Source organism: Paenibacillus tabacirhizosphaerae, assembly GCF_040812395.1.
In the GTDB taxonomy this organism is placed as follows: Bacteria; Bacillota; Bacilli; order Paenibacillales; family NBRC-103111; genus Paenibacillus_E.
The window spans coordinates 1-42,171 of sequence record NZ_JBFNXH010000028.1; the positions used below are offsets into that span (position 1 = coordinate 1).

Here is a 42,171-nt window from a genome sequence, read left to right on the forward strand (position 1 = left end):
TTATTTTATACAAAAATACCGAGGCTATCTCTCAGGTCTTTTCAGACCTTTTGAGACAGCCTCTTTTGTTATTTATTATAAATATTGAGCATTTGCATTATTTTATTTTTGTCCTGTAGAATATTTTTATGATAACTTTTTTTGTAATTGGAAATGCAGTAAAAAAAGACATTGAACCTACACTAAATTAATGAAGCTTATGATTTGCAAGAAATTTCTGAACTGCCTTCTTATCTTTCTCAGGCAAGCTATTAGATATGAGGGTCAGATATTCACAAATTAATGAGAGCATACTACTTTTTTTATGAACAAAGCCATTTTGATTACTTGTATCTAATGTCAACACTTCAGTTAGCTCTGAGATGTTGCTAGGCTCAATAGCATAATCACATATGGAAATAAGAATTGTTTCTAAGTTTCCATAATACCCCTTTAGGAGTTCATCTTTTGATTTAGTGTATAGTTCAATATAGTCATTTATGTTTGTCTCTTTTAGTAAGGTCATTATAATATCAGAGGAATTATGTCTTTTAGGCTTATAGTCATGTGCTATTAGTATATCAATCGCAGTCTTTGAAGTTATCTCGGCTATAATATCTATAGTCTTCATAACTATCTCTTTTTTATTTCTATCCAACAATATGCTTAATCCATTTAGGTTATCGATGTCTGAAAAAACATGTGGGATATTATATTCCATTAAAAGACTATCTAAAAATGCAATTATGGAATAATCATCTAGCGCATTAATTATTCCCCAAAGCTCAACACTGGAAAAAAATTGCTCTGACTCATCAAGCAAAAATTTAATGCATATAGCTGAGTTTTGAATCTCGTTTTTTTCTCTTATTGATTTTAAAAGAATATTCTTAAATTCATCGCGCACCCTAGGGTTAGATATATAAATATCCGTGTCCATATGACAAAAGTTTTGAATTATAATATCTCTACGCTTGTTATCAGATATATTCCATAAATCAATAATTTTTTCAAGATTATCATTTGAGTCTTGCTTAAAGTATATGCTTACAATATTGTCAACCATTGACTTCGTAGGAGGATTTGTTTCAAGTAATAAGTCGCAATATTCTATTAACTCACTTTTTAAGTCAGTATCAGTTATGTACGTACTACCAAAATACATGCAACATTGCTTTAAGATTCCTTTTGAGTTTGGGTGAGCTTTCATGATTTCGAAAATCTGATCATCATATTTTGTTTTTAATGAAGTATTTCTAAGTGCGATTATAGATTTCTCTAATATACTTTCATTGTCTGTTTGAAGTAACTTAGAGAAATCTATCTTTTTTAGATTCACATCTTTTGGAGTTAAAAGACTGAGCACACTCAATATCAAATTTGAGTTTGCATAATTCTTAGATATATATTCATTTATAAAATCTTTAAATATATCTATTTCAAAAATATTTCTGTCGGAGTACGAGAAAGATTCAACAAACTCTTCAAGTTCGTTTTGAGTAGATTTCTTCATTTTATCAATAACTTCAACTACTGACAATTTATCAGAAGTAAATTTAAGTTTATCTGGCTCTGTAATTTTAATTATATTAAAGCGATTCAGCAAACTAGCCAGATTTAACTTGAATTTTTTATCTGTTGACATGTCAGCATATAATTTTCCTTTCAGAAACCCTGGCAATTCACAATCACCAGCTAAAATGGGAATTACCTTTACTTTTTTTCCTTCAATTTCTTGATTCATGGCTACATCAAGTTCTTTTTTTACCCATTCAGAAGAGATTGAATTTTTTGATATTAGCGCAATTAAATAATCACCGTTATCTATACCTTCACGAATTTTTTCTATTAAAGAATCACCCAGCTTTATTTCAGACTCATCAATCCAACATTTGACCCCATACAAACCTAAGTTAGCTGATATTTTCCTAGCTAAAGGCTTGTCTCTGAAATTATGACTAATAAACGCAGTTTGCATCGTCGCCACTCCATTTAATTTTATTTTAGCATTCACTCTATTGACACTTTAACATACAGTTGTATACAGATAAAGTTATTATTCCCTTTTGAGTTATAACATTAAGATGATGTGAAAGCATTTTTAGGTGCCTCACCTCCATTAACAGATTACTCGATTTAAAGATGTGGATTGAGTTATCAAGTTTTACAGAAAAAGCTCTGCTTTGGTTTTGAATACTAGTCAAATCAAGTCACCACTCCTAAAGTCTGAATCATCACACAGCGACGGATTGTGGATTTACCAAGCCACAGCTCAGAAAAACGAACCCTTGTCCATACAAAACCACAATGGTTAATGCTGGACAGGGGTTCGATATGCTTCCATTCATAAACTCTTTAATGAAAGTACCGTTAATTGTGTCTAGGGGGCACTTTTGACGGTACTTTCGCTTCAAGAGAACTGCTGCCGAAATATCAAAATATTAGTTTATTCTTCCATTTATTTCTTGACCCTGATTTGAGCATTTAATATCATTTGCTCATGCAGCACATGATATCACGTAGTCAGTGAGGGGGAGAAGGATGGAGAAAAAGTTCTTATTGAGGATGTCTGATGAAAAGTATAGGACGCTGTCAGAAATGGCAAATACGACAAGCTTAAATCAATATATTAACGATGTGCTTGATGCACATATCATCCAAAAGGAAGGCAGGAGAAGCAGAGTGGAGAAAATTGAAATTGGGGAATTCAAAGTAAAGGATGTTCGTGAGGCAGTAACTGTTACCCAACGTAGTTGGTACATGGAGATTCTAGAGAAGTACAATATCTATTTCTTCGCGACGTCAAAAATTGTGACCCCTATGCAATTCATCTATTTCTATGGAGATTCTGGCTGTTCGCCTGCCAATTGTATTAGTCACGTTGGCAAAGTAAGTCACATCTACAGAAATGTACGAGGCGATGATATCAGAAGCTTGCCTGAACTTCAGGCTTTAATGGCTGATCCACTTTATGCTGATGAGATTGCTTCATGGGGAGAGTACCAAATTGTTGTGCTTTCAGAAGTGGGAGAACTTGTTAATCCAATCCCTCTAACAGGCAATTATGTAAACCACCCGAGGATCATAGTCAATCGGACATCTACTGTTGTTAAAGGCTTTGCTGCACCTAAGATGGATGACTTGTTCTAGAACTATTGATGGATCATCAAATGGAGTTACTGTTAGCCGTCTTTCTTTGGTCATGAGTAATAAACCCTACCAAATCATAATAGTTATTTATGAGTATTTGAAAAAACTGAAGGGGGCACTGTGTATGATAGAACTTAAGGATTCTGACCAAATGAGAGAATACCTAAGAGGGGTTCTCGCTCAAGCTGGTCATCACGCTCAAAATGTTGAAGCCTGCGTTATGGCACTCTTTGGAGGAGTTATCGCTTATAAAGATAAAGGCACGAACATAGAAGTGAAAGAGCATGATGGTGAAATGAAGAATGTTCTGTGGTTTCAAATTAAAGGGAAGAGATACGCTTTTACCTATAATCATGATGATCAATGTATTGAAATGCGTGAAAATAGCACTCAGGGGCCAGTCAAAGTAAGTTTCGATGATGCTTGGACGTTACAACAAATAAGGTCATTGTTTGCATCCTTATAAGAAATCAATCTATGCAACTTCTCCTAACATTTTCAGCATCACACTCCGGCGAATTATGGATTTACCAAGCCACGGCTCGGAAAGTCGAACCCTTGTCCGTATAAAACCACAATTTAAGGACTGAAAAAAGATTCGTCACGGTTTATTATTTAGAATGATTTTTCATCTACTACCATAAAAAATAGCTCTGGCCAGTTTTCAGGCTAGAGCTATTTTACTAGTATCTAAACGAATTTTTCAAATAGAGTTTTCCATATGTTTTTTGTAATATCATCAACAATTTTGGAACGCTGTAGAAGCAAACGTTGTTTTGCAAGTCTTGCTACATCAACTTTCCAACCGACTTCTAAGGAAACGCTATGTTTTTCAGCGAAATTTTGAATTTGAGAAATCAGTGGTTGATTAGATTCATAAACATCTTCGAATTCTTCAACCTCAATTTCTCTAAATAGTCGAGTTACTCCTGACTTAATCATACTAAGAGGAATAATGTCCTCGACTTCGCTGTTTTCAATTCCTGTGAGATCATATATCTCTATAATTTTATCGGGGGAGTCCTTATAGAGTCGTTGAATTAACTTATTCTTAAAGTCTTGGCCTGGTTTATCAGAGTCCAGTACGACAAACGGTAATTCATCTGATTTACCTGCAAGCAAACTCGCAATTCCCTCTACACCACGAATTCCTCCTGATGGTACAAAAACAATTTCTTCTTTTGGAGCGATAAGTTGCTCACTAATGAGAAAGTTTTTTATTGCACTTAAATAATATTGATCCGACGGACCTTCCACAATTACTGGTTTACAACCCTGCAAAAGGGTATCGGAAATACTTAGTCCGAGTGCAGCATGTATAGCATAAACTGATCTAGCCTGTGATTTATCTTCAGCGGCTCTCAGGTCACCAGATGCCACGGTGTATCCATTATCATCAACATAAACAACTTTAACACGATCAACATGACCAGTATCAACTAAGAATGGTGAGTGGGTAGTGTTAATAATTTGATTTGTTTGAGAAAGGCTTTCGAAAAACTTTGATAAATTCCGTTGAGCCAAGGGATGTAAAGAGAGTCCAGCTTCATCAAGTAAAAGTATTGCACCTTTATGGGCTTCTTGGCTTTCTACAAGAAATATTAGATAAAAACTAAGGAACCATTGCAAGCCAGTACTTCTTCCCTCAAGTTCGACTTGTTCAGGCCTAATATCATCTGAAACCCATATTCGAAAATGTTTACCATCAGCATGAAAATCAAAGCGATAGTTGCCCTGCTTCCACCAGTCTCTGAATTTGGCAGTTAAACTTGCAGAAGCCGATTGAAGTAGTACATCTCTCTCGGTTTTATTTTTCGCTGCTTTACCAATTTCCTCGATAGTAGGTTCCTGAACAATATTTCCGTAGTTATCCTTTGTAGGCTCAGGATCTTTTCCAAGTTCAAGAATTTCTTGAGGGTCAAGTCCAACGAAGTCAAATAAAACGCGTAAAGTTCTTACTTTAGCCTCAATACTTCCTGTTAAATCAGAACGTTTTAGATTATCAATGACATGAGGTAAATAAATTTCAGAGTCAAGATTGCCATAGTTTGAGTAATAGACAAACGAAGGAATCTCATTCAAGACTAGCTTTGTAGCTGCCTCAATACTTGACGGGTTTGGCCTTTCCAATAAAACTTTATATTCCTGTACTGTTTCTGTAGTTGCAACAATAACAGGCCTTATAACCGAAGTTTTCATTTCCTTTGAGTTGAGATTAAGGTATGCAATAATAGCATTAAAATCAGAAGATACTAACTCTTCTTTCCCATTAATGACTTCTAGGGACTTACTTAAACAAAGTAGTGCTTCATCTTTTATTCCTTCTTCGGTTTTTCCTGCTTCATTGGAGGTTGATATTACTTTATGAGCATCTTCGATGTGAGAGCGAATTTCAGAAGCTTGAATGGATGCTTTTCCTTTAGCGTACGGAAAGCCAATATAATATTTACCATTAAAGTCTCTGTCAACTGAAGCAATTCTAACATCTTCGTACTCGGCGCCAGTAATCTCAATAAGCTTTAAAATTAATTTATGAGCAAGCTCAAACTCTGTGGTAATAAAAATGGGCTTTTTGTCTTTATCCCTAAGCTCTGAGTACCGCTTTCTTGGAAGATCCGCAAGTAAGTCAATCTTTCCTCCTTTAACCGGATTAAGTTTCCACAGAGCGGTAAGTAAATTTGATTTTCCAGCTTCATTAACACCTACCAGTGTTGTAACATCATCACAATCAATCCATCCACTGTCTTTCACAGATCTAAACTCTCGAACTCTATAGCGAATTAGTCTCATCTAGTACCCCCAGCAAATGTTATTCTTTATTATAGAATAACATAACTTTCTCAATTGATACTAAGGGATAGATAACTACGCAACCTCCCCAAACATCCTCAGCATCACCCTGCAGCGAATTGTGGATTTACCAAGCCACGCCTCGGTTATTTGAACCCCTGTCCGAATAAAATCACAATATTTAATGCTGGACAGTGGTTCGATATGGTTGCACTTAAAACGGCTCGATTTGGATGTTATCCGGTCGAGTTTTGGTATGTTATAATCAGTTTATCAGTCGGAGTGCAGGAGGGATTGGGATGCGATGGGAAGAAGTTCAAGAGAAGTTTCCTGAAGAATGGGTAGTATTCGAGGCTGTGGAAGCTCATTCGCAAGATGGCTTCCGGTTCATTGACTCGGTGTCTGTTATTGATCGTTATGAAGACTCACTTGATGCGATGAAACGATACAAACAATTGCACAAAAACCAGCCGGGGAAAGAAATTTATTTTTTGCATACGTCGCGTCCGGATTTGAAAATTAAAGAGAAATGGGTAGGATTCAAAAGATGGCGATAGATTTGAGGCTGTTGCACGGATTACCCATTGTTTGTATTGATGTTGTGTTCGCGAGCCGTCAACTTCGCCTGGATAATGTGCTGTTGGACACGGGTTCGGCTGGAACTATTTTGGATGCGGATAAGGTCGCAGAAATCGGCGTGAGACCGGAAGGTACTGATCGAACGGCAATTATTCATGGTGTTGGTGGAACGGAAATTGTTTTTACAAAGTGGTTTGAAGCTGTGACTTTAGGTGATTGGACAGTGAATGAGTGCGAAGTTGAAATTGGGGCTATGGATTATGGTATAGAAATTGATGGTATTCTTGGATTTGATTTTATTCGGACAACAGGACTCATAATTGATACAAATAAGATGCAGGTGTATGGACCTCGTTAAGCCACCTCCCCAAACAACCTAACCATCACGCGGCGGAGAATTGTGGATTTACCAAGCCACGGCTCGCCTCCATCTGTAAAATCCAAAAATCAAAAAAGGAGCTCTGCCACTGAAGTTAGGTGGCAAGCTCCTTTTTACGTGCAACCAGCATGGGCGCTATCTCTAGGGTGAAAGTCCCGAATGGTGAAAGCAGTAGCGACGACTAGTTTAAGAAAAAACTGGGAAATCATTTCTTATTTTGGAATCAAGATGTTGCGAAGTGCACAATTACTGCGGTACTTCTTTCTTGAGCACTGCGCGTGCGCGTGTGCGAAACCCCAAAAAGACCAAAGCACAAGCTCCTGCAATCAAACTCGCAAAACCAGCGATATAAAATGAATGTTTAAACCCTTGGAGGAACATTTCCGGATTAATTGCAAGCTTGGATGTGTCCATGTGTTGTGAGACCAATGTGCCCGATATGGCGACACTAAAAACCGCGCTTAATTGCCGAAACGTGTTCGTGACACCATAGGCAGCGCCAACGCGTTCAGGCGGAACGGCTTCGATCAGCGCGATTGTCGAGGCGGCTCCTATAAAAGAAACACCGATACCGACGAGTGCAAGAGCCCAGCAGTACATAAGGTAACCGCTGCCCTCCTTAAGTGCCGTAAGAGCGAGGACTCCGACTCCTACCATGAAGGTTCCCCAAATAATTAGCTTCAGGTATCCCAAGCGGGCAGCGATCGTACTACCTACGAAGGAGGCCACCATAATACCGATCGTTAGAGGCAAAAATCGGATACCGGTCTCAAAAGCAGAATAATGGTTGATGTTTTGAAGGTATAACGTTAATAGAAAAATGACGGTGTACATCCCGAAAAAGCCAAAGAAATTAACGGAGCACGCGACATTAAAAATCCGGTTTCGAAAAAAATCGAGTGGAATTAGCGGCGCCTCACACCTTAACTCCCACAGAATAAAAAGGAATAAACAAATGATAAACGTCCCAATGGCCAGCAAGATAGGGGTAGAAGTCCAGCCTAGGGAGTTGACCTCAATGCAGGCATAGGTGAGGGCAGCAATTCCGACAATAAATAAGAGTTGTCCAGGCAGATCATGCTTCTGCCGTCGTTTCGTCCCGGTCTCCTTTAAGATCAAGACTAGAACGAGTGCTGCAGAAAAGCCGAATGGAATGTTGATCCAAAAGATACTCTGCCAGCCGAAATGCTCGACCAGCAGGCCTCCCGCAACAGGTCCAACCGCTAGGGCCAGTCCGCCTACGCCTGCCCAAATTCCGATCGCCTTCGCTCTTATGGCAGGCTCGTGATAAATCCCTCTAATGATAGCCAATGAGACAGGAATCATCATGGACCCCATAATTCCTTGCAGAGCTCTTCCAAACAACAGAATACCAAGCGAAGGGGCAAGCACGCAGACCAGGGAAGCTAATGTAAACCCCACAAGACCGGCGATGAAAATTTTCTTATGGCCATAAATATCCCCTAGGTTCCCAGCCGTCAGCAGAAGGCAGGCAAAGGTAATCGTGTAGGCGTCAATCACCCACTGCAAACCGGATATGCCCACATGCAGATCACTGCGGATCGAAGGAAGGGCGACATTAACGATCATCGAATCCAAATAAACCATAAAGATACCAAAACAAATAAAAAGCAATACGATGCTCCGGTTGCGAACCGGAGAGGTCGTCTGTGTCGCCTTCATTCCGATCATCCTTTCCTTCACACAGCCTTTATTTCCGATTCGGCAGCAACCGTGTTGATATTCCAATTCGATTCCAGTTATTAATCGTGTTAATGGCCATAATCAGCACCATGAATTGCTGTTCATCAAATTGTTTCATTACCTCGTCATACACTTCATCCGGTACCCCCGCCTCAGCGATTAACGTCACTGCTTCGGTTAATGCCAACACAGCACGTTCTTTCTCGGTATAAAAAGGGACTTCCCTCCATACCGAAAGCAGATAGAGACGCTGTTCCGTCTCGCCTAATTTCAGTAAGTTCCCTGTATGGGAGTCAATGCAGTAAGAACAACCGTTTATCTGAGAAGTCCTTAGCTTGATCAATTCGTATAACTTTGCATCCAGTCCGCTGCCCTTTACAAATTCCTCTAACCTCAGCATCGTTTCGGTCGCCTCAGGACAGGCTTTGTAATAATCAAATCGGGTATTCATGTTAATCTCCTCGTTTCGTATCATTTTGGTTAATCCTCTTTTAGACAATGGACGGTAACTTTTCGTGACAAAAAGGATCGTTGCATAAAAATTTTATACAACAACCTCATTGACGGTTATGTAAAAAACAGTTGCCCGTAGATCTGGCAAGATTATCCTTTCATTGATATACTGAGTCTGCATCCGTCAAAAGCAATTATCTCCACATCATTTATTTTTGTGATATTGATATAGATCAGGGGGGGAATATTGTGGCAATAGATTTCCAAACGGTATATTCCACATATTATTCATATCTGAATTCTGTGGCGTACCATATGCTTGGGTCGGTTTCGGATGCGGAAGATGTTGTTCAGGAACTATTCTTGGACGTTCACGACAAGCTCGATACGATTGAGCATGTGAAGACCTATCTGACGCGTGCTACGACTAATCGGTGCCTGAATATACTTCAATCAGCCAGGAAGAAGAGGGAAGTATACCCCGGAACCTGGCTGCCGGAGCCAACAGCCGAGGTTTGGCAGCAGCCGCATCAGCTGGCGGAGCACCGTGAATCGTTATCGTATGCCTTCATGATCATGCTTGAGCAGTTGGAACCGGTGGAAAGAGCTATTATCGTCATGCGGGAGGCTTATGATTATCCCTATGTGGAGATTGCTCAGCTGCTGGACAAAACAGAGGCCAACTGCCGTAAAATCTACAGTCGGGCTAAAAAGAAACTGGATCCGGATCGCTTAAAAACATCAGCCAGCCAAGGGCAGCTAGCGTCGCTCGTTGAACGGTTTGTGATAGCCTTTCAGAGCGGAGACTCGCACGCATTGGTTCGGTTATTGACGGATACCTCGATACTGGTATCCGATGGGGGCGGTAAGGTACGCACCGCTATCAATCCGATCTACGGCAGGGACAGAGTGGTGTCTTTTTTGGTTGGGGTTTCCGCCAAGCGGTATATGCATTTGGCGTATAAAATGGCCATCTTGAACGGACAGCCAGGTGTGGTATTTTACGAGAAAGAGACTCCGGCCGCTTTCATGATGTTGGAATTGGAATCGCGGGGTTCTGTGTTCCAAAGTCTGTATTTCGTTGTTAACCCAGATAAAATTTGGCTGCGGCAGAATGATCTAACACGATCGAGCTGAGGGTCCCTAACCGTGTGCAACCTCCCCAAACAACCACGGCAGCAGGCTTTGGCGGATTGTGGGTTTGCCAAGTTGCCAAGCCGCGGTTCACCTCTGCACATAAACAAAAGACGCCCTCTTGGGCGTCTTTTGTTTATGCATGAAGTATTACACCTACACGAGGAAGGCTATTATCTCGAGTTCATTCCGATACGTCAATGACGCGCGCTCTCACTGAGCAATCTAAGCTCCTTGGCTTGCGTTATAGCATTTATGCGCCGGTTTACTTTTAACTTGGCAAAAATATTTTTTACATGAACTTTGACTGTACCTACGGCGATAATCAAGTGATCGGCAATCTCCTTGTTGGACAATCCTGCCGCTAATAATGAGAGTACTTCCAGCTCGCGATCCGTGAGGGGTTCGTCTATTGTGCTAGGCGATGGTTGCGTTTCCTCTTCCATATCCCGTTCCGAAATAGATTGCTCGGGCGAGCTTTGCAGCACGCACATGAAGATGCCATGTGACGCCATGGCCAGAAGAACAGCCATGCGATCATGTGCGAACACGTCGTTTGCAAGCTTGTTTTCAAGGTAAAGAACGCCCAGCATGGTGCCATGAACAGTTACTGGAATGCACAGTGCGGATTGAGGCCGGTGTTTCGCCATATACGGGTTATGGATCAGCCAGCTTTCCTCTTCTCCGGCGTAATGGACGGCCTCGTGTGTACGGAAGACATATCGGATGATACCTTCCGGTAAGAGGGAACTATCCTTCATTTCTAAAGGAGAAGGGATAGCTTGCGCCTCCGAATCCGCGTAGGCTTGAATAAATAGCGTATCATCGCTGTCCGTAAGCAAAGCGCCCTTGCTTGCCCCTGCATACCTCATAATAGTATTCATGATCTCTGCAAGCACGGTATCCATGTCCATCTGATTCGTGATGGCATGGGTGGTTTTAAGAATCGCCGCGAGATCAACATTGTCAACGAAAGGGAGCTCATTCCGAAAGCCCGATGCGCCTGCGGCCGTTTCTGCCGCACTCCGGCCTGTCGGTTCTTGTGTGCTTTCAGAGGGGGAATAGGCCTCCTCTTGCCTCTGCAAGTTCAATATCAGCCCTTCTAATTGCGTTACTTTCATATGTACTTCCCAATGTTTGTACCCTTCAACAGCCAGTTGCAAATAAAATAAAGCCGTTTTTCTCTTATCGCGTCTCAAATAGTGGTTGGCAGCAAGCTCGCCAGCCATACTGGTCACATGTATATCGCCTTGCTCTCTCGCCTCGCGGATGGCTTTGTCATACATTTCCTCAGCTTGGCCGTATTCGCTGGAGGTACGCGCGAATTCAGCTTGAAGAAGATCATGCCTGGACTGAAAATTAACCGGGCTCCATTCCGTCCATTTTTTGAAACGGCGAAGGTTGCGAAGCAATCTTTTGGAATATTTCTGTGATTGGGTATGAACAGCCAGCACGGAGAGCGATTCGTAGAATAGACACTCCGGCAAATGAGGCAAATGAGTCGCATAGGCCTCATGGGTCTCTGCTTGCTGTGCCCAGCGGGCGGCTTCCTCATAATTGCCCAACAAATAGAAAAGTTGAGTTTTATAAGTGCTATATTGAAATAACGTGGTGGCGGACGTCTCTTCCTGTTGAATCCGATTCAGAAAGTCCTGTTCTTCAAAGCCAGCGCTGCTGAAAGAGTCCGGCGCAGCCGTCCTGCCTTGAAGGGCGAGAATCACTTGCTGATAGAGATAAAAGTTTTGCCTTACGAATTCATCATTTGTGATATCCAGCACAGCCATGTAGTCCACAATGGTTCGTGCTAATTCACTTAGCGGTGCTCTTGTGTACAGCGAATTGACATGAGCCCCAATGGCATAGCTGGCAAACACATAGTCCCCCGAATCCATGCCGAACCGAAGCGCCTGAACCAGATAGGCATCCCCTTCACGGGCATTCCCGGCAAATTGGCAGAGCACCCCTCCGAATATGGTATAGGTGGTGCTTTTAATTGAAGTGATATTGTAGCGCTCGGAAAGCTCCACCCCTACCTTGGCAATGGCATAGCCTTTATCAGATTTGCCCAAAGCACTTCCCAGAAGGAGGCCAAATGAGGAATAGACAGCCGCGGAGACGGGGATGTTTCCATATTGAAGCGAGAGTTGAACGGCTCTGCACATCAGTAAAAAGTAGACTTTTTTATTCGTGAAGAAGGTGGAAGGAATAATCGCAAGAATCAGATTCATCGCGGCAATCCTATTGCTATCCGTCATTTCCTCCAAATGAGCGAGCCGATCATACCGATTGCGCAGCATCAGCTCGATTCGTATTCCTTCCATAAGCAGCATGAAGCTTCCCGGATTGGGTGAAATGAAAACATGATGTTCTCTCAGGCTTTCGAGACCGAGAGCAGTGCTCTCCAAATATTTCCCTTGGTTAATGTACTGCATAATTCGGATCATTTGCACCCGGCTCCGCTGAACCGGGCTGCGCGCACGGCCGAGCAAGAAATGGATGTCCCGTTCAGAATCCTGATAATTGCCGCATAAATATTCACATTCCGCTTTTTGAGCATGCAATTCGAAAACGAGGTCGAACTGCTTGTCCCAGTCTTCCGCCGATAGCAACTCCACGCCTTTGCCGAAATATCCCAAAGCTACATCGTAGGCGGAAGAGGACTTGGCACGGTTCCCTGCATCCAGATTCAACTTCACAAGTTGCAGTAACTCCTGTTCATCCGTTATTCGTTCCGAGCCCCGATTCAGATGGTTGACAACATCAAACGAATTTTCCCCATTCCCGGCGTCCATCTCGTTCAAGCATCGGCCAATTCGGATATGGATGGCTTGTTTCGAAGCCGTATCGATTTGACTGTAAATCAGCTTCTGTATGTTATCGTGGGCAAACCGAAATTTATCTGTTTCAAACGGAACAATCATCCCTTCGGCTTCAATGACGGACCATTCCGGAGCCAAAACCTTTACTTCCCGATTCGCAACGCGAGCTATCAATTGTGGGTGAAATGTGCTTCCCACACAGGCGGAAACTTGGAGCAGTTCCTGTGCCTCCACTGAAAGGCGATGCAACTTGTGCTCGATCAAATCATGGATGGAATAGCTTGCTTCTTGCTCAATAATCTGTCCCAAGTTCCATTGCCAGCATCGTTTCTCGTGGTTGTACACCAGAATGCCATCGTCCTGTAGGCGGAGCAAAATTTGTTTAAAATGAAACGGATTGCCGCCTGAATTATGATACAGCAATTCTGTTAAGGACAGCGTAGCGTCGGCGGGGCTATTAAGCGTCTCCATGACGATTTGGTTCATTTGCGTAAGGCTTGGCGGAGACAGATGAATGTGCTGGACAACAGCCTGGTCTGTCACGCTGCCATCCGTTTCGTATCCTGGCAGGCTGTTTCGGTCTGTTTCCGTATGACGGTAAGCACAGACAAACATCAGGTACTGGCATTTCGGATCGCAGAGCAAAGCGTGAATTAACTGAAGCGATGAGGAATCCGCCCATTGTAAATCATCGATGAACAGGACGAGAGGGTGCTCTTTGGACGCTAGCGCTTGCACAAATTTGCGAAAAACATAAATGAATCGTTTCTTCGATTCGTTAGCCTGCAGTTCCTCTGAAGCCGGCGTCTCTCCCAATATCAATTTGGATTCAGGAATAATCTCCGTAATAACATGGGCATTTACCCCCAAAGCATCTCGCAGACGTAGTCTCCATAGGTCGGATTGGTCTTTACGCTCCCCTAGCAAATGGCGCATTAATCCGCGAAATGCTTGAATGATGGGATGATAAGGGCTTTCTTTCGAAATTTGCTCGAACTTCCCAGTGATATAGAAAAAATCCCGTGAATGCTGTTGTTTACGGAACACTTCATCGATCAAGCTTGTTTTGCCGATGCCGGCCTCACCCGAAACGTAGACCATTTCTGTCGATCCGAGACAAGCGGAATAAAAGGCTTGCGTCAGCATCGATATTTCGTACTCTCTGCCGTGAAACCTTTGTTCCATAATGAACGTATCGTGGGAACGCCCTATTTTATCCAAATCCGCTATGAGAAAGCCGACACTTTGGTAGCGTTTATCCGGATTTTTCTCCAACAGCTTCATTACAATGGTTTCCAGACCGTCAGGCAAATGTGGTTGTTGGTTCGTCATCAGCGGAGGGCTTTGTGCCAGATGCATATATACCCACTCGAGTGGATTGTCAGCCAGAAAAGGCAGACGACCCGCTAGCATTTCGTAGAAAATAACGCCTACCGAATAGAGATCACTACGTTCGTCTACAGTTCGCAGCATCCTACCCGTATTTTCAGGCGAACAGTAGGGCAAGCCTTTTTCAAGGATGCCATAGTGGGACGGACGTACATAACCATCAACCGAGCGGCGCGCCGCAAAGCCCGAATCGATCAAATAGGCCTCACTTCCATTAGAAAGAACACCGATATGCTCCGGCCGCAGATCGAGATGAAGGGTTTGCTGCTGATGGAGTTTTCCGATACAGGCCGCAATTGCCCTGGCAATCAGGAGAAACGCATCCGGCTTCATGCACGGTTGTCCGTTCATATATTCCCGAAGCGTCATACCCTCTTTATGCTCCAACGTCAAGTCAGAATCATGTTTTGCAAATTCAGAATGCTCGTTTTGACTATCGATAGGATGATTCATTTCCATTCCGAACACCTCTATAGTTCACTTAGTAGCGATTACATCCTATTGTAATTGAAGAGATGTTCTTATTACAGATGAAAATGCGGTATTTATCAATTATTTGTTTCGATTTGCACGTTGGCTATTCGCCAAAAATCGCCATTATCCCCGTACTTACGCCAATACATACAAACGGAAAGACATTAATCGGATATGTCCATCCGTATAAAGATTTTTTATACATTATCCAGGCCGCAGCAATCGCACCGATGACAATGTAGGGATAGCTTTGCAAAGCATAATAAAATATCCATATAGGCAAGTGCAGCTCAGAACCTGGAGCATCGAACAGCATGGCAGAAAACATGGAGATAAAATACCATACAGGCAATGTCAAGATATAGAGACTATGGATGACTATGTTTACAATGAAAGATACCTTTTTACCGCGGGGGTGGGCTGCTATTGAACTTTCTGACATAAGAATCCCCTTTCATGCTGCTTCATTCATTTTCATCGTGAATCTATCTATTATCATAGAACTGCCAAACAGAAAACTCCATACCACTTTAGTAGTAGTGTTCACGATCGTAGATGCAATGCTGTAAGAAGATACTCCTTTATAGGTATAGAGAAATAGAAAGCTTTGCTTTATCTTATTATATGACTTTATGAAATTAGAGAGGTTTGGGTGGAACAAAATGTTCAATGCTGTCATCGCGTTTGTTAGCATTATTCTTCTTGGCATTGTAATTTTTGTTAAGGTATGGTGGGATGGCGGAAATACGAGCTTCACATTTACTAAGTGGTACTTTGGTATTTTTTTCATAGCGGCGCTGATTGTTGGGGGTTGCACTTTTTTCGTGAGCTAACGATACGTGAAGCAGAAATGGAGGATAAGGATGAAAGAGTGGGAGCGACATAGACGGTGGATGGCCATGGCTCTTATAATCGTGGTTATTTTTGGTTTATGGGGGGGATATGCTGTTGCTGCAGATTCTGCTGTCTTAGACCAGGAGCAGTCAAATGGCAGCGGGAATGTTTGGGTTAACCATGATTATCAACGATATCAGACATTTACTCCGGCAATTACGGGTAATCTCAGCAAGATGGACCTCCGCGTATTCGATAGCTACGGTCCACCTGGCGCCATCCAGTTAAGCATTTATAAGGAAAGTGATCTATCGACGCCGCTTGCCACAGCACAGTTGGCGTCGTTCGGTGCAGGCTGGGTTTCGATCGATTTCTCAGGGACACAGCCTTACTTGAAGAAGGAAACGATGTATAGAATGGTTGCTTCCACAGAAAATGGGGGATCGGCCGGTTTCGGATGGTATATCATTGGCGGCAATTCTTATACAAGAGGAGGCAGCGCAGCTGTTGGTTATGACTTTGCGTTCAGGTCATACATGATTGCAGATCATTCGATCTCCCTGACAGGAAGCGAGGTCTCCAGTGCTCGTTCCAGCCTTGTAGCGGATGGGACAAGTCAGACCACGATTACTGTGAAGCTGAGAGACGCGCAGGACGATGCTCTGACAACAGGAGGAGAGACGGTTGCCATCACCTCGACGTTAGGAACGGTTAGCGCAGTCAGCGATAACCATGATGGCACGTACGCGGCGACGCTGACGGCTCCGACGGTGGTGGGCACAGCGACGATTAGCGCGAGTGTCGGCGGCAGTGCGCTGGCCTCGACGGCCAGCGTGCAGTTAGTGCCTGGAGCGCCGTCAGCGGCGAACAGCACGGTGGAAGCGGGAGCTACGACGCTGACCGCTGACGGGACAAGTCAGACGACGGTTAGCGTGAAGCTGAAGGACGCGCAGGGGCATGCTGTGGCAACCGGAGGAGCGACGGTAGCGATCACTTCGACGATAGGGACGGTTAGCGCAGTCAGCGATAACCATGATGGCACGTACGCGGCGACGCTGACGGCTTCGATGGTGGTAGGCACAGCGACGATTAGCGCGAGTGTCGGCGGCAGTGTGCTGGCCACGACGGCCAGCGTGCAGTTCGTGCCTGGAGCGCCGTCAACGGCGAACAGCACGGTGGAAGCGGGAGCTACAACGCTGACCGCTGATGGGACAAGCCAGACGACGGTAACCGTGAAGCTGAAAGACGCGCAGGGTCATGTTTTGACGACTGGAGGAGCGGCGGTAGCGATCACCTCGACGTTAGGTACGGTTAGCGCAGTCAGCGATAACCATGATGGCACGTACACGGCGACGCTGACGGCTCCGATGGCGGTGGGCACGGCGACGATTAGCGCGAGTGTCGGCGGCAGTGTGCTGGCCACGACGGCCAGCGTGCAGTTCGTGCCTGGAGCGCCGTCAACGGTGAACAGCACGGTGGAAGCGGACGCCGCCACACTGACCGCTGACGGGACAAGCCAGACGACGGTAACCGTGAAGCTGAAAGACGCGCAGGGTCATGCTTTAACGACTAGTGGAGCGGTGGTAGCGATCACTTCGACGATAGGGACGGTTAGCGCAGTCAGCGATAACCATGATGGCACGTACACGGCGACGCTGACGGCCCCGATGGCGGTGGGCACGGCGACGATTAGCGCGAGTGTCGGCGGCAGTGCGCTGGCCTCGACGGCCAGCGTGCAGTTCGTGCCTGGAGAGGTGAGTCCATCTCGTTCAACGGTTACTGCGAGCGATCTGGTTGTTCGAGCCGATGGCAGCAGTAAAGCTTCGGTTTTTGTAAAGCTTAAGGATGGCTATGACCATCCGATTAGTGGAAAACGGGTATGGCTTGAAGCTGATGGCGGACGATCTGTCATCCAGAATGTTTACGGTTTGACCGATGAGAACGGACTTTCCACATTTTTGGTGAGTAATACAGCTGCGGAGAGTGTGACGTATTTCGCAAAGGAAGAAACAAGCGGCCTGGTGTTAGAGCAAACCGTGAATATTAGGTTTTCATATGATCAGCCTCCGAATATCCAACTGCAAGCTGATCCTATCGTCTCAACCTTCGGAGGTGTGACTGTTACAGTAACGGCGTCGGTATACGGTGATTTCAATCGTGTTTCTTCAATGAAATGGGCGGCTGGAAGCCATCCTGTCTCGTACTTTGATACGCAAGGAACGGAAATCACTAACCATTTTACTGTCCATGAGAACGGGATTTATTCTGTTTATGTCGTAGATACGGCGGGCAACGCAAACGTTCGCTTACTTGACGTCCAGAACATTGTTCCTTTGAGCAGCAATGCTAGTTTGAATGCTTGGCAGCTTACAGGGCTGGGTGGGACGATAAAGTTCGATTTTGACCCGGACATAACAGATTATGCCGTATCGGTAAGTTATTCGGTTTATGGACTGCAGATGAAACTGACACCATCGGATGTCTATTCTGCGGTCTACGTGAACGGATTGCAGGTAATCAGCAATGCCGTGTCCCATGAATATTCGCTTGCAACGGGTAAAAACGCGTTCGAAGTCAGTGTCAAAGCACAGGACGGTTCGACTAAAACGTATACGCTCAATGTGACTCGTTCAGCTGCAAACGCCACTTCCGATTCGCCAAGTTCTTCGAGTGCTGCAAGCCCTTCGAGCCAGCCGTCATCCAACGATTCGCCAAAGGTTCGGATTAATGATCTGGAGATATCCGGGATTGCCTCGCTTCAAGTAGATTCGAATGGAGCGAAGTCCATTGAAATTCGATTAGATATGAATACTTTAAAGAAGGTGCTCGATTCACTCGCCGCTACAACTGAAGTGAATCTCTCAATTTCGATGGAGGAACAGGCGGAGCAAGCAGCTCTACGGCTTTCTGGAGAAGTTGTTGCTTACCTTGCCAGTAAGGCAGCAACGATTTCGTTGGAAACTCAGCATGGCCACTATCGCTTGCCGCTAGCCGATGTCGCAAATCAGGCATCCGATTGGACGAACGATGCGAGTGTTCAAATCGTGATTGGGCATGACAAACGTGAAGAAATCCCCGGACTTCAGGATGCAGCGAATAAAGGTGGCTTCCAGTTGGCGTCGGATCCGATTCATTTCAATGTATACGTGACGGTTCGTGGCGAGAGAAGAGAGGTTTCCAGCTACAATCGTTATGTAGAAAGAGCTATCTACTTGCCCGCAGACTTTGCAGGAACAACAGCTGTGATTTGGGATCAGAAGCTCGGTGTGCGTCCAGTGCCTACGGAATTTACCAAAGTGAATGGACGTCTGGCGGCCGTTATTCGCAGTCTTACGAATAGCATTTATGTGCTGGTATCCCATCCATCCTCCTTAACAGATATTCAGGGACACTGGGCTGAGGCTGAGATTGGCGACATGAATCGCAGAATGATTGTTCATGGTGTAGATGGAAGCCGATTCGCTCCTGAAGCTGCGATTACGCGTGCTGAACTCGCTGCTTTGCTTGCAAGAGCGCTGGGCTTGGAAAGCGAAAAGTATACGGGTTTCCGGGACGTAAGCGAATCGAGCTGGTATAGCGGCTCTGTAGCAGCGGTTAAAGCATACGGCATTATGGATGGTTTCAAGGGAGGTGCGTTTGATCCGGGCCGGGAGGTATCACGACAGGAAGCGATCGTAACGATCGTTCGCGCGCTGCAACTTGCCAAATCTGCTTCGGTAGTAAGCAAAGCTGGGGCACAAGTGGATTTAGGTGTCTATGCCGACAGCAATCAGATTGGCGATTGGGTAAGTGATGCGATGCGGACAGCTATTCAAGAAGGTCTACTGAAAGGGTATGGGAATGAATTGCGTCCGCAGAAGTCATTAACTCGAGCGGAGACGACCGTTCTCCTATACCGGATGCTGCTAAAAGCGGGATTTATCGATCGGAAAGCATGAAAAAGGAGGCGGGCCGAAGTGGCTCGTCTCTATTGCACATTTGGTAGCACTAGCGGCAGGCCTCTATTAGCTGGACAAGCCTTTCTGAATGATAACATATAAAAAAATGATAGAGCGCGAAAGCCATGTCATTAAATTTGGCGCAAGAGGGCAGGGGGCAAAGGATGTCTATACGGAAACATATGAAGATTCGTTTGTGGCAAGGAGCTATTGCTAGGGTTATAATCACAACGCTGTTTTTCGTTATGGTTCAATCTGAAATCTTGTCATATGCGGCAGCAGGTCAAACTCTCGATGGGACGATTTACGTTAACGACACCGTGCTTCCGGCGAATGGGACCAGTCAGACAACCGTGGTGTTGCTCCTTAAAGACCAGGATGGTCATGATGCATCGATACCGCCCGAAAAGGTAAAGTTCAACACTACACTCGGACATCTGGATGAAAATGTGGCTTCCTCGGTATATGGGCAGTATTCGTCGGTTCTGACAGCCCCGGTTACCGCAGGAGTCGCATTACTAAGTGCTGAAGTAGACGGTGTGGTTGTTCAAGACATGGCTAGGGTAAATTTTAAGGCGGGTGCACCCTCTCCTGAACATTCGGCAATCACGGCAAGCAGCCAGTCACTTGCTGCTAACGGGTACAGTCAAACGGTGATATCACTATATTTGAAAGACAAGTTTGGCAATGATGTTGCCGAGCAAGCAGATTCGATTCAATTGTTTACAACCTTAGGAAAAATGAGCAGTGTGACTTATGAAACCTATAGTCATTATGAAGCAAATATTGTTTCGGCTGTATATGGCAATTTGGGCAGCTGGGTAGGAAGTCCTGGTCCCTTAGATCAGTTAAAGTACGGTTTTGACCAGGGGGCGATTCCAGCCGGTACTCCGAATAGCAGCCCGCTCCCAACAACGCTTTCACTTATTTATAAAAGCTATGGTTATTACAAAGCCATTCTAACGGCACCTTCAACCGGTGGAGTTGCACAAATCACAGCAAACCTCAATGGGAGGTCGGTTACATCAAGTGTTTATGTATCGTTTACCGAAGATGACCCGTCAAGCGGTCTTACGGGTCTCAGATTCGGGCAACCTTCCTACCCGGTAATCGTCGGGCAACAGATCTCCACAAGGGTGGACGCAGTTGGATCAAACAGCTATGAAAGCAATGTGACACCATATGCGGCCTATAAGTTAACAGATCCTTCCATTGCCGAAGTCGACAGCGGAGGCAACGTACGGGCTTGGAAAAAGGGACAAACGGTATTGACTGCGACATACGGGGGGCTAACTGCCGATACGACAATTCTGGTAACGGAGAATAGTCAAGGAAATACGGATGTTCCATCTCGTCCTAATGTCCCTGCGACGTCCCCGGCACCTTCAGCTTTGGATATTGAGATGATCCCGGAAGGCGGGCAAAAAGGACGAAAAGTGATAACCCCGGAGGATATCAGGATGGGTAAAATCGAAATAAAGATGGCATCCGTAGGTGGACAGATCCATATCACAGCAGCTAATATCCAGGAGATCAGGGCCATAAACCCGCAAGCGGCACTAGTGATTCAGATTGGTTCTGCAGCAATGAGTCTTCCGATATCCGAATTGGATGAGAAGGCTTACAGCCAAAAATATGGAATTCCAAAAGATTCAATTCTCTTTACCGTGGTAATTCGGGAACCGGACAAGCCTGTTCAACAAGCTATACAACACTCGGTCGAGGCCATGCAGGCTCAATTATTGGCCGCTCCAATGGAGTTTGAAGTTCAGGTGACCGGCAATAACAATCAGAGCGCCTTCATTAGCTCTTTCAACCGATATGTTTCACGTACGTTGTCTGTGAAGGGGGATTCAATTTCCGACACGGCGACCGGCGTTTGGTGGGTTCCAGGAGCGGATGAGCTCCGATATGTTCCGACTTATTTTGAACGGAAGGATGACCAATGGTTGGCAGTCATGAAACGTCAGGGGGCCAGTATTTATGCCGTCATCGACCGCCCTGTTTCCTTTCTGGATGTAGAAGGCCACTGGTCTTCCAAGGATGTAAAGCTGTTAGCCTCCAAGTTAATTGTTCAAGGACGGAGTAAGGAAATCTTCGTTCCGGATGCTTCGATAACTCGGGCAGAGATAGCGGCCCTATTGGTAAGGGCTTTGGGAATGACTGAATCCAAAGAACAAAGCCCCTTTTCTGATGTGAGCGGGGGCTGGTATGTTTCCGCGGTTAACACAGCGTATCATGGAGGAATCATTTCGGGCTATGATGACGGGACTTTCCGTCCTATGCAAAAGATTACCAGGGAAGAACTGGCGGGAATGATCGTCAAGGCTATGAAGTACACAACTGTCAAACCGGACGTCAGCCCTCTGGCGTATCAGGCGTTTTCTGATCAATCGACTGTCTCCCGGTGGGCACTGGACGATGTGAAGTATGCGGTGCAGTGGGGAATCATTGAGGGAGATGGAATGTTTCGGCCGGCAAGCTACACGACACGGGCAGAAGCTGTAACGATGCTTAAACGGATGCTGAAGCTTATTCAATTTATACAATAAAATTATAGTTGGCGAGAGGGGTTTGGGTAAATGAAGATGAAGGGTAAAATTGCGGTGGCTGCTTGTATTATGCTGTTTGGTACTCACATGCAAGGAGCATGGGCGACTTCGACGCTCTTGGATTCTATAAACATCTGCGTTAGCGCCAATGGAGAGATCAATCTGATAGCTCCGGATAGCAGTTGTGCAGCAGATCAGAAGATGTACACGTTAATGCTTAAGGGTGATCGAGGGCCCGTCGGCCCGCAAGGTCAGTCTGGTACAGCCGGAGCTGCAGGATCTCAAGGAGCTAAGGGCGAGAAGGGTGACCAAGGCGAGCCGGGTGCAACTGGGTCAGCCGGATCTCAAGGAGCTAAGGGCGATAAGGGTGACCAAGGCGAGCCAGGTGCAGCCGGGCCAGTCGGATCTCAAGGAGCTAAGGGCGATAAGGGTGACCAAGGCGAGCCGGGTGCAGCCGGTCCAGCCGGACCTCAAGGGGCTAAGGGCGATAAGGGTGACCAAGGCGAGCCAGGTGCAGCCGGGTCAGCCGGATCTCAAGGAGCTAAGGGCGATAAAGGTGACCAAGGCGAGCCAGGTGCAGCCGGGTCAGCCGGACCTCAAGGAGCTAAGGGCGATAAGGGTGACCAAGGTGAGCCAGGTACAACTGGGCCAGCCGGACCTCAAGGAGCTAAGGGCGATAAGGGTGACCAAGGCGAGCCGGGTGTAGCCGGGCCAGCAGGAGCAATGGGCCCTCAGGGACCTGCTGCAGAAGGAGCAGGCTTATATGGAGACGGTTCGGCAGGCACATTAAATGTAGCGATAGGTTCAACGTTAGACTTATCAACAGCTGCTGGCGTCAATTCACTAGCCAGTAAGGCAAATTTTCAGTTCAGCAATATTGTAATTGGAGGCACGCTTATTGTCCCCAGTGGTACGATGCTTCGCTCTTCCGGCAATATCACAATTACCGGGAATGTTCAAGTCCTTACGGGAGCTCGGGATAGCGGGGAGGGAAATCCGAATCCGGGCATATCCTTGGCTGGAGCAGGGCTGGGAAATGGCGGCATAGGGATTTCTTATCTGCAGGCTGCCCAAATGACTCTACCGGGGGCTGCCGCAGGAGGAGCTGGAAATCGACTGCCGACCAATTTAGGCGGTGAGGGCGGTGGCTCGCTTGTTCTGGCTGCAAAAGGGAACGTGAATCTAAGCAGCACTGGATTTATCAGCGCAAACGGCTCGAATGGGATTAATCCCCAGACTGCAGGTCAAGGTATAATTGGGACCGGTGGTGGCGGAGGTGGAGTCGTCGTGATTGGAGCGAAAGGGAGCTTAACCATCTCAGGAGTAATTAGGGCAAACGGCGGGAACGGTTCAGACGGATTTGACGGAAATGGAGGAAATGCTGAAGGAGGCGGGGGTGGAGGTGGAGGTGGAATCATACACCTTCTATCCGCGAATACACCAAGCGTAACCGGAACCATGCAAGTAAACGGCGGAGCCGGTGGAGCTGTTGCAGGAATCGGCACTGCTAATTCAGGCGGAGGAGGCGGTGCAAGCGGCGGTGATGGAGGTAGTGGCGGTGTTGCCGGCACTTCAAGTCAAGCCGGGGCAATGGGCTATGCCATTCAAACCGTAACGGTGACGCCTGAAAATATGTTCATCAAGTAGAAGCCCTCATAGCGCATGTTGGCTACGCAAGCCAAGACTCCCCACCATACAAGGAAAAAGCACCCGAAAGGGTGCTTTTTTCAAGGTTATAGAATTTATATGTTGTTTTAAGGGGAGCAAGCTTGGTTTGGAGAGATGGTCTGTAAGTGGTTCACCGAACCACTGGATTCTTTGAAAGACGTGACCATGAGCGGGCTAGCGGAACTACGGTGTGTTATGGCTAGTCATAACGGCTCGAATGGGCATTTCGCGGAACTACAGTACTCTATGCAAAAGAAATTAGGAGTTACACGCTAGCAATTGCCTGTTTAACGCATCATAGTTCCTCGTCATGGTAAAAAAACAGGAAATTTTAAGAAATAACGCACCGTAGTTCCATCTTTACAACTAGTTGATAACCCAAGATAGAAAAGAAAAGTGGAAGGCAGCTCAAAGTAGAACAGAGGGGATGGGACTGGGGTGGAGAAGCGTTAGCGCCCACATTTGAAATCATTCAAGAAACGGTCGGAACCCCATTCCCATTCCACTCCCCATGCGCCAACATATGGTGTATACCAAGGAAGCCGCTAGGCATTTTTCTCATGAGGTAGAGGTTAAATGCTATTTAATGTTCCTCTTCCTGAAGTAAAGAATTGCTACCCACAACCCGCAAAGCAGCAAGAATCCAAACAACAGATACGTAATGACAAACAATCCGAATTTGCAAGCTGAAAAACTCGAATAGACGAGGGCCAGAACTTGAGGGATGCCTTCGGGATTGGCGATGAAATAGAAAGACACGATGTTTTCCAGAATGTCAAAACAAGGGGCGAGCAAGCCAGTAATTAATCCGACGGAGCTCAATCGCTTCAAGAAAGGTCGGTTGGCTAGCAACTTGTAGAACAGCAGTCCAAGGGTACCGTGGAGAAGCATGGTCGATAGAATGAACATGAAATCGATTAATTGTGTTTGAAAGTAAATAGGAAGACTGTTCTGTTCTAGCATATGGCGGTAATACATGGTGAGCTTTGCGGCGCTGAAACTTAGTTGCCCTTGGACATAAGTGACAGGAAACTGAGATCGACGGTACCAATCGTTCAATACCGCAGTTGACCATTGATTAAATATTACAGCAATCGGAAGCAGGAGCAACAAGTAAGAAGTTTTAATTTTTTTAACCCAATTCCATAACAATTTCATGAAAGACCCTCCAACTCAGGTTTATTTAACTGAATTGTATAGTCTTCCGTAATGAGAGAGTCAACAGCCGGAGATCAGACATTTTTGGCGACAGGGATTTGAAGCTCCACAAGTACATCGTTATAGTTTCGGCAATGATTCTCTCGGCCAAATAAATGAATTTCTCGGACGGAGCCGGTTGGCGAGTAGCCATTGAAACCAAGCCATTTGAAAAGCTCGCTCAAAGCCTCGCCGACATCCATGAATTTTCCCCGGTGGATTAAGCTTGCGACCAGAGGCTCGGAAGGTAGCTCTCGTAATTGGATGGTGTCGGTAGCTGCCAGGTTCTTCTGATTCATTTGAATGCTAACAGCGGCTTCGATGTCGAAGTCCGTTTCAATAAACTCGGACATATGGTAGAAGACATATTCTTGATCCATCAGGCAATCATTTTGCAACAACCACCGCTCCAAATCATTAAACATTTCGCATCGATAAAGCGGCATATCCATAGGCAGGGGAACGATTCTTCTGGTTGAAGCGACAAAGAGGGAGGGAACTTGCTTCAATACAATTTCATATTTGGGCTGCTGTCCGATATGGCGAAGTTGGTTCAATCTGCTGTCTATTCGATTTAATTGTTCATTTTTTTCTCTAAGCTCATTCACGATTAGTGTTTTATGATCAGCTAAGATTCTGATTGTCGCATCAATGGAAATTTGCCCATCAATCATATCCTTGATTTGCTCCAGTGATAGACCAATATCCTTGAGTGCTTGGATTTGGTGAACAAGAGACAATTGCTCATACGCGTAAAAGCGATAATTGGTTTGAGGGTCAATCCATATAGGTTTTATCAATCCGATTTCATCATAGTGACGTAAGGTACGGATTGTAACTTGCGCAATTTTAGAGAACAAACCGATTTTGATCATCTCGGACATTGTAGGTCCCCCCTATTTTTGTATATAGTATACCATTATTTTCCGAGTAGAGGCGTGGGGTGAGGTGCTCATGCAGGCTGCGGCGAGTTGTGGATTGCCTAGTTAACTTTGAGAATAGGAGGTATTATCCAATGGGATAGAAATAAGGTATCCATGGTTTTTTTGCGTTATGGACAGACGTTCAGCAAACGTTCAGTTTAAATTAAGCTAATTTTAAGTGGGAAATAATTCTAAATTCAGGGTTCATTCATGTAAAATTCAGGAAATCAACCTATACTTCATTAAGTCGATAACAATAGACATATCCGTTACAATCGGAAGGATGGAGATTAGGATGAGGAAACAACTTATGGTCATAATGGGGGCTGCGATTCTAGCCACATCAACAAGTGGAATTGTGCTTCCCGCACACCCTGCGTTTGCGAATGAGTCAGTGGCAACAACGGATCAAGCGGTTCAGTTAACTAGCGGGAATTCGACCGTGTCAGCAGGTACCGTAGATTTTAGCTCAATGTTTTTGAATAAGTGGCTAAGCAAACTAGATGTCAACACAGCCATTGCTTCCGGGATAAAGACAGATGATTTTACTCAATTGCTTCACACAGGATCAACCCTGCAAGCTGCTTCCGGTCTCATAGACTCGGATTTGATCTCGAAACTCACAGATCTATTTGCCCAAAATGTAGCTTCCGAGGTGCAAGCGGGTTCTTTAACTGACAAAGAAGCAGGAGTGCTTCAGCAGCAGTTTACTGCTAACATTTCTGGCTGGATTCAACATACTTGGAATGGGGCTAGCCCGGTGGTATTCCTACAGGCGGATGGAAAAAATATTGTCCAGAACCGGTTGAATCGCATCATTTCAGATGCAGCTTTAGCTGCTGTACTCAGCGAAACGGACATCAGACAGTCCCTTCATAGCGGAAAATCTTTAGTGGAAGCAACGGGGTTGGATGCGAGTACGCTCAGTGATGATTTGACAGCTCTGTTAAATGAGGATTTAGATGCCGGTATTAGCGCAGGCAGTATACAGGCTGATCAGCGAGATCAGTTGGCGAAATCCGGTGCAGATAACATTTGGGCCATCATCAATGAGAAAGGCTATGATCATACAACGAACCCATGGATGGAGAAATATGGTCAGGCACTATTGGAAGGCAAATTAGATGAAAGCTCTATCATTCAATCTACAGCAACCTACTCGGATAAGAAATATGAGGATATCCTTGCCGCATTGGCATTGGGTCAAAGTTTGGTTGAAGCATCTGGCTTAGCTTCTGCGGATTTATTATCGCAATTGCTGGATCCGGTGAAGCAAGATTTGGATAGGGAATGGAATGCAGGCAATATTTCCGCCAAATTACGGGATCAGCTTCAACAGCGTGCATCCGACGAGATGAATAAGGCGATTAATCAACCGGGGTATGGAAAATTAACCGATGGAAGCAGCAATCATCAAATCGCCGAGGAAAGCATTCAATCGATCGTAGAGTCAAGTGCCAATTATGCTGGCCTATCGGTTGTTGATTTGCGCAAAGCCTTGACTGGCGGTCAATCGCTTGTTGAAGCAACGCTTGAAGACGAAGCGGATTTAAGCAGCCATCTGGTCTCGGGGGCGCACTCTTTTATTGATCAGGCTGTTCAAAAAGGATGGATGAAGGCTTCTGATACGACCGCTACACAAACAGAAGCGGATGCACTTGTGAACGATGCGATCAATCGGCGTGGTTATAAAGATCAGGTGGACACGAAACAATATTTGGCTGATCGTTCGGATCGTATAATCGATGACATAGCCTCCATATCAGGGATTGAAACCTCCGACTTGCTTAGAAGCCTGGCTGAAGGCAAAAGCTTGTCGCAAGCTGCAAATACAGATGCGGACTCTCTGTTTTATAATTTACTCGAACGTGCAAATCAAGAGATCAACAGATTTGTTGCAGCTGGTGCCTTGAGTGAGAACGATGCTTCTGCGCTCAAAACGGATTACACCTCTATGGTTGAAAAGACTCTCAATTCGAACTAGCAATTATAAAGGATTGTGCCTAGATTGTACTAGGGCAGTCCTTTTTTATTTGTTGAACTTATATTCATTGAATATGCTGGCATAAGTGTCTGCAAAGGATTGACTCAGCGATAGAACATATATTAGTATATGTTTTCATTGGGATTATTTACTAATTATAGCGGTGGTGTAACTAATGCATAGATACAAGACGATTCTTGACTTGGGGAGTCACAGTGCCAAACTATTTACAAGATTCGATGGTAAAGTTGAGCTAATGGACGTTATGACGTGGGAATTATTAGAAGATACGACAGATTTGAAGTCGATTGAAGTGGATTTACAGATCATGTTATCTAAGCAGAATTCCACGTTGCAAGGGAAGAATGGGGGAGCCATCGAAGCTATTGGGACGGAGGCGATGCGCAGATCTCCCGTTTTGTCAGCGTATATGAGTGAAATGTGCAGGAAGCTGGGAATTCCATACCGCACGATCAGTCAAAAAGAAGAAGCTGATCTTCTGCATAAAGCGATCGCGGATTCGGATATTCCAGACAACCTGGATGTCATTAATGCGGGTGGCGGCAGCATCCAAATTATTTCAAAAAAGGATGCCTGTCAGCACTTGATCCCGTTTGGTATCTCAGATCTCAATCAAAGTTTTGATTTGCTTGAATCTCCTGAGATGAGAAGAGTCACGGAATGTATCGAGTGGGTGGCTGCCCGCTTGCCGGCATCACTAAATCAGTTTGCCTATACAGGAGGAGAACTAACGTACTTGCGTCACTTCTCCATCGAGCTTGCGGGCAGCTTCTGCAAGAAGAGTGCGTTTACAGCATTGGCTGAAAAACTGGCGGTACTAGAGCTTCAGAAGTTGGAAGCTTCTTCACCTTTTGATCCGAAGTGGATGCGCGGGGCTATCGCTTCGAACTGCATCGTTCTTGCTGGCCTTGTGAGGGCAAACACGGATACATTTATGGCAACCGACCTCAATATCGCACATGGATTTTTAAAACAGGTATGAGGAAGTTGACTTCACCCACATTAACCGCTCGAACGAATTGCTGCATCCTCATGCCTCAATTTTTGTTTGCATATCAGGTTAAGGAGAAGCTCCTTCCAGCACACCTTTGACATAGCCGTGCAGCTTGTCAGGATCTACAGTTAGTACGGGCACACCGTTAACCGACTTCTCCTGCAGCATTTCCATAGGTGGAAGTTGGACCGTAACAACCCTATCTGCTTTTATGTCAAAAAGGAGTGAACCAAGTTGCGTAATTTCATTCATGCTCAGGTTCGTCTCAATAAAAGGTTCGAAGGCACTCCACAGTTTTGGCAGTTTCACTGCCGTCGATGTGGACGTTAATTTTTGGATCAGCACTTGCATGAATTTACGCTGACGCTCCGTTCTTGCGAAGTCGGATAAGGCATCATGACGAAAACGGACGTATTGCAACGCCTTCCTGCCGTCCAAGTGCTGCATGCCTTTTTTGAGATTAATAGCGTACATGGGCTCTTCGTTGGAGTCGGCATATTTCATGTTTTTATCGACTTCAAGATCAATGCCGCCTATGTTGTCAATTAAGGAAATGAACCCTTGCAGGTCGGTATACACATAATAGTGAATGGGGATGTCCATAAATTCAGACACGGTTTGCATGGCCAGCTCAGGACCACCAGACGTGATCGCCCTGTTTATGCGCTCTTCGCCGTAGTTCGGCATGTTGACAGATGTGTCGCGAAGAATGGAAAATAAATAGGCTTTCTTGGTTACAGGATCGATACTTGCAACCATCATGCTATCTGAACGGGGGAGCTCGTTTTTTTCGTGCGAGTCACCGCCTAGCAGCAAAATATGAACCGGAGCTGTACGCTCCACTCTCGGAAGAGGCGTTGATTGCACGTCAATTTTGTTGTGTTCCTTTTCCATCGTTTGTAAGGTGTTATTCACCATGCGATAGGAATTGTAAAAGTAAAATACGGATACGGTGAGTGCCAAGACGAAGGGCAACAGAATTAAAGTAAGCGGTACCGCCAAAGAAGTGCCGCCAGCCCTGACAATTTGCCGCTCTCGTGACGCCTGCTCGAAGGGGATTTGAATAATAGCGTGTATTTTTCTCTTTGCTTGATGCAAATAAATTTTGTTTGCCATCCTTGCAAATACAACTTTAATAACTCCGTAAACAAGTAAAGCAACAGTTATGGCAATGAATCCTCTCTCGGGCAGAAGAAATCCAATGAAATTAACAATAAGACTTGCAATAACTACATAGCACAAACAGTAAAGATACATTCTCCGATACATCATCCAGTAAGCGTCAAATACAAAAGCTGCCCAGTTCCAATTCGTATTTCTTTTCCATTTATTTGCATAGACCTCCGAGCGTTTTCCGACAAACAAGATTAGATCGCTTTCCGGTATGGTTGAGCTGGGGTGGTGGATGGTCGGAGTTCCAATAGACTCGTTGGTACTTTGACTTTGGGTGGTATGAACAGGTGTTTCACAGGTGCTGCAAATAAGATCGTCGGTATGGAGTTTTTCTCCGCATTTGGTGCAATACATAGTATGAGCCCCTTCTTAAGAACTATTTAAACAGTTTTACAGGGACTATCATACCATATTATTACAATATTCGACATTGTAAAACGGAATCGAAAGATGCTCACCCCTAGAAGACTTTTCCAAAATGGGGTGAATGCATGCAGGGAACTGGGAATTAATGTAGAAGTATTGCAAATATGTCGAAACGAAAATTACTCCTTCTTACTGCTATATTCCTAATTGCTCTCACCGGATTGCGTTTGCTTTGGCTTAAACTGCATGCTACGCCAGCTCATCCTGAAGCCGTGCACGGCGTTGTTGATTTGCGAAATTGGGATTTTGAGAACAACCGAACTATTCCACTAGACGGGGAGTGGGAGTTTTATCCCAATCAGTTCATCATACCTTTAAGTAGTCATTCAAATGCAGCTGATGCCCCAACGTATATACAGGTTCCGGGAAGCTGGCAGCTGCCCACAGATGGCCATTCGTCTTATGGCTTCGGATCTTACCGGCTCCGAATTCTAACGACCAGACATGAGGACTTAGTCTACGGATTGATTGTGAACAACATTCAATCTTCATCAGAATTAGTTGTGAATGGGAAATTGTTAGCTAGGTTTGGCAAGCCTGCCGAGCAAGCTGAGCAATACGTTCCTTACAATAGATCGTATCTCGCAGCGTTTGAATCCAATCAGGAAGAGATTGAAATAATCGTTCGCATAGCGAATTTTGATAACCCGCAACGTGGCGGGATGGTTAAATCGATCCAATTTGGCAGTCAAGCGTTGGCTAATTTTGAAAGACTGAATTCGATGGGGCTTCAGCTCGCCATGTTTGTTGTTTTATTGCTGCATGGCCTTTATGCCAGTATGATGTATGTGTTCAACCGCCGGCAGCGGATTTTTGCCAGCTTTTTGTTATTAACGATTTGCGCAGCGATCCATATTCTCATTGATGATGATGCTATATTATTAATCTGGCTGCCTATCAACTATACCTGGGCAACAAAGATCGCTTTTCTTTCTTATGTCGGTACGACCTGGTTCACGCTTATGCTCACCCAAAGTATATTCTCCGGATATGTGCATAAAAAAGTGTACTGGTGGTTGTTCGCAATAAGCGGCATTTATACGCTTTTTATTTTATTGGCCCCGGTTCAGGCGGTCATCGCATTCAAACCTGTTCTTGCTTTCATCTTGCTGTTTTCGAATATAATAATTCCTATGCTCATGACGAAAATGATAATAAACAAGCATAACGATGCTATATTTTTGCTGATAGCAGGAACAAGCACTACATCTAGCATCCTCTGGGATTTAGCCAAAAACGCTGGGTGGGTGGAAACGGGCTATTACCCGTTTGATATTTTAGCAGCCTTTTTAGGGCTCGCTGCATACGGGTTCAAGCGATATTTCTGGAATGCCGAGCAAATGGCCCATTTGGCAGTAGGCAACCGGATGTCGTTCATGGTCAACGAATTGCTTGACCGAGAAGGGCAGTCCTCATCCACCGGATATAAGCAATTCTCGAGCTCCGAGCTCCCAGTCGTGCTGTTGACGACGGATAGCCGCATGGAGGATTCCTCTTCAGGGTATTCATCAGGAGCTAACGATTATGTGACGAAGCCGGTGGGGGCCGGGGAGTTAATTGATTTGAAGCAATCTGTAAGTGAGAGCTTACGGATGGAAGCAGCTTATTTGCAGGCGCAGATTCAACCTCATTTTTTATTCAATACGTTGAATTCTATCACGGCGCTTAGCCACATTAATATTGGTAAAATGCACGATATGATTGAAGCTTTCAGCTCGTATCTAAGAATTAGCTTTGATTTGTGGAATTTGGAACAGCGTACCCCGCTGGAATACGAACTCGAGCTTGTGCGTTCTTATCTCTATATCGAGAAGCAGCGATTCGAAGACAGGCTGAATGTGGTTTGGGACGTTCATGTAGATGTCCAATTGCAGCTGCCACCACTGGTGATCCAACCTCTAGTCGAAAACGCAGTGAGACACGGCATTCTAACCCGTTCAAGGGGGGGAACGATTCATGTCCGGATCATGGATCATCCCGACATTCCCGACGCGATTGAAATCTCTGTTGAGGATGATGGCGCAGGCATGGACCCGGAGAAGGTGCGATTCCTCCTCGATCACCAGCACATGAAAAAAAGAGGAATCGGATTACTTAATACAGACAGGCGTTTGAAGCAAATGTATGGACAGGGTCTGTGCATAAGCAGCGAGCAAGGTGTGGGGACGAAGGTTTCATTCGTCATTCCCAAGCAGAAAATTCAGAGGAATACGTTTACTGAGGTATTGTGAAGGGAGATTATCAAGTACTTCCTATCATGGATTTGGAGTGGTTGCAATGATTCGGGCACTACTGGTTGACGACGAACGGCTTGCACTCTTGCAGCTGGAGAAAATGTTGAAAGAGTTGACAAGCATCGACATCGTTGCTGCCTATATAGATCCTGCCGAAGCCGTCCAGACTGCATTACAGAGCCAGCCCGACGTCATTTTTCTCGACATTGATATGCCGGAAATGAACGGTATGGAGGCTGCGGAAATTTTGCGCGAGGCTTGCCCCACGGCCGATATTGTATTTGTTACTGCGTATGATAGGTATGCTGTTGAGGCGTTTGAGTTGAATGTGTTGGATTATGTGCTTAAACCGGTGCAACGCAACCGACTTATGAAGACAATTAGCCGGTTGGAGGAAAGACTGGCTCTGAATGCGGCAAAGCTGCCGCATGATCAGCGGGTCATCATACGTTGCTGTCCTTCGCTTAGCATAGAGCGTGAAGGCCAGCCGCAGCAAATTCTGAGGTGGCGCACCACGAAAGCGCAGGAATTATTCGCGTATCTGCTTCAGGTCCGCAATCGATTCGTGAGTAATGATACGTTGATCGATATGCTTTGGCCCAACTTTGAACCTAAGAAGGCTTCAACCCATCTTTATACGACGATTTATCAAGTGCGTCAATGTTTAAAACAAGCGGATGTCGATGTGCAGATCAGCAATGTTAGTGGTGGCGCAGGCTACATACTGAACACGCAGAACGTGTTGATTGACACGGATCAGTGGGAAAATACATTCCGAGAACTCTCTCCCATTGATACTCATAATTGCGAGGAGCATCATCGGCTAGTTGAGCGGTACTCCGGTGATTATTACGGTGATTATGATTATTTGTGGGCAGAGAGTGAACGGCAGCGGCTGCGTAGGATTTGGCTGCATCTCGCCATGCAAGTGGCGGCCTTCTACACTGAAAATAATGGGGCCGCTCAGGCCGTTACGATCTACCAACGCATTGTGCATATCCAGCCCTACTATGAGGATGCCCATTTGGGGTTAATGAAAATGTTCAACCGTATGGGTGAACGTGCCGCAGTTGAGGAGCAATTCAGACTGCTGTCTGCTTTGCTTCATCGCGATTTAGGCATTGGTCTATCGGCCAGTGTTGAGAAATGGTACGGGCAATGGAGAGAGCAGAACGCGCGGAGCCTATGATATTGTTCAGACCAGGCATGTATGTTTGTGTGGATTAAATAGTCAAAAAAGGAGGGACACTTTGAAGAGGCTATCCTATGTTCTTTTTTTTGTGGGGCTCATACTGCTGTTGTTTCCACTGGCTAGGGAATCCTACGATGATTGGCAGCAGGAACAACTCCTTAAGCAAGCCTTGCCTTTGGTTCAGGACACAAGAGCCGTCGAAGATGACAATTCGCTGAAAATTGCCAATGAACAGCTGACCCAATTACTGAATCCGGCGGCAGAGATCCAAGAACAAGAGAGTGTTCCACAGGCTACGGCGCCGACACCGGAAGAACCGGCATCAGAGCAGCAGAAAGTAGCGATTGCGATAATCAAAATTGATAAAATAAATGTGAAACTGCCTGTGCTAGAGGGAGCCACGGAACAAAACATGAGGTTTGCAGCAACCCACATGAAGGAAACAACGCCTATTGGCGAGATTGGCAATGCTGCGATTGCTGCCCATAGAGCTCGAACGACGGGAAGATTATTTAATAGATTGGATGAACTGGAAATCGGGGATCAGATAACGATCTCAGTAAAAGGCATCGAGAAGAACTACACGGTTTATAAAAAAGTAATTGTCGACCCTTCGGACATCTCCGTACTAAATGGCAATGATAAGGACTCAGTGCTTACGTTGATTACTTGTGATCCTATCGTCAACGCGACACATAGATTGATTGTGCAAGCTAAGCTTGTAGGATAATGAAAAGGGAAACAGCCTGCTGAATAGGTTTCAGCAGGCTGTTTTTGGTGAAGTTATTTATGCCCAATTCGTTTTCTCAAGAACAAGATAGCACCGAGGATGACAAAGATCAGGCCAACAAGTTGAATCGGAAGGTGACTCTCTTCCCCTGTTTTAGGGAGTGCCTGTACAGAAGGCTCTTTTCTTTTCGTAGTTCCTAAGGGAACCTTCTGGACGTCAATGTCGATTAAATTTTCGGTTTCATTACCATCCTTATCTTTAACAATGATGGTAATGGTATCTTTTCCGACATAGCCAGGATTTGGCGTATATGTCCAATGACCATCCGGATCGATTGTGGCGGTGCCGTGCTCCGGTTGATGAGGGATGGACGGAATCCCGCCAAGCGGCACTTTAATGTTGCCTTCGATAGGCGTATCCGGATCTGTTGTTTTTTGATCACCGGACGGACTCGGCACCGGAGAAGCAGACGGCGCAGGTGAAGTGCTCGGCGCCGGAGAAGCAGACGGCGCCGGCGAAGCGCTCGGCGTCGGAGAAGCAGACGGCACCGGCGAAGCGCTAGGCGTCGGAGAAGCAGACGGCGCCGGTGAAGTGCTAGGCGTCGAAGAACCTGACGACGATGGTGAAGTGCTAGTCGTCGGAGTAACAGACGACGATGGCGAAGTGCTAGTCGTCGGCACCGGCGGCGTGACCACCTTAGTGTTCAGGACATTCAAGTTAAAGCCTGCCGTCGAATTGATCTGTACAGGATGGTCACTTGAATCGAGTACGTAACCGGAAGGAGCTGCCGTCTCCCTCACAACGTAATCTCCTGCCAATAGCTTATTAAACACGGCTGTACCCGTCGAATCTGTTGTCAGAGTGTTGATGAGAAACTGGCTTGAACCGGATTTGCGGTATAGCTCAAAGGTTGCTCCGCTTAGCAGCGAGGAGCTATCGGCCGAATCAGCCTTTTTAACCGTTAACGAGCCTCTGATGCCGCTTCCGGTGCCGGCTCCGCTAGAGACACCGACTACGATATCTTTAGTGGTGTTTTTGGTCACAGTGGTTACATTATTCCCGCTGAAGCTTACCTTATTGGAAACCGTTTCATGATCGTTGGCTACGATTAATGATTGGTATTCCAACATGTAAGCTGATTTAATTTGGCTTAGGAAGCTTAACTCAAAGGTTTGCTTGCCGTCATTATCGGTAAGGATGATGACCTGATAGTCCGTACCCTTCGTCAGTTCTGCTCCCCGGGTCACATCTCCATTTCCAGCTACAGTAGTCTTAAACAGATGGAAGGTGTCTGGAAGCAACAGCTGATTCGGGGTCGGCGTGTCAATAATCTTGGCGTCGTCTACTGTCGATTGCCCGCGATTAATATGAATCGTCCAATTGATTTTATCTCCGCTTTGCGAGCCATCTTTATTCACATACTCTCCGCCCTTGGGGATCGTAACGCTGGCGGTCAGATTTTTGGAAACGGGATCGCTTCCATCGAACATTTTAGCCGTATTGCTGACGGAGGCATTAATCAATTCTCCCTCCAAGCTTGTGTCGAAGACGATGTAATACGGTGCGGAAATGGTTTTCAGGAATGTCACAACGAGCTTATTGCCACTGACTGTGTAAGTGTAGTAAGTATTATCCACGACAGTGCCGCGAGACGGATTACCGTTGGCCGGGACGTTCATATTATATAGAACAAGAGAATTATCAACCAGCTTCTGGTTCGATTCCAATAGATCTTCTACAGAAGCTCCGGCAAGGGTTTTACTGTTGTAGTTAACGCCTACTGTCCAAGTCAGTTTTTTGGAGCTTGCGTTATAGGAACCGGATTTCAATCCATTATTCTTCTCTTCATTCCTTGGCGAGAACGATTTAGTCTCGGTTAGCGTATGGGTAACCGAAGAGGCATCCGTCCAATCAATTACCGCTCTATTATTGAAATTATCAGTACTTCCAGTTATCCAGTCATTATTGAATTCTGTTAGGTAACTGATGGAAACAGGACCCGAGAGGGGATTCGTAAATGAAACTGTAAAACCTTCTTCGGGAAGCACAGCACTATCGATTGTGTACTCGGATGCAGGCATGGCTATGTTCCCTTGCATGACGACGAACGAGTTCGCTTGTAGACGGAGCCCCTTATTAGGGAAAGTATCCTTCACGACAACGCCGCTCATTAGCTGGCTATCTTCGTTAATGGCAAGATTCCATGCTACCGTTTTCGTCTTATAATTTTCGGAGTTCCATGTCTTCACCATGACGGCTTGGTAGATATCGCGTGTAGCTGTAGCGCTCTTGGAACCGCCGGAAGTAACCACGTTGTGTATGGTGGTATTTGCGATAACTCGCTTATCTGAAGTCGTTTGATAGGTGACTTTGTAGGCTGACGTAATGCCATTAACGAACTGCAGGTTGAATCCCGTTTTTCCGGTTGCTGTTACGTTAGTCACGTTATAATCGGTCGCAAGCAGTTCGCTTCCAAGCGTTTCAGCGCCAGTCGAATCCAGCAAAACTGGGAAGACATGAATGGAGTTCGGAACGAGTTTCTGCGAATTCTCGAAGAGGTCCGTCAATGTGGCAAGCGCCTGCGCGATTGTTTTTTCATTGTAGTTGTAATTGATGGCCCAGTCGATGATTTGTGTGTTCTCATGATAATCCGTTGATGTTTTAGACAATGCAGTTCCATGCTGGACGGTGACGGTTGCTTTTGCAAGGATTGGAGCTTTGTTGTCGCCCTTGAACGTGGCTGTATTCTCAAAAGAACCTGCATCCGTGTCGATGACAGGTGTCATGAATTCAATGCGGTAAGCCGATTGTATAGGACTGTCATTAAAACTAACTTGAAGTACATTGCCGGTTGTATTCACCGTATATTTACTTGGAGCAATTGGCGCTCCACGAGTTGCTGTTCCATTGAGATCAACGTCCAGATCGTAGACAGCTAATGTAACAGGAACAGCCAGACCAGCGGGAATCGTGTCGGTCATGACAGCGTTCTGCACGGAATCCAGCGCTTTGTTCACATCCACTGACCAATCAATGTTTTTGGCATTGAAGCCTTGGGGTGAACCCGCTTTCGCTACTGTAGACGTGACAGCCGGCTTGAATTTAAGTGAAAAGATTTGAGCTCCGCTGCGAATCGGTATAGTGATCGTCTGAGTGGAGCTGCCTGTAATCTTTTGCTTGTCGAATTGTGTCTTGAAAGTAAGAAGGCCTTGTACATTATTATGGGTTTCTATGTAGGTATTTAAGGTCATGACGACTTTATGATCCGTGGCAGTGACCTTAAAAGTTCCAACATCGACATTATCAATCAACAAGGGCCCGTTAATATCGTTAAAAAGCAGAAACTCTTGCGGCAAGTTGAATGTGAACGTATCTTGATTATGGTACCCGTGATTATTCGGCAAGGACCACGTGTAATCCAGCTGTACCTTGGAGCCTTGCTCATAGACGTTGTCAGTCACAACATGTCCCGCATTGTCATATACAGCCATAGTCACACTATCGATGATATTGCTGGAAATTGTGTTAGCACTTGCTTGAGACATGAGGCTAATGCCAGAGATACTCTGCATGATGACTAGAAGCGTGATCAGCAGCGAACTCGTTTTTTTCTTCCACATGGGTATGTAAAACCTCCACTCCTGAATCTTTTTTTATTAAAACTGTACAGCCATTGGCTGGACAAGAGCATCTTTACTTGCCCTTGAACCTTATCCCACGCCTCCCATTCTGAGTGCCCTTTTCCTACATACTCTGACAATTTGGCACAATTTGTATTATAAAGTTGCTATCTGAACATAATCTGAACAAAAAAAAGAACCTGCATGAGCGTTCATGCAAGTTCTTCTTCCATATCATTCTGAATGATAATTTAATATATTTTGGAAATGGTGTAGTCCGCGGCATCTTTGAACATTGGCGTGCTTTCTCCGCCTTGAACCCGAACGGAATCGTATGTCGTATCGATGGTAACCCACTCATCGCTATCCTTTAAGTAAACTTGATTCCAAGCATGATAAGTATCCGGTGCGTCTGCTTCATAGCCCATAACCAAACGGGTTGGAATGCCTTCGCTTCTTGCCATAGCGGCAAAAATCGTTGCGTAGTCATAACAGATTCCCTTCGACGCATCGAAGGCTTCATCCAGATTAGGAATGTAACTGGCTTCCACTGTCTCCGCTTTATCATGATCATAGGTGAAGTTGGTTGTCATATAGGTATAGAGAGCAGCGACTTTATCCGTGTCTGTAACGGCATCTGCGGTTAATTGCTCAGCTTCTAGAACAGCCTTCGTGTCCTTGTTCCAATCGATAAGAGGGATGGATTGCAGAAATACCTCATTTTCCTTTTCCATCTTCAGAGCAATTGTTTCTTGCGCGATAACTTTATATTTATTGCTGCTAACTGACTCTGCAATCAGGACTGTATAGTCGCCATTGCCCAGCTGCAAGGGGTACTGTGCCCCTTTAATGAAAGGATAGTCATATTTGTCGTCCCCTTTGCTGATGCGGACAAGGCCAGCTGCATCCTTAGCAAGCGTATAATTAACAGTGATGATCCCTTTGTCCAGAGCGCTCTTGCCGATGACGGCAGAAGCTGCGAAAGTTCCTTGCGGTGCGAGCACAAGAAAAAGTGCTGCAACCATCAGTACTGCAAAGGCTTTTTTGAACATGAAAAAACTCCCCTTTCGGTAACTGGCTGCCATCTTAGCCTGGAGGCTGAGGAAGACCCTGTAGTTTTGCGTCTCTAGCTTTCGCTAGATTTGCCTTTATCGGTGGAAAGCACCGAAATCATATTTTTATAGGTATTATATCATAGGCCTGTCTGATTGAATAGTATGATGACGAATCTTAGGAGTTTCTGGAAATAACAGCCAATTGACGCATTCGGCGCAAATGGGTATGATTAATGTACGCTTAATTTCCGTAAAACCATACGGAAAGCGGGGGAACCAATTTTTTGGGGCGAATCATGATATGTAGGGAACCATCTTTCCCGAGCCCGACAGCTAACCTCGTCAGCAGTGGATGGGTCAGTCTGCTTTTTATGCATATTTTGCATTCACGGACCCGTGTTTACGGGTCTTTTTTGCATTGTAGGCTCCATCCAAATGTTACAAAGATGCAGTCATCTATTCGTATCATAAAGGAGGAGCCCATGAATATGAACCAACGTCTCAAAGCTGAACAATTACACCAATTGGATAACAATCAAAAAGAAATGCTCAGAAAGCAGTGGACACCGGAAGAAGGCCATTATATCGCGTTAGGCGATCATGAAGAGATGGTCTATTATTTAAACGGAGTGGAGAAACATAAAGCGCTACCGCTGCTTAGCATTGGACAGATGATGGAGTATCTCGTAGAGTGCGACGCCTCGTTTACGATGAATTATGATTCTTCCATGTGGCAGGTATCCGTATCCGGGCATAGTTATCAAAATGATGAACTATGTGATGTGCTTTGGGAAGCTATGAAGCAAATCCTGTAGGCATCAGGGGATCTGTGACTTCGCGGCATCAAGAATATGACTGATTTTGTCTTCAAGTTTAAAGAGTTTTTCTTGCTCTTCGCAGATTTGCCGGTTGAGGGAAACCAAGGACGCGAGTGAGCTCTGGACGCCGGAGGCTTCCGCTTTTTTCGCTGTTTGTTTCAATGAGCTCCAAATCGGAGCCCGGCTGGTTTCAGTCGTTTTGATGGCGCTCTTCTTGGCTTTTATCTGAACGTGGATAGGGTCGATATCGGCTAAGGTGTTCCGGATCTTTTTCATTGTTTTAGACGCGTTGTCCTTAGCTTCTCGCCATGCTTCCTCCTTCTTTTTGATATCCATACGTGCTAGCTGCACAGGGATCCGAATGACATTAGCTTGGAAACGGAGCATGCTGTTGAGTTCCTTGTTATTGACTATTTTGGCAGCTTCGATCTGTTTATTCACCGCGCTGTACTGGGATAAGAGCGGTTTATACTTTTCTCTTGTTCGCTCCGCATCGGCTTCCAGTTGGTTCAGTATCGCAGCATCGATTTCTTTGATTTGTTTGTTGAGAGCGATCCGACGATCCTCATTACTCGTATGCAGCGAATTGATTTTCGCATCCCAGTCTTCTTCTTGCTTTTGCAGTGTTTGGAAATCATTAATCAGCGACTTGATTTTACTAGCTTGGGCAGAACTGGCGCCTGTAATCGTTTTATCAAGCGAGGATTGGATGGACGGTGTGATCTCGGTGGAGGAAGCGGCGGTTACGGCACTCGGCAAGGCAGAGGCCAACATCAGAGCGCTGAGCAGAACGGTGACATGTTTCAATTTTTTCAAATGATCATTCCTCTCGAATGGATGAAATAGGTGGAGAATCACGACAAAAAAAAGCACCTGCAAGAAAGGCGATCTGCCTATTCTTACGGGTGCTTCCGTCGTAAGTCGTCCATATGAAACTATATGTGTAACTATACCAAGACGCTTCAACTGATGTCAAGATAGAATGATTAGCAATGGGATAAGCGCTACATTTGCGCGGGGCGGTACAAGTGATTTACACTGGGAGAGTACCTGCATGGAAAGTTTTAACATTGAGGAGAGACCTGATGATGATGATGAACCAGCTTTCAATCAATCAATTGAAGCAATTTAAAAATGATATCACGCGATTCATGATGATGTATAAATTCGCGCTGGATGAGATGGAGACGAGAATTGAAATTTTGGTTCAGGAGTTCGAGATGCTGCATGAATACAATCCGATCGAGCATACGAAATCCCGTCTGAAATCGCCGGAAAGCATTATGAATAAGCTGTATCGCAAGGGAGGCGCAAGTATTTCGTTCTCCGGCATTCGGGACAGTATTAAGGACATTGCCGGCTTACGGATTACTTGTTCGTTTATCTCCGATATTTATGTGATCAGCGAAATGCTCAAAAATCAAAGCGATTTAAAAGTTTTGGAAGAGAAGGACTATATCAAGTGCCCGAAACCGAATGGCTATCAAAGCCTTCATCTCATTATCGAGGTGCCGGTTCATATGTCGGATCGCCGGGAAAGTGTTTGTATTGAGGTGCAAATCAGAACGATTGCTATGGATTTCTGGGCGAGCTTGGAACATAAAATTTATTATAAATTTACCGAAGATAATCAAGCCGTGCCGGCGAGGCTCCTTGAGGAACTAAAGCAAGCTGCCTTAGCCGCTTCTGCGCTGGATAAGCAAATGGAGCGTTTGCATAAGGAAATCGAAGTCATCAAAGAGGAACAATCGGACATATCCGAAGAGACATTGAATCGAATTATTATAAATAACCAGCAATTTACGTTGCCGCAGGCTTTGCTGGGGCTTTTGGATAACGTGAAGGAATAGTGAGTATCTACGAACGATTGTTAAAAAGAGTGCCTCGGGTGAACGAGGCCACTGAAAAAGTCCTTTCATACGAAAAAGGTACAGTCCTTCAAGAAAATGGAGGAGGCTGTAC

The 42,171-nt window shown here is 45.3% G+C and carries 27 protein-coding genes and 2 riboswitches; of the genes, 15 read left to right on the forward strand and 12 right to left on the reverse strand.

From position 1 onward, the window contains the following. Positions 1-187: 187 nt before the first annotated feature. Positions 188-1,957, reverse strand: a complete 1,770-nt coding sequence (locus ABRS97_RS26675) for a toll/interleukin-1 receptor domain-containing protein (protein ID WP_367859136.1) — start codon at positions 1,955-1,957, stop codon at positions 188-190. A 563-nt stretch (positions 1,958-2,520) separates the two neighbouring features. Here ABRS97_RS26675 and ABRS97_RS26680 point away from each other — a divergent pair. Then, complete coding sequence (locus ABRS97_RS26680; protein ID WP_367819062.1) at positions 2,521-3,129, forward strand: hypothetical protein; 609 nt, start codon at positions 2,521-2,523, stop codon at positions 3,127-3,129. A gap of 124 nt (positions 3,130-3,253) precedes the next feature. Then, the gene (locus tag ABRS97_RS26685) at positions 3,254-3,595 is read left to right on the forward strand and encodes a hypothetical protein (RefSeq protein ID WP_367819064.1); all 342 of its coding nucleotides are present in this window, start codon (positions 3,254-3,256) and stop codon (positions 3,593-3,595) included. 224 nt (positions 3,596-3,819) lie between these two features. On the opposite strand, the gene ABRS97_RS26690 is transcribed toward ABRS97_RS26685, so the two are convergent. Continuing rightward, the gene (locus tag ABRS97_RS26690) at positions 3,820-5,919 is read right to left on the reverse strand and encodes an AAA family ATPase (protein ID WP_367819066.1); all 2,100 of its coding nucleotides are present in this window, start codon (positions 5,917-5,919) and stop codon (positions 3,820-3,822) included. Positions 5,920-6,218: 299 nt separating this feature from the next. Between ABRS97_RS26690 and ABRS97_RS26695 the strand changes: the two genes are divergently transcribed. After that, positions 6,219-6,476 carry a hypothetical protein gene (locus tag ABRS97_RS26695; protein ID WP_367819068.1) on the forward strand — a complete coding sequence of 86 codons (258 nt, stop codon included), beginning with the start codon at positions 6,219-6,221 and terminating at the stop codon, positions 6,474-6,476. Continuing rightward, positions 6,467-6,856 carry a retropepsin-like aspartic protease gene (locus ABRS97_RS26700; RefSeq protein WP_367819070.1) on the forward strand — a complete coding sequence of 130 codons (390 nt, stop codon included), beginning with the start codon at positions 6,467-6,469 and terminating at the stop codon, positions 6,854-6,856. The genes ABRS97_RS26695 and ABRS97_RS26700 overlap by 10 nt, the downstream gene beginning before the upstream one ends. A 267-nt stretch (positions 6,857-7,123) precedes the next feature. Here ABRS97_RS26700 and ABRS97_RS26705 read toward each other — a convergent pair whose 3' ends face one another. Then, positions 7,124-8,560 (reverse strand): MFS transporter, encoded by a 1,437-nt coding sequence (locus ABRS97_RS26705; RefSeq protein ID WP_367819072.1) that lies wholly within the window; start codon positions 8,558-8,560, stop codon positions 7,124-7,126. 28 nt (positions 8,561-8,588) lie between these two features. After that, entirely contained in the window at positions 8,589-9,032 is a 444-nt protein-coding gene (locus tag ABRS97_RS26710) for a carboxymuconolactone decarboxylase family protein (protein ID WP_367819073.1), read from the reverse strand. Between the two features lie 251 nt (positions 9,033-9,283). Here ABRS97_RS26710 and sigJ point away from each other — a divergent pair, with 251 nt between their 5' ends. Beyond that, complete coding sequence (gene sigJ, locus ABRS97_RS26715; protein WP_367819075.1) at positions 9,284-10,171, forward strand: RNA polymerase sigma factor SigJ; 888 nt, start codon at positions 9,284-9,286, stop codon at positions 10,169-10,171. Between the two features lie 194 nt (positions 10,172-10,365). Here sigJ and ABRS97_RS26720 read toward each other — a convergent pair whose 3' ends face one another. Both ABRS97_RS26720 and ABRS97_RS26725 read right to left on the reverse strand, forming a co-directional pair. Continuing rightward, positions 10,366-14,835: a helix-turn-helix transcriptional regulator gene (locus ABRS97_RS26720; RefSeq protein ID WP_367819076.1), complete on the reverse strand. Its 4,470-nt coding sequence runs from the start codon at positions 14,833-14,835 to the stop codon at positions 10,366-10,368. A gap of 118 nt (positions 14,836-14,953) precedes the next feature. Beyond that, on the reverse strand, positions 14,954-15,292 hold the full coding sequence (locus ABRS97_RS26725) for a hypothetical protein (protein ID WP_367819077.1): 339 nt from the start codon (positions 15,290-15,292) through the stop codon (positions 14,954-14,956). Positions 15,293-15,713: 421 nt separating this feature from the next. Between ABRS97_RS26725 and ABRS97_RS26730 the strand changes: the two genes are divergently transcribed. From ABRS97_RS26730 to ABRS97_RS26740, 3 genes are all read left to right on the forward strand, one after another. Beyond that, the gene (locus ABRS97_RS26730) at positions 15,714-19,622 is read left to right on the forward strand and encodes an invasin domain 3-containing protein (RefSeq protein WP_367819078.1); all 3,909 of its coding nucleotides are present in this window, start codon (positions 15,714-15,716) and stop codon (positions 19,620-19,622) included. 164 nt (positions 19,623-19,786) lie between these two features. Further along, positions 19,787-22,174 carry an S-layer homology domain-containing protein gene (locus ABRS97_RS26735; protein ID WP_367819079.1) on the forward strand — a complete coding sequence of 796 codons (2,388 nt, stop codon included), beginning with the start codon at positions 19,787-19,789 and terminating at the stop codon, positions 22,172-22,174. A gap of 30 nt (positions 22,175-22,204) precedes the next feature. Then, positions 22,205-23,821, forward strand: coding sequence for a collagen-like domain-containing protein (locus ABRS97_RS26740; protein ID WP_367819081.1), 1,617 nt, complete (start codon positions 22,205-22,207; stop codon positions 23,819-23,821). Between the two features lie 600 nt (positions 23,822-24,421). Here ABRS97_RS26740 and ABRS97_RS26745 read toward each other — a convergent pair. Together ABRS97_RS26745 and ABRS97_RS26750 are read right to left on the reverse strand one after the other, a co-directional pair. Continuing rightward, positions 24,422-25,000: a hypothetical protein gene (locus ABRS97_RS26745; protein WP_367819083.1), complete on the reverse strand. Its 579-nt coding sequence runs from the start codon at positions 24,998-25,000 to the stop codon at positions 24,422-24,424. 74 nt (positions 25,001-25,074) lie between these two features. After that, the gene (locus ABRS97_RS26750; protein WP_367819085.1) at positions 25,075-25,923 is read right to left on the reverse strand and encodes a MerR family transcriptional regulator; all 849 of its coding nucleotides are present in this window, start codon (positions 25,921-25,923) and stop codon (positions 25,075-25,077) included. A gap of 334 nt (positions 25,924-26,257) precedes the next feature. On the opposite strand from ABRS97_RS26750, the gene ABRS97_RS26755 reads away from it, so the two are divergent. Together ABRS97_RS26755 and ABRS97_RS26760 are read left to right on the forward strand one after the other, a co-directional pair. After that, on the forward strand, positions 26,258-27,946 hold the full coding sequence (locus ABRS97_RS26755; RefSeq protein ID WP_367819086.1) for a hypothetical protein: 1,689 nt from the start codon (positions 26,258-26,260) through the stop codon (positions 27,944-27,946). Between the two features lie 175 nt (positions 27,947-28,121). Further along, complete coding sequence (locus ABRS97_RS26760) at positions 28,122-28,949, forward strand: hypothetical protein (protein ID WP_367819088.1); 828 nt, start codon at positions 28,122-28,124, stop codon at positions 28,947-28,949. A gap of 78 nt (positions 28,950-29,027) precedes the next feature. Here the strand turns inward: ABRS97_RS26760 and ABRS97_RS26765 are convergent, their stop codons facing one another. Beyond that, positions 29,028-30,488, reverse strand: a complete 1,461-nt coding sequence (locus ABRS97_RS26765) for an LCP family glycopolymer transferase (RefSeq protein WP_367819090.1) — start codon at positions 30,486-30,488, stop codon at positions 29,028-29,030. Positions 30,489-30,664: 176 nt separating this feature from the next. Between ABRS97_RS26765 and ABRS97_RS26770 the strand changes: the two genes are divergently transcribed. The 3 genes from ABRS97_RS26770 (at position 30,665) to ABRS97_RS26780 (ending at position 34,716) form a co-directional block, all read left to right on the forward strand. Beyond that, positions 30,665-32,791 (forward strand): sensor histidine kinase, encoded by a 2,127-nt coding sequence (locus ABRS97_RS26770; protein ID WP_367819092.1) that lies wholly within the window; start codon positions 30,665-30,667, stop codon positions 32,789-32,791. A 46-nt stretch (positions 32,792-32,837) separates the two neighbouring features. Further along, the gene (locus ABRS97_RS26775) at positions 32,838-33,983 is read left to right on the forward strand and encodes a response regulator (protein WP_367819094.1); all 1,146 of its coding nucleotides are present in this window, start codon (positions 32,838-32,840) and stop codon (positions 33,981-33,983) included. Positions 33,984-34,044: 61 nt separating this feature from the next. Continuing rightward, positions 34,045-34,716 carry a class D sortase gene (locus ABRS97_RS26780; protein WP_367819095.1) on the forward strand — a complete coding sequence of 224 codons (672 nt, stop codon included), beginning with the start codon at positions 34,045-34,047 and terminating at the stop codon, positions 34,714-34,716. Positions 34,717-34,769: 53 nt separating this feature from the next. Here the strand turns inward: ABRS97_RS26780 and ABRS97_RS26785 are convergent, their stop codons facing one another. Together ABRS97_RS26785 and ABRS97_RS26790 are read right to left on the reverse strand one after the other, a co-directional pair. Next, positions 34,770-38,336 (reverse strand): collagen binding domain-containing protein, encoded by a 3,567-nt coding sequence (locus tag ABRS97_RS26785; protein WP_367819096.1) that lies wholly within the window; start codon positions 38,334-38,336, stop codon positions 34,770-34,772. A gap of 251 nt (positions 38,337-38,587) precedes the next feature. Next, positions 38,588-39,388, reverse strand: a complete 801-nt coding sequence (locus ABRS97_RS26790; protein ID WP_367819098.1) for a transglutaminase-like domain-containing protein — start codon at positions 39,386-39,388, stop codon at positions 38,588-38,590. A 14-nt stretch (positions 39,389-39,402) separates the two neighbouring features. Then, a riboswitch (cyclic di-GMP riboswitch) is annotated at positions 39,403-39,493 on the reverse strand. A 126-nt stretch (positions 39,494-39,619) separates the two neighbouring features. Continuing rightward, positions 39,620-39,754, forward strand: a riboswitch (cyclic di-AMP (ydaO/yuaA leader). A 119-nt stretch (positions 39,755-39,873) separates the two neighbouring features. Here ABRS97_RS26790 and ABRS97_RS26795 point away from each other — a divergent pair. Further along, a complete protein-coding gene (locus tag ABRS97_RS26795; protein WP_367819100.1) occupies positions 39,874-40,206 on the forward strand; it encodes a hypothetical protein in 333 nt (110 codons plus the stop codon). Positions 40,207-40,209: 3 nt separating this feature from the next. On the opposite strand, the gene ABRS97_RS26800 is transcribed toward ABRS97_RS26795, so the two are convergent. Beyond that, the gene (locus tag ABRS97_RS26800) at positions 40,210-41,025 is read right to left on the reverse strand and encodes a hypothetical protein (RefSeq protein ID WP_367819102.1); all 816 of its coding nucleotides are present in this window, start codon (positions 41,023-41,025) and stop codon (positions 40,210-40,212) included. Positions 41,026-41,303: 278 nt separating this feature from the next. On the opposite strand from ABRS97_RS26800, the gene ABRS97_RS26805 reads away from it, so the two are divergent. After that, entirely contained in the window at positions 41,304-42,059 is a 756-nt protein-coding gene (locus ABRS97_RS26805) for a GTP pyrophosphokinase (protein WP_367819104.1), read from the forward strand. Positions 42,060-42,171 lie beyond the last annotated feature (112 nt).

What these genes read in the sequence shown, in the direction of transcription:
- ABRS97_RS26675 (WP_367859136.1), bottom strand. Translation starts at nt 1,957, where the DNA reads ATGCAAACTGCGTTTATTAGTCATAATTTCAGAGACAAGCCTTTAGCT.
- ABRS97_RS26680 (WP_367819062.1), top strand. Translation starts at nt 2,521, where the DNA reads ATGGAGAAAAAGTTCTTATTGAGGATGTCTGATGAAAAGTATAGGACG.
- ABRS97_RS26685 (WP_367819064.1), top strand. Translation starts at nt 3,254, where the DNA reads ATGATAGAACTTAAGGATTCTGACCAAATGAGAGAATACCTAAGAGGG.
- ABRS97_RS26690 (WP_367819066.1), bottom strand. Translation starts at nt 5,919, where the DNA reads ATGAGACTAATTCGCTATAGAGTTCGAGAGTTTAGATCTGTGAAAGAC.
- ABRS97_RS26695 (WP_367819068.1), top strand. Translation starts at nt 6,219, where the DNA reads ATGCGATGGGAAGAAGTTCAAGAGAAGTTTCCTGAAGAATGGGTAGTA.
- ABRS97_RS26700 (WP_367819070.1), top strand. Translation starts at nt 6,467, where the DNA reads ATGGCGATAGATTTGAGGCTGTTGCACGGATTACCCATTGTTTGTATT.
- ABRS97_RS26705 (WP_367819072.1), bottom strand. Translation starts at nt 8,560, where the DNA reads ATGAAGGCGACACAGACGACCTCTCCGGTTCGCAACCGGAGCATCGTA.
- ABRS97_RS26710 (WP_367819073.1), bottom strand. Translation starts at nt 9,032, where the DNA reads ATGAATACCCGATTTGATTATTACAAAGCCTGTCCTGAGGCGACCGAA.
- ABRS97_RS26720 (WP_367819076.1), bottom strand. Translation starts at nt 14,835, where the DNA reads ATGGAAATGAATCATCCTATCGATAGTCAAAACGAGCATTCTGAATTT.
- ABRS97_RS26725 (WP_367819077.1), bottom strand. Translation starts at nt 15,292, where the DNA reads ATGTCAGAAAGTTCAATAGCAGCCCACCCCCGCGGTAAAAAGGTATCT.
- ABRS97_RS26730 (WP_367819078.1), top strand. Translation starts at nt 15,714, where the DNA reads ATGAAAGAGTGGGAGCGACATAGACGGTGGATGGCCATGGCTCTTATA.
- ABRS97_RS26735 (WP_367819079.1), top strand. Translation starts at nt 19,787, where the DNA reads ATGTCTATACGGAAACATATGAAGATTCGTTTGTGGCAAGGAGCTATT.
- ABRS97_RS26740 (WP_367819081.1), top strand. Translation starts at nt 22,205, where the DNA reads ATGAAGATGAAGGGTAAAATTGCGGTGGCTGCTTGTATTATGCTGTTT.
- ABRS97_RS26745 (WP_367819083.1), bottom strand. Translation starts at nt 25,000, where the DNA reads ATGAAATTGTTATGGAATTGGGTTAAAAAAATTAAAACTTCTTACTTG.
- ABRS97_RS26750 (WP_367819085.1), bottom strand. Translation starts at nt 25,923, where the DNA reads ATGTCCGAGATGATCAAAATCGGTTTGTTCTCTAAAATTGCGCAAGTT.
- ABRS97_RS26755 (WP_367819086.1), top strand. Translation starts at nt 26,258, where the DNA reads ATGAGGAAACAACTTATGGTCATAATGGGGGCTGCGATTCTAGCCACA.
- ABRS97_RS26760 (WP_367819088.1), top strand. Translation starts at nt 28,122, where the DNA reads ATGCATAGATACAAGACGATTCTTGACTTGGGGAGTCACAGTGCCAAA.
- ABRS97_RS26765 (WP_367819090.1), bottom strand. Translation starts at nt 30,488, where the DNA reads ATGTATTGCACCAAATGCGGAGAAAAACTCCATACCGACGATCTTATT.
- ABRS97_RS26770 (WP_367819092.1), top strand. Translation starts at nt 30,665, where the DNA reads ATGTCGAAACGAAAATTACTCCTTCTTACTGCTATATTCCTAATTGCT.
- ABRS97_RS26775 (WP_367819094.1), top strand. Translation starts at nt 32,838, where the DNA reads ATGATTCGGGCACTACTGGTTGACGACGAACGGCTTGCACTCTTGCAG.
- ABRS97_RS26785 (WP_367819096.1), bottom strand. Translation starts at nt 38,336, where the DNA reads ATGTGGAAGAAAAAAACGAGTTCGCTGCTGATCACGCTTCTAGTCATC.
- ABRS97_RS26790 (WP_367819098.1), bottom strand. Translation starts at nt 39,388, where the DNA reads ATGTTCAAAAAAGCCTTTGCAGTACTGATGGTTGCAGCACTTTTTCTT.
- ABRS97_RS26795 (WP_367819100.1), top strand. Translation starts at nt 39,874, where the DNA reads ATGAATATGAACCAACGTCTCAAAGCTGAACAATTACACCAATTGGAT.
- ABRS97_RS26805 (WP_367819104.1), top strand. Translation starts at nt 41,304, where the DNA reads ATGAACCAGCTTTCAATCAATCAATTGAAGCAATTTAAAAATGATATC.